The 57,671-nt window shown below is 69.6% G+C and carries 45 protein-coding genes (1 of these 45 cut by a window edge); 22 read left to right on the forward strand and 23 right to left on the reverse strand.

What is annotated here, in order from left to right; all coding sequences use genetic code 11:
- Nucleotides 1-1,238: the 3' portion of a VWA domain-containing protein gene (locus CMC5_RS00605; RefSeq protein ID WP_082362125.1), read on the forward strand. It extends 718 nt beyond the left edge of the window; only the last 1,238 of its 1,956 coding nucleotides appear in the window; the start codon falls outside the window, past its left edge; its stop codon occupies nt 1,236-1,238.
- Nucleotides 1,239-1,254: 16 nt separating this feature from the next.
- Nucleotides 1,255-2,088, forward strand: coding sequence for a hypothetical protein (locus tag CMC5_RS00610; RefSeq protein ID WP_050428588.1), 834 nt, complete (start codon nt 1,255-1,257; stop codon nt 2,086-2,088).
- A gap of 101 nt (nt 2,089-2,189) precedes the next feature.
- Here the strand turns inward: CMC5_RS00610 and CMC5_RS00615 are convergent, their stop codons facing one another.
- From CMC5_RS00615 to CMC5_RS00635, 5 genes are all read right to left on the reverse strand, one after another.
- Nucleotides 2,190-2,549: a response regulator gene (locus CMC5_RS00615; protein ID WP_050428589.1), complete on the reverse strand. Its 360-nt coding sequence runs from the start codon at nt 2,547-2,549 to the stop codon at nt 2,190-2,192.
- A 451-nt stretch (nt 2,550-3,000) separates the two neighbouring features.
- Nucleotides 3,001-3,759, reverse strand: a complete 759-nt coding sequence (locus CMC5_RS00620; protein ID WP_050428590.1) for an ABC transporter ATP-binding protein — start codon at nt 3,757-3,759, stop codon at nt 3,001-3,003.
- Entirely contained in the window at nt 3,756-4,574 is an 819-nt protein-coding gene (locus CMC5_RS00625; RefSeq protein WP_050428591.1) for an ABC transporter ATP-binding protein, read from the reverse strand. The genes CMC5_RS00620 and CMC5_RS00625 overlap by 4 nt, the downstream gene beginning before the upstream one ends.
- The gene (locus CMC5_RS00630; RefSeq protein ID WP_050428593.1) at nt 4,571-5,785 is read right to left on the reverse strand and encodes a branched-chain amino acid ABC transporter permease; all 1,215 of its coding nucleotides are present in this window, start codon (nt 5,783-5,785) and stop codon (nt 4,571-4,573) included. Before CMC5_RS00630 ends, CMC5_RS00625 begins: the two co-directional genes overlap by 4 nt.
- A 45-nt stretch (nt 5,786-5,830) precedes the next feature.
- Complete coding sequence (locus CMC5_RS00635; protein WP_050435617.1) at nt 5,831-6,571, reverse strand: ClpXP protease specificity-enhancing factor SspB; 741 nt, start codon at nt 6,569-6,571, stop codon at nt 5,831-5,833.
- Nucleotides 6,572-6,702: 131 nt separating this feature from the next.
- Between CMC5_RS00635 and CMC5_RS00640 the strand changes: the two genes are divergently transcribed.
- From CMC5_RS00640 to CMC5_RS00650, 3 genes are all read left to right on the forward strand, one after another.
- Nucleotides 6,703-7,608: a DMT family transporter gene (locus tag CMC5_RS00640; RefSeq protein ID WP_050428594.1), complete on the forward strand. Its 906-nt coding sequence runs from the start codon at nt 6,703-6,705 to the stop codon at nt 7,606-7,608.
- An 85-nt stretch (nt 7,609-7,693) separates the two neighbouring features.
- Complete coding sequence (locus CMC5_RS00645) at nt 7,694-9,016, forward strand: phenylacetate--CoA ligase family protein (RefSeq protein WP_245678198.1); 1,323 nt, start codon at nt 7,694-7,696, stop codon at nt 9,014-9,016.
- The gene (locus CMC5_RS00650; protein WP_050428596.1) at nt 9,013-10,140 is read left to right on the forward strand and encodes a glycosyltransferase; all 1,128 of its coding nucleotides are present in this window, start codon (nt 9,013-9,015) and stop codon (nt 10,138-10,140) included. The genes CMC5_RS00645 and CMC5_RS00650 overlap by 4 nt, the downstream gene beginning before the upstream one ends.
- A gap of 78 nt (nt 10,141-10,218) precedes the next feature.
- Here the strand turns inward: CMC5_RS00650 and CMC5_RS00655 are convergent, their stop codons facing one another.
- Nucleotides 10,219-10,614: a hypothetical protein gene (locus tag CMC5_RS00655; RefSeq protein WP_156337995.1), complete on the reverse strand. Its 396-nt coding sequence runs from the start codon at nt 10,612-10,614 to the stop codon at nt 10,219-10,221.
- Nucleotides 10,615-10,840: 226 nt separating this feature from the next.
- Between CMC5_RS00655 and CMC5_RS00660 the strand changes: the two genes are divergently transcribed.
- The gene (locus CMC5_RS00660; RefSeq protein ID WP_050428598.1) at nt 10,841-11,968 is read left to right on the forward strand and encodes an FAD:protein FMN transferase; all 1,128 of its coding nucleotides are present in this window, start codon (nt 10,841-10,843) and stop codon (nt 11,966-11,968) included.
- Nucleotides 11,969-12,026: 58 nt separating this feature from the next.
- A complete protein-coding gene (locus CMC5_RS00665) occupies nt 12,027-12,794 on the forward strand; it encodes an alpha/beta hydrolase (RefSeq protein WP_050428599.1) in 768 nt (255 codons plus the stop codon).
- A 44-nt stretch (nt 12,795-12,838) separates the two neighbouring features.
- On the opposite strand, the gene CMC5_RS00670 is transcribed toward CMC5_RS00665, so the two are convergent.
- Nucleotides 12,839-13,606 (reverse strand): M90 family metallopeptidase, encoded by a 768-nt coding sequence (locus CMC5_RS00670; protein ID WP_050428600.1) that lies wholly within the window; start codon nt 13,604-13,606, stop codon nt 12,839-12,841.
- 84 nt (nt 13,607-13,690) lie between these two features.
- Between CMC5_RS00670 and CMC5_RS00675 the strand changes: the two genes are divergently transcribed.
- From CMC5_RS00675 to CMC5_RS00690, 4 genes are all read left to right on the forward strand, one after another.
- Nucleotides 13,691-14,509 carry a GNAT family N-acetyltransferase gene (locus CMC5_RS00675; RefSeq protein ID WP_050428601.1) on the forward strand — a complete coding sequence of 273 codons (819 nt, stop codon included), beginning with the start codon at nt 13,691-13,693 and terminating at the stop codon, nt 14,507-14,509.
- Nucleotides 14,510-14,524: 15 nt separating this feature from the next.
- Complete coding sequence (locus CMC5_RS00680) at nt 14,525-15,034, forward strand: hypothetical protein (protein WP_050428602.1); 510 nt, start codon at nt 14,525-14,527, stop codon at nt 15,032-15,034.
- Between the two features lie 1,054 nt (nt 15,035-16,088).
- Nucleotides 16,089-16,649, forward strand: coding sequence for a hypothetical protein (locus CMC5_RS00685; RefSeq protein WP_156337997.1), 561 nt, complete (start codon nt 16,089-16,091; stop codon nt 16,647-16,649).
- Nucleotides 16,650-16,952: 303 nt separating this feature from the next.
- Nucleotides 16,953-17,357 carry an HPF/RaiA family ribosome-associated protein gene (locus CMC5_RS00690; RefSeq protein WP_169796415.1) on the forward strand — a complete coding sequence of 135 codons (405 nt, stop codon included), beginning with the start codon at nt 16,953-16,955 and terminating at the stop codon, nt 17,355-17,357.
- A 16-nt stretch (nt 17,358-17,373) separates the two neighbouring features.
- Here the strand turns inward: CMC5_RS00690 and CMC5_RS00695 are convergent, their stop codons facing one another.
- Entirely contained in the window at nt 17,374-18,801 is a 1,428-nt protein-coding gene (locus CMC5_RS00695; protein WP_050428605.1) for an SIR2 family protein, read from the reverse strand.
- 110 nt (nt 18,802-18,911) lie between these two features.
- Here CMC5_RS00695 and CMC5_RS00700 point away from each other — a divergent pair, with 110 nt between their 5' ends.
- Nucleotides 18,912-19,928 (forward strand): YdcF family protein, encoded by a 1,017-nt coding sequence (locus CMC5_RS00700; RefSeq protein ID WP_050428606.1) that lies wholly within the window; start codon nt 18,912-18,914, stop codon nt 19,926-19,928.
- 7 nt (nt 19,929-19,935) lie between these two features.
- On the opposite strand, the gene CMC5_RS00705 is transcribed toward CMC5_RS00700, so the two are convergent.
- From CMC5_RS00705 to CMC5_RS00715, 3 genes are read right to left on the reverse strand one after another with little or no spacing between them, the layout of a single operon-like run.
- Complete coding sequence (locus CMC5_RS00705; RefSeq protein WP_156338001.1) at nt 19,936-21,048, reverse strand: hypothetical protein; 1,113 nt, start codon at nt 21,046-21,048, stop codon at nt 19,936-19,938.
- Nucleotides 20,972-22,285: a FecR domain-containing protein gene (locus CMC5_RS00710; protein WP_050428607.1), complete on the reverse strand. Its 1,314-nt coding sequence runs from the start codon at nt 22,283-22,285 to the stop codon at nt 20,972-20,974. The genes CMC5_RS00705 and CMC5_RS00710 overlap by 77 nt, the downstream gene beginning before the upstream one ends.
- On the reverse strand, nt 22,285-23,121 hold the full coding sequence (locus CMC5_RS00715; RefSeq protein ID WP_245678200.1) for an RNA polymerase sigma factor: 837 nt from the start codon (nt 23,119-23,121) through the stop codon (nt 22,285-22,287). The genes CMC5_RS00710 and CMC5_RS00715 overlap by 1 nt, the downstream gene beginning before the upstream one ends.
- Nucleotides 23,122-23,367: 246 nt before the next feature.
- On the opposite strand from CMC5_RS00715, the gene CMC5_RS45580 reads away from it, so the two are divergent.
- On the forward strand, nt 23,368-23,562 hold the full coding sequence (locus CMC5_RS45580; protein WP_169796401.1) for a hypothetical protein: 195 nt from the start codon (nt 23,368-23,370) through the stop codon (nt 23,560-23,562).
- A gap of 282 nt (nt 23,563-23,844) precedes the next feature.
- A complete protein-coding gene (locus CMC5_RS00725) occupies nt 23,845-24,915 on the forward strand; it encodes a hypothetical protein (RefSeq protein ID WP_156338003.1) in 1,071 nt (356 codons plus the stop codon).
- Nucleotides 24,916-25,026: 111 nt separating this feature from the next.
- On the opposite strand, the gene CMC5_RS00730 is transcribed toward CMC5_RS00725, so the two are convergent.
- From CMC5_RS00730 to CMC5_RS00765, 8 genes are all read right to left on the reverse strand, one after another.
- A complete protein-coding gene (locus tag CMC5_RS00730; RefSeq protein ID WP_050428610.1) occupies nt 25,027-25,491 on the reverse strand; it encodes a CoA-binding protein in 465 nt (154 codons plus the stop codon).
- A 32-nt stretch (nt 25,492-25,523) separates the two neighbouring features.
- Nucleotides 25,524-26,408 (reverse strand): ATP-binding response regulator, encoded by an 885-nt coding sequence (locus tag CMC5_RS00735; protein ID WP_050428611.1) that lies wholly within the window; start codon nt 26,406-26,408, stop codon nt 25,524-25,526.
- Between the two features lies 1 nt (nt 26,409).
- Nucleotides 26,410-29,139 carry a hybrid sensor histidine kinase/response regulator gene (locus tag CMC5_RS00740; RefSeq protein ID WP_050428612.1) on the reverse strand — a complete coding sequence of 910 codons (2,730 nt, stop codon included), beginning with the start codon at nt 29,137-29,139 and terminating at the stop codon, nt 26,410-26,412.
- A gap of 66 nt (nt 29,140-29,205) precedes the next feature.
- Complete coding sequence (locus CMC5_RS00745) at nt 29,206-30,066, reverse strand: sugar ABC transporter permease (protein WP_050428613.1); 861 nt, start codon at nt 30,064-30,066, stop codon at nt 29,206-29,208.
- Nucleotides 30,063-32,309, reverse strand: coding sequence for an extracellular solute-binding protein (locus CMC5_RS00750; RefSeq protein ID WP_050428614.1), 2,247 nt, complete (start codon nt 32,307-32,309; stop codon nt 30,063-30,065). Before CMC5_RS00750 ends, CMC5_RS00745 begins: the two co-directional genes overlap by 4 nt.
- A gap of 14 nt (nt 32,310-32,323) precedes the next feature.
- A complete protein-coding gene (locus CMC5_RS00755) occupies nt 32,324-33,409 on the reverse strand; it encodes an ABC transporter ATP-binding protein (protein WP_050428616.1) in 1,086 nt (361 codons plus the stop codon).
- A gap of 28 nt (nt 33,410-33,437) precedes the next feature.
- The gene (locus CMC5_RS00760) at nt 33,438-35,396 is read right to left on the reverse strand and encodes an alpha-amylase family glycosyl hydrolase (RefSeq protein WP_050428617.1); all 1,959 of its coding nucleotides are present in this window, start codon (nt 35,394-35,396) and stop codon (nt 33,438-33,440) included.
- Nucleotide 35,397: 1 nt separating this feature from the next.
- Complete coding sequence (locus CMC5_RS00765) at nt 35,398-37,173, reverse strand: carbohydrate porin (protein WP_156338005.1); 1,776 nt, start codon at nt 37,171-37,173, stop codon at nt 35,398-35,400.
- Nucleotides 37,174-37,456: 283 nt separating this feature from the next.
- On the opposite strand from CMC5_RS00765, the gene CMC5_RS00770 reads away from it, so the two are divergent.
- From CMC5_RS00770 to CMC5_RS00780, 3 genes are all read left to right on the forward strand, one after another.
- Entirely contained in the window at nt 37,457-40,540 is a 3,084-nt protein-coding gene (locus CMC5_RS00770) for a serine/threonine-protein kinase (RefSeq protein ID WP_050428619.1), read from the forward strand.
- Nucleotides 40,537-44,025: a hypothetical protein gene (locus tag CMC5_RS45585; RefSeq protein WP_050428620.1), complete on the forward strand. Its 3,489-nt coding sequence runs from the start codon at nt 40,537-40,539 to the stop codon at nt 44,023-44,025. The genes CMC5_RS00770 and CMC5_RS45585 overlap by 4 nt, the downstream gene beginning before the upstream one ends.
- Before the next feature lie 97 nt (nt 44,026-44,122).
- A complete protein-coding gene (locus CMC5_RS00780) occupies nt 44,123-45,778 on the forward strand; it encodes a tetratricopeptide repeat protein (RefSeq protein ID WP_050428621.1) in 1,656 nt (551 codons plus the stop codon).
- Nucleotides 45,779-45,948: 170 nt separating this feature from the next.
- On the opposite strand, the gene CMC5_RS00785 is transcribed toward CMC5_RS00780, so the two are convergent.
- On the reverse strand, nt 45,949-46,803 hold the full coding sequence (locus CMC5_RS00785) for a hypothetical protein (protein ID WP_050428622.1): 855 nt from the start codon (nt 46,801-46,803) through the stop codon (nt 45,949-45,951).
- A 699-nt stretch (nt 46,804-47,502) separates the two neighbouring features.
- Here CMC5_RS00785 and CMC5_RS00795 point away from each other — a divergent pair.
- From CMC5_RS00795 to CMC5_RS00805, 3 genes are all read left to right on the forward strand, one after another.
- Nucleotides 47,503-48,210 carry a hypothetical protein gene (locus tag CMC5_RS00795; RefSeq protein ID WP_050428624.1) on the forward strand — a complete coding sequence of 236 codons (708 nt, stop codon included), beginning with the start codon at nt 47,503-47,505 and terminating at the stop codon, nt 48,208-48,210.
- Between the two features lie 186 nt (nt 48,211-48,396).
- Nucleotides 48,397-49,281 (forward strand): HmuY family protein, encoded by an 885-nt coding sequence (locus tag CMC5_RS00800; protein ID WP_063796190.1) that lies wholly within the window; start codon nt 48,397-48,399, stop codon nt 49,279-49,281.
- Entirely contained in the window at nt 49,278-50,876 is a 1,599-nt protein-coding gene (locus CMC5_RS00805) for an MXAN_6640 family putative metalloprotease (RefSeq protein ID WP_156338007.1), read from the forward strand. The genes CMC5_RS00800 and CMC5_RS00805 overlap by 4 nt, the downstream gene beginning before the upstream one ends.
- Here CMC5_RS00805 and CMC5_RS00810 read toward each other — a convergent pair.
- Nucleotides 50,849-52,618: a S8 family serine peptidase gene (locus CMC5_RS00810; protein ID WP_082363344.1), complete on the reverse strand. Its 1,770-nt coding sequence runs from the start codon at nt 52,616-52,618 to the stop codon at nt 50,849-50,851. The two genes, CMC5_RS00805 and CMC5_RS00810, sit on opposite strands and share 28 nt — an antisense overlap.
- Before the next feature lie 302 nt (nt 52,619-52,920).
- Here CMC5_RS00810 and CMC5_RS00815 point away from each other — a divergent pair, with 302 nt between their 5' ends.
- Together CMC5_RS00815 and CMC5_RS00820 are read left to right on the forward strand one after the other, a co-directional pair.
- The gene (locus CMC5_RS00815) at nt 52,921-54,732 is read left to right on the forward strand and encodes a hypothetical protein (RefSeq protein WP_156338009.1); all 1,812 of its coding nucleotides are present in this window, start codon (nt 52,921-52,923) and stop codon (nt 54,730-54,732) included.
- Nucleotides 54,733-54,748: 16 nt separating this feature from the next.
- The gene (locus CMC5_RS00820; protein WP_050428628.1) at nt 54,749-55,942 is read left to right on the forward strand and encodes an MFS transporter; all 1,194 of its coding nucleotides are present in this window, start codon (nt 54,749-54,751) and stop codon (nt 55,940-55,942) included.
- Nucleotides 55,943-55,992: 50 nt separating this feature from the next.
- On the opposite strand, the gene CMC5_RS00825 is transcribed toward CMC5_RS00820, so the two are convergent.
- On the reverse strand, nt 55,993-56,796 hold the full coding sequence (locus CMC5_RS00825) for a TetR/AcrR family transcriptional regulator (protein ID WP_050428629.1): 804 nt from the start codon (nt 56,794-56,796) through the stop codon (nt 55,993-55,995).
- A 281-nt stretch (nt 56,797-57,077) separates the two neighbouring features.
- On the reverse strand, nt 57,078-57,464 hold the full coding sequence (locus CMC5_RS00830; RefSeq protein WP_050428630.1) for a hypothetical protein: 387 nt from the start codon (nt 57,462-57,464) through the stop codon (nt 57,078-57,080).
- Between the last annotated feature and the right edge of the window lie 207 nt (nt 57,465-57,671).

Raw genomic sequence — 57,671 nt, forward strand, 5'->3', positions numbered from 1 at the left:
CCTCAAGGCCGCACCTCTCTGTGCACCTCGTCCTCGACGTCAGCGGCTCGATGCGCGGAGAACCCATCCTCCGCGCCCGCGAGGCCGCACGCGCGCTGGTCCAGAAGCTCCGCCCGACCGACGACTTCTCGCTCACGACCTTCTCCAGCGACGCCCAGGTCAAGATCACCGACGGCCCCGTCGGGGCCCGCCGCGCCGACATCCTCCGGACCATCGAGGGGATCGTCGAGGGCGGCGGCACGAACATCGGACACGGCCTCCAGCTCGGTTACGAGCAAGCCCGAGGGGCCAAGGGTGTCCCCGCAGACGCCGTCCGTGTGGTGCTCCTCATGTCCGATGGGCGCGCGAACTCCGGCATCCTCAACAGCGAGCAGCTCTCCCGCATGGCCCTCGGCGCATTCCAGGACGGCATCCAGACCAGCGCGTTCGGCCTCGGCAGCGACTACGACGGCGCGCTGATGAGCAGCATCGCCAGCGATGGCGCCGGCGGCTACTACTACCTCCGTGACGCCGACCAGCTCTCTCCTGCGCTCTCCACGGAACTCGACAAGCGCCTGGATCCCGTCGCCACGGCGGTCGAGCTGCGCGTGCGGCTCAAGCCCGACGTCAAGCTCTTCCATGTGTACGGCTCTCGCCGGCTGAGCGACGCCGAGTCGGCACGGGTCCGCGCTCAGGAGGTCGCCGCCGATGTTCAGGCCGCGCAGCGCGACAAGATCAAGCAAGACCGGCAAGACGACGCGCAAGGAGGGATGCGCTTCTTCATCCCGGCCTTCGCGCGCGACGATCAACACGCCATCCTGCTCAAGCTCGCGCTGCCCCCTGGCGTCGGAACGCGCGACGTCGCGCTGGTCGAGCTCAAGTACAAGGATCGCATCGGCAAGAAGAACGGTGTCGAGGAGCTGCCCATCAAGATCACCTACGCCGGTAGCGACGCCGAGAGCGCCGCGAGTCAGGATGCCTCCGTCGCCCGGACGGTGCAGGGGTTCGGTGCGGGTGAGACGCTCGCCGAGGCGTCCCGGCTGATCGCCAACAACGACCGCGAGCGCGCCATCGCCATCTTGACCGAGCGCGAGGGGATCCTTCGCACCGCCGCCACCACGCTGAGCGAGCCCTTGTTCCAGAAAGATGCGGACCGCCTCTCACGCCTCCGCACGCACGCCGGCACCTTCATCGGCATCGGCGATCCGCTGGTCCTCGCCATGCTGCTCGAGACGGCAGCCCGTACGCACCTGCGCTGAGCCCTCCCCAGCCCCCATGACGAAGACCCTCTCTCTCCCCCTCGATCAAGCCGTCACGCCAGTCGATGTCCGCCCTGGCGAGACCATCGTCATCAAGGGCGCGCTGGTCTCGTCACACAACGGCTCGGTGGTCGATGCGGCGACCATCACCTGGCCAGCCGAGTCCCCTGGTGGCGCCTCGGTCTCGCCGGGTGGCCTCATCGACATCGAGGGCGGCGGCTGGCACATGAGCCGACGCGACCATCAAAACCACGAGGTCGAGCTGATCGCCACCAACGAGGCGGCTTCCGCCCCGGCGTGCGCGGCGGTCGGCGTCCCTGGCCCATGCTTGCCCTTGCGCACCCTCACGCTGGCGACGAGCCAGCTCACGACCGTCAAGGAGTGGAATCAACACCACAAGGGCGCCCTCACCGTCACCCTCCCGGATCCTCCCCCGGTCGCGGTCGCCCCGAGCATGGTCCCCTACCTGCAAGGGAGTGCCCTTCTCCTCGGGTTCGGCCTCCTCGCCGCCCTGGGATGGACGGTGCATCGTCGCCGCGCCAGCTCCGCGGCCGGTCAGCTCCTCGCCCTCGCCGATCGCGTTCGCCGCAAGCTGAAGCGCGCCGACCCCGTCCTGGCGGCGACGCTCACCCCCGTCGTGGATGCCGCGAGCAGCGCCGTCCGGAGGCGCCGCGTCGACCCGGGCTCCAGGGAAGCACAGCGTGTCGCCGACGCGCTGCGCCGCATCGAGCTTCGCATCGAGGCCGCGTCGGCCGCCGAAGAACAACAGGCCGCCGATGAGCTGGTGCAAGAGGTCGAGAGCGCGCTGGAAGCTGCGGATGAGGTCGTCCCCGCCCAGCGCCGCACTTGATACTGAAACACCGAAGGAACGCTCGCCGCCTCGACCGCCAGAGCGCTTCCTCCGAGAAAAACCCCGTCTGCATCACGCCGCCGTGAAGTCAGCTCTTCCCTTCAATGAAGGGCGCTCGCCGCTTCCACCGCGGAGGCAATGCTCGCGAAGTTCCGGGAGGGCCGCGCAGGCAGCGTCGGCGCGAAGGCCTCCACGTCCAAGATCAGATCGGGACCATCCGCGAGGGTGACCAGCACCACAGGAATACGCGGGAACATGCGGCGGAGTTCCTCCAGCCGCTCATGTCGCTCGGCCTCTTGCGGGGGCACGAGGACGAGAACGTGAGGCCGCCGCTGTGCGACCGCCTCCGATGCGCCCATGATCCCGGCGCACGAGTCCACCTGGTACTCACGCGAGGTGAGAAAGCCAGCCAGAACCTGCGCCCGCCGAGCGTCATCATCAATCACCAGGACACGAGTCATACCGAGAGCCTCCTGCTCGTTCACGACAGTGCCACGATCCTCTTGGCAAAGTCCGGACCCGCAAGGAATCCCCCCTTGCCTCGACCCACCCACGAAAAAGATACCCGATTCTCGTCGCGGTGAGAGTCGCATTGCGCATCACGCGACGCGTTGTTACGCACGCTCGATCCGCACGTCTTCGCACCGCCATTGGATCGGCGCGCTGCGTCCATGGCAATGCCGCGTTCGACCATGCTCCACGGCAAGCTGCCACGAGCGCGGCGGTAGATGGCGTCGGGACGGGATCGATTGTCAGAGGATGCGAATCACTCGATGATCTGGGTATGACAGCCTGATCATGGCCACTGCTGTCCGTGCATGGACTGCCCGGAACGGCATCGGCGTCTCCCGGTCAGCGGCGTGATCGAGGGATGGCAGCGCCTCGATGGTGAGACCAAGGAGGGAAGTGACCTCAGCCGCCGAGGTAAGCGGCGCGAATTTCCTCGTTGTCGGCCAGCTCTCTGGAGCTACCCGTCATTGCGATCTCGCCCGTCCGGAGGACGTACGCGCGCTTGGAGTACTTCAGCGCCAGCCGCGTGTTTTGTTCGACGAGCAGAATGGTCGTCCCAGCCTCCGCGATCCGCGCCACGGCCTCGAAGATGTCGGCGACGAGGCGAGGGGCGATCCCCAGCGAAGGCTCGTCGAGCAAGAGCATGGCCGGTCGGGCCATCATGGCGCGACCGATGGCCAGCATCTGTTGCTCACCCCCGGAGAGCGTGCCTCCCTCCTGCCGCATGCGCTCCCCGAGGCGCGGGAACAGCTTCACCACGTCCTCGAGGGTCTCCTGCATGATCTGCCGATCCCTGTGGTTCCAGGCGCCCAGCTCGAGGTTCTCCTTCACCGTCAGGTCAGCGAAGATGGCGCGGCCTTCCGGCACCAGAGAGATGCCCAGGGCCACCACCTGCTCCGTCGACACGGCCTGCAGATCACGACCGTCGTAGGTGATCTGACCTCCCGCGAGAGGAAGGAGACGCATGATCGTCTTCAGCGTGGTCGTCTTGCCGGCACCGTTTGCGCCGATCATCGCCACGATCTCGCCCGTGCGCACCTCCAGGCTCACGCCCTTCAGCGCCTTGATGCCGCCATAGACGACGGCCAGGTCGCGCACGGTGAGGAGCGGCGAGCCTGCCGCCGCGCTCGGCGGCGTCCGCGTCGGATGGACGGTCTTCATGATGACCGTGCCTCCCCGTCGGCGGTCGCGGCGGCCTTGCTCTCCACCGCCTCCACGACGTCTTCGCCCAGGTAGGCAGCGAGCACGCGCGGGTGCTTCCTCACCACCTCGGGGGGCCCGTGGGCGAGTGTCTCGCCGTGATCCAGCACGTGGAGGTGCTCGCAGACCGACATCACGACCTGCATGTTGTGCTCCACCAGCACCACGGTCAGGCCGAAGTGATCACGCAGCCAGAGGATCTGCTTCTTCAGCCCCTCGGCCTCGCCGTAGTTCATCCCGGCAGCGGGCTCGTCCAGGAGCAGCAGCTTGGGCTCCAGCATCATCGCCCGCGCGATCTCCAGGCGCCGCTGATCGCCATACGACAGGGTCGTCGCGATCTCGTCCGCCACCCGGTCGAGCTTGAACACCTCCAGCATCTCCATCGCCTTGCTGGTGATCTCCTGCTCGTCCCGGAAGAAGGAAGGTGTCCTCAACAGGGCAGCGCCTAGCCCGGATTTCCGGCGGTTTTCACAGGCAATGAGCGCGTTCTCCAGCACGGTGAGCTGCCCGAACAGGCGGATGTTCTGGAAGGTCCTCGCGACACCCAGGCGCGCGATCTGGCTGGGCTTGAAGGGCGCGAGGTCCGTCCCTCGAAAGCGGATCGACCCCTCATCGTGCTTGTAGACCCCGGTGATCAGGTTGAAGACCGTGGTCTTCCCGGCACCGTTCGGGCCAATCAGCCCGAAGATGCTCTTCTCCGGGACCGTGAACGACACATCCCCGACGGCCCTGAGGCCACCGAAGCGCTTGGTCACATGCTTCAGCTCGAGGCTCACGACCGATCCTTTTCGAGCGGCTGCTCCTCATGCTCGATGGCCGTCTCTGGCGACGCGCCGTCCGGCTCATCGCTCGCGACCTCGGCCTTCGTGCGGACCGGGACAGGTTCCGGAGGCGCAGCACCGTTCTTCATCGTCGCCTTCCGCCGGAAGATCTCCCGCTCTCCGAGCAGCCCCTCCGGCCGCAGGATCATCAACCCGAGCAGCACCGAGGCGTACACCACCATGCGGAGCGCGTTCAGATCGAGGCTGGGGTACACGCTCTTCAGCGCCTGAACGCTGTCCAGACCCTGGAGCTGCTCGATCATCTTCACGGTGAAGGTCACCAGGACGCCCCCCAGCACGGCGCCGCTCACGCTCCCGGAACCGCCGAGGATGACCATCGTGATGGCGTCGAAGGACGTCGCGAAGTTGAATTGCTCGGGCTGAACCGTGGGGTTCCCGTCCCGGATCGAGGCCATCAACCCGCCCGCGATCCCCGCTCCGGCCGCGGAGAACACGAACGAGGTCACCTTGTACCGGGTCGGATCCACCCCCACCGCGGCCGAGGCGATCTCGTCCGCGCGGAGCGCCCTCAACGTGCGGCCCCAGCCCGAAAATTTGAGCCTCCACGCGAGGACGGTCGCCACGATCACCGCCCCGAAGATCCAGAAGGGCCCTGCGTACTGCGGCACCCCGGTCCCGTCCGGCCCTGCGTATCCCTGCTGGCCTCCGAGCGAGGCGAGCGCCTGGTTGATGGTGCCTTCGGCGGCCCCCCCGGTCTCCGCGGTCCCGATGACGAGCCGGAAGATCTCCGCGAAGCCCAGGGTCACGATGGCCAGGTAGTCCCCCCGCAGGCGGAGGCTGGGGAGCCCGACCAGCAAGCCGAACGCGCCGGCCACCACGCCGGCCGACAGCATCACCGCAGGCATGACCACGAACGACCACTCGAACAGCGGGTCCCCTCCCCCGAGCATCGGGTGCAGGTTGCCCGCGACGATCGCGCCCGTGTACGCGCCGATGCCAAGGAAGCCGGCGTGGCCGATGGAGAACTGCCCGGCCATCCCGTTGATGATGTTCAGCGACAGCGCCGCGATGACGTTGACCATCGCGAGCAGCGCGAGCTGCCGCCAAGCCGCATCAGGAATGATGTACTCGAACGAGAATTCGAGGCCGACGACGGCCGCGACCAGCAAAAGCGCCGTGACGACGCGCTGTACCGCGCTGTGCATGGAGGGCCGACCCTCGCGTTTCACGGCCTCATCGTCAAGCGTGAGCTACTTGATGACCCGCAGGTAGGGGGGCAGCTCTCGTTTGGGTTTCCCGCCACCAGGCCGCGCCCCCTGCGGTGCGCGCTCTTCGGCAGGCTCCGAGCGCTCTTCGCCTTCCGGGGCTCCCGTCTCCGCGGCATCTTCACCCGCCGCGGCGGAAGTCTCCTCGGCAGCTTCGCCACCCACCACCGAGAGCTTCGGCTCACCCGCAGCCTGGGAAGCGCCGCTCCCGCTGCTCTCGCTTTCTTCTCGAGCGACCGCGGCACCGCCCTCTTCCACCGCCAGCGCTGCTCCCCCGTCCTCCTGGGGTTGGCGCTCCGACGCACGCGCCACCTCGCCCCCGCTGCCCACCGCAGCGAGGTGGGGCCTCGGCTTCTTCGCGGGCTTCTGCGCTGCACCGGCCTGCTGCTGGGCCACCTCGGGCGGGACATCCTCGGGCCACACCATCCCGCGCTGGCTCTCTCCCACAAGTGCCCACACTGCGTTCCAGGGCATCCGGCACCAGAAAGGCGTCCGCTGGAACGACAGGGTGCAGGAGATGCCGTCGTCCTCGACCTTCAGGTCGGCGATGGGGATGGGCATGTTCATCCCGATCTGCAGCGTGAGCTGTGCCTGTTTGGTGAGCCACTTCGGCACGAGGACCCCCTCGCGGCGTGGATCGATGTGGACGAAGACGCTGTTCTCTCGCTGCAAAAGCGCGAGCGCGACCTCCTTCTTCGGCGGAAGCTGGCGCGGCGCATCGGACATGGCGTTCAGCCCATACCGCGGTCCCGCCTCCGTCGCCACACCAACGTGCGAACCAGCCAGGCTCTTCTCCCCCGCTCCGTGCCCGGGGCGCTTGTTGCGGCCCCCGCGCGCCTCTCGTAGCACCCCGCCTCGTGCAACCCGTCACCGCCCGAAGCGCCGTGCTGTTCCTGCTGATCGCCAGCGCAGCCTTTGCGGTCTCCGGCCCTTTCGCCCGCGCGGCGCGCCCTGTCCATCCGCTCGTCATCGCAGCAGGCCGCGTCGCCCTCGCGGCACTGGTCCTCGGCCTCGTGAACGCCCGCGCGATGCGGCGCGCGCTGCCCACGCTGACCCCGCGCCAGCGCGCCCACGTCTTCGGTGCCGGCGCGCTCCTCGCCGCCCATTTCGCCCTCTTCCAGTGGGGCCTCGACCGCACCTCCTTGCCCGCCGCCCTGTCGCTCGTCGCCCTCGAACCGCTCGCGGTCGTGGTCTGGGCGTGGGTCCTCTTCGGCATCCGTCCCACCCGCCCCGAGCAGCTCGGCCTCTCCCTCGCCACGATCGGCGCGCTGGTCGTCGCACGCGGGGCAGGCTCGGGCGAGCATCGGGTGGAGGGGGATCTCCTCGTCCTCGGCGCCGTCGTGCTCTACGGCGCCTACGTCGCCGCGGCGCGAGGCATCCGTGATGCGCTCCCGGCCCACGCTTACGCCGCCTTCGTCTACACGGGCGCGAGCCTCTCCCTCCTCCTGGCCTTGCCGCTCATCCCCGGCGCGCTCGCCACCGCCTCACCCCTGCCCCAGCACGCGGCGGTCTACATCCTGTTGCTCGCCCTCATCCCGACCCTCATCGGCCATACCGCGGTGCAATGGGCAGCCCGCCGCATGTCGCCCTCGATCGTCGCCCTCGTCAGCACCGGCGAGACCCTCGGCGGAATCACGGTTGGCGCCCTCTGGCTCGGGACCATCCCGAATCCCTCGGAGATCGCCGGAGGCCTGTTCATCCTGGCCGGAACGACCTTGGCCATTCTCGCGTCGCGTGGAACGGAATCACCGAGCTCGGCTTGACTGTCCGCGAATCGGTAGAACGCTTTCGCTCGCGATGTATGCCTCCCTCTTTCGCAATGTGCTGTTTCCTCTCTATGAAACCCGATTGCGTGGCAGGGAAACCCTGACGCGCCTTCAGGAACTCGAGCGCTCCCAGTGGCGCCCGGAGCACGAGCTCCGCGATCTCAGCTTCCGCCGCATGGTCGAGGCCATTCGCTTCGCCGAGCAGCATGTCCCGCTGTATCGCCGCAGGTTCGCCGAGTACGGGGTCCGGGCCAGGGACGTCCAGTCTCCGGACGACCTCTTGCGCTTTCCGCTCCTCACCAAGGACGACATCAGGAAGCACGCGAAGGAGCTGGTGGCCGAGGGGTTCCAGGGTCGGATGTACCAGAGCGGCACCGGCGGCTCCACCGGCCAACCCATCCAGTTCGCCTACGATCACCGCACCTATGAAGCCCGCATCGCCGCCGCCATGCGCGCCGATGGCTGGGCCGGCGCTTCACCCGGAGAGCGCGAACTCCACCTCTGGTCGCGCGCGACCACCGCAGAGACCCCGCTGCGCAAGGCCAAGCGCCGCGTTCATGAGACAGTGCTCCGCAAACGCATGGTCTGCGCGTGGGATCTCAACGTGACCCAGCTCGCGGCGCTGTGCGACAGCATCGAAGAGTTCGATCCCAAGGTCATCATCAGCTACCCGACGCCGCTCTACTACCTCGCGCGCCACGCGCTCGAGACCGGCCGTCGACTGCCCTCCCCGCGAGGGATCATCACCTCGGCCGAGCGTCTGTTCCAGCACCAGCGCGAGGTGATCGAGCGCGCCTTCGGCGCCAAGATCTTCGACCGCTACGGGTGCAGGGAGGTGATGCTCATCGCGTCGGAGTGCGAGCGTCACGAGGGAAAGCACATCAACCTCGAGAACGTCCATGTCGAGATCCTCCGCAATGGCCGGCACGCGGGCGCAGGCGAGCCGGGTGAGGTCATCCTCACCGACCTCCACTGCCGGTCGATGCCGCTCATTCGTTACAAGAACGAGGACATCGCCACCTACGCGTCGGCGCCCTGCACCTGTGGGCGTGGCATGCCGATGCTGGCCTCCGTCGAGGGCCGCGTCCTCGACATGATCGTCGGTCCCGAGGGACAGCTCCTCGCTGGCGAGTTCTTCCCCCACCTCCTCAAGGACTACACGGACGTGGCCAGGTTCCAGGTCCACCAGGACCGCAGCCGGACGATCACCATCCGCCTCGTGCCGAACGGGGGCTGGAGCCACGAGACCCCCGCGCGCGTCGAGCGCGCCGCGCGTGAGTTCCTCGGAGAGCGCGCGGCGATCCAGGTGGTGGTCGTCGACGACATCCCCCTGACCCCCGGCGGCAAGTACCGCCTCACGGTCTCCGAGATCCCCGTGGAGCTGGAGCGCGAGGCCACCGCGTGAGCGAACCTGCGCGCGTCGCTCATCTCGTCCTCGCGCTGCGCGTCGGTGGCCTCGAGCGGGTCGTCCTGCGGCTCCTCGAGCGCACGCCACGCGACCGCTTTCAGCCCGTGGTCTGTGCCCTCGAAGAGCCGGGCGCGCTCGCCTCCGAACTCGACCGGCTCGGCGTCCCGCTCACGGTCATCCGCCGCCGCCCGGGCCTCGATCCACGCTTGCCCGTGCTGCTCTCCCGCTGGATGGCCCGCGAGCGCATCGACCTCGTGCACACCCACAACCCCAACCCTCATTTCTACGGCGCCCTCGCCGCCGCCATGACCCGCGCGACCCGCGCCAGGAGCACGCCACGCCTCGTCCACACCAAGCACGGCCGCAACACGCCAGGCGCCGCCCGCAAGGTCCTGGTCAACCGCCTCGCCTCCTCGCTCACCGACCGCGTCGTCGCCGTCAGCGAAGACGCCCGCCGCGTCGCCATCGAGGTCGAAGGCGTCACTCCCTCTCGGGTGGTCACCATCCTGAACGGCGTCGACACCGAAGAGTTCCGCCCCGGCGATCCCACGGTCGCCCGCTCGCGGCTCGGTCTACCTCACGAGGGCTACCACATCGGCTGCGTCGCTCGTCTCTCGCCAGAGAAGGATCACGCGACCCTGCTCTCCGCGTTCGCCGCGCTGCACGCTCGGCGCCCCGACGCCCACCTGACGCTGATCGGCGACGGTCCCGAGCGACACGCCCTCGAGGCCCAGACGGCGTCGCTGGGCGTGGGCCACGCCGTGACCTTCGCCGGCATGCGCAGCGACATCGCCGAGTCCCTTCCTGCCTTCGATGTCTTCGCCCTCGCCTCACGCACGGAAGGCATCTCCCTCACGCTCGCCGAAGCGGCCGCCTGCGGTCTGCCCATCGTCGCCACCCGGGTCGGAGGCAACCCCGAGATCGTCCGCGACCAGCAGACGGGTCTACTCGTCCCCGCCGCCGACCCTGCAGCGCTCACCGCGGCCCTCGACGCCATCGCCACCCATACGGACCGCGCTGCCCTGGGCCACCGCGGCCGCGCCTGGGTCGCCGAGCGCTTCAGCGCCGAGCGCATGGCCAGCGCCTACACCTCGCTCTACGCCGAGGTCCTCGGGTCCTGAACCAGGCGGCGCTCTCGACGCTGCGTCTCTCCCCCCGGCGCCTCCGGCATCGTCGGCTCAGGCCCTCATCGGTGTCGTCTAGACGCGAAGGTACGCGAGCGCCTCCCCGCGCGTCGGGAACACCTTCAAAGGCACCTGCGACGCGAAAGCCACGCTGGCCGCGATCATCCGGTTGGCGTCGGAGCCGATGACGAACACCACCTCGCGAACGCCCCGCTGCCGCGCCAGCAGGATCACGCGGCCGGCAGGTGAGCCCACGTGAGACGTGTACCCGTCGACCTCGAGACCATCGATCAGCACGCTGTCGAGGCGTGTGTGCTCGGTCATCGCCGCGAGCTGCTTCACGGTCGCCTCCAGGGCCTCCGCGTCGAGACGCCCCTGGAACATGATCTCCAGAAGGCCTTCGCTCAGCCACGACAGGCGCACGTTCTGACGCGACGGGGCCGTCGGGGGGCTCTTTCCGGATTGCATCACGATGTCGACTCCTCGGCTCGCCCGCGGCACATGCAGCCGCGTTCATGCAGCTTACCCGTGCTGCCGGGAGCGCGTCCGTATCCCAGCGTCCGATCCGCGACCTACGCCTCATCCACGTCCCACGCGGCAGCCATACGGTGCCCCGCCGTGTCGCCCCGCCCGTGACCCGGCACCATCATGGTATACCGCCGGCCTCACTCCCTCTGTACCACCCCGCCGTGCCCGCATGAGCCTGCCGCTCCGTCACGTCATCCCGATCGCCGCCCTCACGCTCGCTCCCCTCGCTTGCGAGCGCAGCACGCCCGAGCCCGAGCCCGGTCTGCCGACCTCCGCTTCTCCCGTGACCGCCGCGTCAGCCTCGGCACCACCCACCAAGGCCGCCGGACGTCGGGTCGCGCTCGAGACCAAGGTCATGGGGACGCAGCTCACGCTGGCCACCTACACCACCGCGACGCTCGACGACCGATCGCTCCGCCCCCGGCTCGAGAAAGCCCTCGACGAGCTGCGCCGCCTCGAGTCGCTGATGACCACCTGGCGCGACGACAGCGAGATCTCACGCGTCAACCAGCGCGCCGGCAAGGCAGAGGTGGAGGTCAGCCCCGAGAGCCTCGACGTCATCCAGAAGAGCCTGTGGATCAGCCGCCTCTCCCAGGGCGTCTTCGACATCACCTTCGAGGCCATGCATGGGCTCTGGAAGTTCGACGAGGACCTCGAAGACAACGTCCCGAAGAAGGCCGACGTCGAGCGCGTCCGCAAACTCATCGACTACCGGCAGATCCAGGTCGATCCGGAGAAGCGCACCGTCAAGCTCGCCAGACCGGGCATGCGCATGAGCCTCGGGGGCATCGCCAAAGGGTACGCGGTCGATGCGGCCGCGCGCATCCTGCGCGCCGAGGGGCTCGACACCTTCTTCGTGCAGGCGGGGGGCGACCTTTACGTCGCAGGGAAGAAGCCCGACGGCTCACGCTATCGGGTCGGCGTCCGCGATCCACGGGGCAAGCACGCCAACGACTTCTTCGCGATGGTCGAGGTCGAGGACCACGCCTTCTCCACGGCGGGCGACTACGAGCGCAGCTTCATCAAGGAAGGCAAGCGCTACCATCACATCATCGATCCCCGCACGGGCTTCCCCGCCACCGCGGCGAGGAGCGTCACCGTCTGGGCGCGCGACGCCCTGACCGCCGACGCCATCGACGACGCGGTGTTCATCCTCGGCGTCGACGAGGGGCTGAAGCTCGTGGAGTCCATCGACGATTGCGGCGCCGTCATCGTCGACGACAAGAACAAGGTCTGGATCTCCCGTCGTCTCGAAGGGAAGGTCCAGATGCTCCGCGAGCCGACCGACGGGATCTGAGCCGTGGTCCTCTCCCTCCACCCGGGTGATGCCGCCCTGGCGCGCCGTTGAGGTTCTGATGCCCCCTTCGCCAGGCCACCTCGTCAGGCTCGGCCCGTTCCACATCCCTGGCCTCACGCCGCGTCACATCCGCGTCTTCGTCCCCCCCGACGCGCGGCGCCACGGTGAACCACCGCCGATCCTGTTCCTCTTCGACGGGCAGAACGTCTTCGACGACGCCCCCTCGTTCGCGGGTGGATGGCACCTGCACGAGACCGTGACGCGCATCTCCGCGCAACGCCATCGGCGTCCGGTCCTCGTGGGCATCGATCACGGTGGCACGGCCCGCATCAACGAACTCTCTCCCTGGCCGACCGCTCACGGTCCTGGCCACGCCGACGCCCTGATCGGCTGGATCGCGGACGAGCTGGCGCCTCGCCTCGCGCACGAGCTCGCGCTGCAGATCGGCCCGGAGCACGTCGCCATCGGTGGCTCCTCCATGGGCGGCCTCTGCGCGCTCCACGCGCATTTCACGCGGCCGGATCGGTTCGGCGCCGCGCTCTCGATGTCCCCCTCCCTCTGGCTGGAAGGTGGAAGGATCTTCCGTGACCTCGCCGCTCGCTCTCGCCCGGGCGTCTCCACCATCTACCTCGACGCTGGCGGACTGGAAGCCCGCGGGAGCTTGCTCGAAGCCGCCTCCCACATGGCCGAGCAGCTCCAGCGGCTCGGCTATGGCCCCAGCGCCTTCCGCTTCCGAGCCGACCGCCGGGGACGTCACAGCGAGCGCGACTGGCGACGCCGCGCCCCCGCAGCGCTGCGGTTTCTCTTCGCGCGATCACGACGCTGAGCCCCGAGAGCGGCGTGCCGTCCTCCGAGACGTGCCAGTGGGCGTCACGTCGGCTGGGCTGGATCCTGCTGATAGAACTCCTTGAGCAGTGCATACAGCTCGGCGTGACGGGCGCGGAGCTGGCGAGGCTGCTCGAAGAAGGCCTCGGTGATCACGGCGAAGAACTCGGCCGGGTTCGTGGCCCCGTACGGATCGATCACGGTGTGGCGCATGCTCGCCTCGTCCCGGACGAGCTGGTGGTATTCGCGCCCCAGGATCCTCGCCCACGCCGCGTACATCGAGCGGCGGGGCAGCAGCGGCGCTCCGTCGACGGGGCCCCCCTCCTGATCGAGCTGATGGGCGAACTCGTGCAGCACCAGGTTGTGGCCGTCGCTGATGTCGGCCGCGCCAGCGAGCACGCCATCCCAGGAGAGGACCACGATGCCGCGCGTCCATGACTCGCCGAGGCGCTCTTGTTCCCCTTCGATCACCACCCCGCCATCCACCGTCTCCCGGACGGGAGCACGGTAGCCCCCCGGGTAGACGAGGATCACGTCCAGCTCGGGGTAGTAATCCGTCTCCCGGTGCAGGAGCAGCAGGCACGCCTGGGCTGCCACCGTCACCCGGATCTCGTCGGTCATCTCCAGCCCACCACAGCCCTCGAACTTCTTCTCGTCGAGAAACACCAGCATGTGCCCGAGCAGCTCGTCCTGATCGGCGTGAGAGAGGCGCTGGAAATAGGGGACGTTCTTCTCGATGATCGCGCGGAAAGCCTCCGGGAAAGGCTCGCTCCGGAGCGCCTCTCGTCGTCTCTTCTTCAAGAAGTCGAGCATCCACGCATGCTGTCATGCGGCAGCGTGGCAGGCGAGGACTCCGGCCTTGGTGACGCAGGAGCGGGCCGCTACCATACGGCTCGCATGCAAGAGCCGACGCCGCCTGATCAGGTGCTGGCACGACGGATCGAGAGCGCAGAAGCCGCCGCGGGGGTGTGGTGCCACGAGGCGCTCTCGAAGCTGCGGCCGGGTGCGATCTCGGAGATCGAGCGGGTCGCCGGTGGCGTGCTCGCGTTCTGTGGCCCGCGCTCGCCCCTGACGCAGGGACGCGGCCTCGGCATGGCCGGGCCCGTCACGGAGAACGAGGTCGATCGCATCGAGCACTTCTTCCGGCACCGCGGCGTGGACGCTGCACTCCAGCTCAGCCCTTATGCGGATCCGACGCTGGTGGAAGCGCTGAGCCGCCGTGGGTTCACGGTGACGCTCTTCCTCCACGCGCTGACGCGACCGCTCCCCTCGCTGACGGCGCAACCCCCACCGCCAGGCGTGGAGGTGCGTCGGGTCGACCCCGCGGACGCCGGGGTGTGGGCGCGGCTCGTGGCGCAAGGGTTCGCCGAGCACGGCGAGGTGACCCCCGAGGCTGTGGAGCTGAACCAGCTGCTCTTCCATGCGCCGCAGGCGACTTGCTTCTGGGCATTCCTCGACGGGCGCCCGGTGGGAGGCGGCGCGATGGCCACACACGACGGGCTGGCCTCCCTGTTTGGCATGGCCACGCTGCCCGAGGCGCGTCGGCGTGGGGTCCAGCGGGCCTTGCTCGAAGCACGGCTCGCGCACGCGGCGTCGTCGGGCTGCGCGGTGGCGTCGGTGGTGACGCTTCCTGGCACGACGTCGCAACGCAACGCAGAGCGCGCCGGTTTCACGGTCGCCTATACCCGGGTCATGCTGAGCAAACGGTGGTGCTGAATGTCTATGCGTCTCATGGGTCTTCCTGTGCTTTGCAACGTACGAAACGCCCTGGAGCGTCACCTGAAGCGGCATGTCTGGCTCGCTCCGTCGCTCATCCTGAGCGTCGCCCTCGGCACCGGCGGCTGCGGTGACGACCAGGACCCGGAGGGCGCAGCCGCGCTGTGGTCGCGCATCCACGAGGCAGACTACAGGAGCTGGCCGCGTGCTCCCGGCTACGAGGCGCGCCGACCCTCCGACGCGCCGCACTCGGACGCCGTCGAGATTTTCATCAACAGCGTGGTCGCCGAGGCCCTGGCAGGCGAAGCCATCGCTTCGTGGCCCGAAGGCTCACTCCTCGTGAAGGACGGCTACGACGACGATGGCCTCGACATCGTCGCCGCCATGGAAAAACGCCAGGGCGTGTGGTTCTGGGCCGAATGGAACGCCGAGGGGGATTCCATCTACTCGGGAGATCCGGACACGTGCACCGGCTGCCATCAGAGCGGCGCCGACATGGTCCGGGCGTTCAGTTTTCCTCGCTGACCCCTGGCTGCGCCCCTCGTCGGTACTTCTGTCCAAAGTACACCGGACCGATTCCTCTTCGCGTTCGAGCGCATCGAGGTTCCGGACCTCGACTGTCCCACCAGCTCCTGTCCACCCATCCGGGGACCGCTCTGGGTCGATCGACCCAGTCCGCTAGCTCTGCCCATCCACGCCTCTCGGTCGATCGACCCAGTCCGCTCGGACTCCCTTCTCCCCCCGTCGGTCGCTCGACCCAGGCTGCCAGGAATGTCCCCCTCTTCACTCGATCGGACGACCCCCTCATCCGCCTCCTCAGCGTCCTTCTCTCGATCGTTGATCGCGCTCTCTCGATCGTTGATCGCGCTCCCTCGATCCTCTCGTCGACCGCTCGGCGTCGTCCTGCTCGACATCTCGGTCTGACGACCGAGATCCATCGGTCGTACGACCGGTTCACCGCCTCGCCTCATGCCTGACGCAATGTCGTTCGACCGGGGCCTCTCGGTCTTTGACGTCCCTGGCGTCGTGCCCCCACGTTGTCCTCCTGGTCGATTCCCTCACCGCTCGGGGTCCCTGAACCTCCTCGCGTTGCAAGACCAACCAAGATCAAAGCGCACCGTTCCTGACACGCACTCCATAACGAGGAGCCTCACCGTTCACGTCATGCACCGTTCACGTCCACGTGAACCATCCACCACGATCGGTGATGCTCCCTTCGCGTCCACGTGAACCATCCACCACGATCGGTGATGCTCCCTTCGCGTCCACGTGAACCATCCACCACGATCGGTGATGCTCCCTTCGCGTCCACGTGAACCATCCATCACGAACACGTGATTGACCATTCACGAGCACGTGATTGACCATTCACGAGCACGCGATGCACCAATCACGAACAGGGATGCACCCATCGCTACATCGCGAACACTCAATCGATCCCATACTCACACGAAACACATTTTTCAAAATGGCTCTTGCACGCCGCGTTCGCCGCTCTATGTTCCACAGGCCTCGACGCAGCACGTCACGCGCTTCTGCGTAGCCTGCGTCGAGAGTGCATTGAGAGAGGCTCGTCATCATGTCGAATCAATTTCGAATTTACGATGGTACTCATTCTATCGATCTCAGCCTGCTTCAGGGAAAGCTCGTCGACATGGCCGACTGTCGCGGGCTGCGGCCCGATCAAGACGGTCTCCATGAGGTGAAGGTGGAACTCGAAAAGGCTCTGCCCATTTCAGGGGCGTCGGCCGGGGTTCCCTCCGACGCTCATGCTCATTTCGTGATGTGCAACGAGACGGTCGATCAGATCGATCAGCACCTCGTGGTCGCCAAGAAGCTCGTGGAGGTGCTCGAAGAGAGCAGGGCGTTCTATGTCGACGCGCGCAACAACGACATCAGCCTGATCGCGGACAGCCTCCGCTCACGGGCCCATCGCAGGAAGGACCCGTCGATCCTCTTGCCCTTCGAGCGGACGCTCCGTTATCCGAGCCAGGCCGCGGAGAAAGCGGTGCGGACTCGCCGAAAGAATGCGGAGGAAGCCGCGAACGCGGAGACCACTGGCGCCGATCGGCACGACATGGAGGAAGTGGCCGGGGGTGCTGCACCGCCCTCCGCAGGGTGTATGCCGGCGCTCGCCTGAACGAGCCCCGAATCTCGATGCGCGCCGACCGGCCACGGGCGGCGCGCAGCCCGCCGAGGTCGAGGAGGCCATACCCCATGGCCGCGTTCATCCTACCTGGCTTGCGTGTCTCCGGCTGCCGTGCAGCTCATGCCCAGCGCCCTGCGTTCATCCCCCTCGAGGGGGTGGCCACTGCGCCCATGTGGACCAAGATCCATCCCAGGAGACCTCCGCTCGGTCCTGGATTGCCAGGATATGGCAGGCACGGACCTTGGAATGGGGGTCCATGCCGGACGCGCTCAGCGCGCCCAGCGTGGAGGCAGCATGAACGAGGTTCAGATCACGTTTCGCAACATGTCGGCTTCGAGAGGGATCGAGCGGCTGGCGAAGGAGAAGGCCACTCGGCTACAGCAGGTTTTCCAGCGGATTCAGAGCTGCCACGTGGTCGTCGACGTCACGGGCCAGCGGAACGGTAAAGGCGCCGTCCATCACGTGCGCATCGACGTCACGGTCCCGGGCGCCGAGCTGGTCACCAACCATGAGCCCACAGGGGATGCCCACGTGGACGCCTACATGGCGGTGCGGGATGCCTTCGACATCATGCGGCGGCAGCTTCAAGAGCACACGCAGAAGGTGCGCGGAGAGATCAAACGTCACGCCACTCGTGAGCCGACGCCACACAGCAACGACGAGAGCGTCGTCGCCGGTGGGATGGATTTTTCGCGCTAGTACAGCATCCCCGCCCTCACCGCGCCGCGAAGGCGAGCTTCCCGATGAGCCCTCGGAGTTCCTTGACGATCTTCGTGAAGGCTTCGTCGGAGTCGCTCGCCTTGGCAACGGGCGTCTTGTCGCGCGGGAGCGCCTGGAGCTTGGCGAAGCGGCTCGTCTCCCAGTCGCACGGCCGGAGGAGAATGGGGACGACGTGCGCGCTGCGCTGATCGTGGCGATCCATGGCCAGCGCGATCTGCTCATCGTTCTTCTCGGTGGCAAGGAACTCGGCGCTGATCAGGAGGAGGATCAGCTTCGCGGAGGCAAGGCGCTCACGAGCGACGGCCTCTTCCTCCTCGCCTACCTGGACCTGGCCGACGTGCCACGCGGCGATCAGTTTTTCGCGTTTGACCTGGGAGAGGTGGATCTCCAGCCGCTTGAGCAAGTCGGCGTCGCCGGGCGCATAGCAGATGAAGGTCGCGAGGGGCCCCGTGGAGCCGGTGGTCGCGGACGAGGCAGCGGCTCCAGGTGACGAGGTCTGCACCCGAGGAGACAGGTCCGCGAGGTCTCCAGGTTGCGGCCCGCCACCAGGCACCTGCGCCGAGGTGGCCATGGCGGGCGACGAGAGCGCCGCGCCAGGCACAGCGGCCGCGGCGGGGCCGGCCAGCCAGCGAAGGATCTGGGTGAGCTCGGCATGAGTACCGCGCTCGTTCGGGTACTCGATGAGGCGAACGCCCGAGTCTTCCAGCTTGCGTCGCCGTGATGGGCCCGTGATGCCCTTCGGGAGCAGGGCGTAGTGGGTGGGCGGCTGGCCGCCCGACTGCGCGCGGATCTGGCCCAGGGTCAGGTCGATGTTGTCGTCGGCCAGGCCGAAGCCCAGGAAGAGAAAGGGATGGGTGCGGTAGAGCGCGCCGATGGTGGCCTGGAGCTGCGGCGAAGCGAACATGGCCTTGTCGTACTGGTCACGGGTGAAAACCCAGGTGCGCGCGTCCCTGAGGGTGCCGTGGATCTTCAGGATGTAGTGCTTGTCCTGGGCAAGGTTGCCAGGAGGGTCGGTGAGCTCGTCCCACGCGCCGGAGAAGGCGCGTGAAAGGAGCCTGTCCAGGTTGGTGGTGATCACCGACCAGAGGCGTGGTGAGAGCGCAGCGATGGCCGCGGCGGCCTCGGGCACGTCAGGGATGCCGCGATCGTCGAGGGAGCGCAGGACCTCGCGCTCGAAGTCGACCCGGAGCAGGTGCTTGGCGGCCGAGATGGCGTCGAGGAGCTGGTTGCCCTGGATGAGTTCGTCGAGTTCCAGGAGCGCGCTCGGCTCTGCGCCCCGCTCCTGGGCGCGATCCCGCAGGATTTCTGCGAGCTTGCGCCAGGTCGGCAGGCCGGCTCCGACGGAGACACCAGCCCCGACGAAGGCGATGAGCTGGCCGGAGTCGTAGGCGGTTCGCAGGTCGCGCAGGGTCGAGCTGTCCATGATGGGTATCTTACCCCGCGGCCCACGGACCGAGCACTGGAGGCCGCTCCTGGATGGAAGCCGTCGGGTCCTGGGAATCTGGGGTTGGCGCCAGGCGTAAGATGTCCCGTATGGCCACGCCGCTGCTCCCCCGTGTTGGGCTCATGATCCCGGTGTTCAGGGGGTTTGCGCTGGTCGTGTGCGCGTTCACGCTGATCAACGCCGTGCGCGCGGTCGTTTCTCGCGGGGCGTCGGTGGCCTGGCATCTGTTCCAGCTCCCGGGCGTCCCGGGCGGGGCGGACGTCTGTCTTGCGATCCTCGCCGTGGTGCTGGGGTGGAGCGCGTTCGGGCCGGTCCGGCGGCGCGCGGTGGCCGTGGCGCTCGCGGTGGGCCTGCTGGCGCTCGCAGCGCTCGCCGTGCAGAACGCGTTGACGTTCGGTGGGCTGGTGCGGGCAGGGACGATACGCTCGGGGTTCCCCTTGCCGCTCTCGGCAGGGCTCGCAGGGGCGCTGCTCCTTCATGGGGGGCTCTGTCTGTGGCCTCGGCATGTGCGGGCTCGAGCGAACGTCACCGTGAGCCCTCGGGCGGTGCTCACCACGACCGCAGCCGCGCTGGCGTGGGTGGGGGGGGCGGTGGTGCTGCACATCCACGCCTTCGGGCTGACGGACTACCGTCGCCCTGCGGACGCGATCGTGGTGTTCGGAGCGCGGGCCTACGCCGATGGTACGCCGTCGGAGGCGCTGGCCGAGCGGGTGCTCACGGGGGTTTCGCTGTACAAGGCCGGGCTCTCTCCGCGCATCGTGATGAGCGGAGGCGTCGATCCGAGCGGGGTGAGCGAGCCGGTGGTGATGCGGGAGCTCGCGCTGCGCGCTGGCGTGCCCGACGAGGCGATCGTGCTCGACGAACTCGGGGCGAGCACGGAAGCGAGCGTGACGAGCGTGGGCGCGATGGCGGCGCGGCTGGGCGTGGGGCGCGTGCTCGCGGTGAGCCACTACTTTCATCTCGCGCGGATCAAGCTGCTCTTCGAGCGAAGCGGGATGCGCTGCTTCACGGTCCCAGCGGACGAGGGGGCGACGCTGCTGCGCGGGACGCCGTACTACGTGCTGCGCGAGGTGGCAGGGCTGGCGTTCTACTTCACGCTGGGGTGAGCGTTCGTCAGCGCGTGGAGCCGCTGGAAACGGCTTCGGCCGTCAAGCTGAAGCCCAGCCCGAGCCACGCGCCGGCGATCTCGTCACGGTTCCCGGCCGCGTTGCGGAAGGGCACGGCACGGAGCACGGCGCCGGGTTCCAGGTGCATTCCCAGCCACAGGGGTCCGCCAATGCGGGTGTCGACGCTGATCTGCGCGCCAGCCCGCGCCGACCAGGTGTCCTGTTCGCCAGGCAGGTCGTCGACCGCAGTGACGTTGGAGAGGCGCACGGAGGCGGCGGCCGCGGAGGCGCCGAGGGTGATGCGCAGCGCGGGATGGATCCAGATCCGGTAGTCCGCGGCGAGGCCTGCCTCGAGCCAGCGCATGGTGCTGTCGCCGACCGGGGAGGCGAGCCAGCGCGCGAAAAGCACCTGTTCGACGCGCGACCTGCGGAGCCCGACCGCGAGGCCTGGGCCGGCGAGGAGGGTCGACGAGGCAGGGAGCCACGCGGCATGAGGCCCAGCGCCGAGCGAAAGCGCGTCGTGGTCGCGGGCGGCGAGCTCCAGCTCTTCCGCGGTGGGGGCGCGCGGCGTCACGGCGCGGCGAGGGGCACGAGCGCGGCGGATCTCGGCGCGGATCATCTCCGAGGTGGTGATGGCCACGAGGCGGGCGGCGACGTCGGCCGTCAGGCCAGAGATGCTGATCCCACGCCGGACGACAGGGCGGGCGTCAATGCGGACCTGGATCTCTAGCCGCGCTTCGGTGGGGCGCTCGATCCACACGTAGGCCGCGTGCTCGTCGAGTGGGCCTGTGGCGGTCGCGGCGACCTGGGCGGTATCCGTCAGCTCGATGTCGAGGAGGCGGCGGAGGCGCACCTCGGAGAGGGTGCCAGCAGCCACCGACGAGAGCGCGACGCGCACCTCGATGGGGCGGACGGCAGGGGGCGCTGCGAGCCGAGGCGGAGGCGGCCCTTGGTGGCCGGGCGGCGTCGCGGCGAAGGCGACGGGGCTCGGCACCAGTCCCTGCACCGCCGTGAGGCCGAGCGCCAGGGCGACGTGGGTGACGCTACGGCGCCGGTACGCTGCTCTCGGGCGCAGGTGTCGAAGGCTCTCGAGGAGCGGCAGGTTCGGCTTCGTTCTCAACCTCGGCGTCCTCTTCCTTCCCGCCCGAGTTGATTCGCTGAACCGCTTCGCACCGCCCATCCGGATACTTGCTCACATACTCCTGCGCCATCCGGATTGCTTCATCCTTGTGGCCTGCAAGAAATTCGGAGCCGATGCGCTTACAGAAGGAGTCCTGAGCCAGATTGCCGTCGGGCGCCAGACTTCCTGCTCGCTCGTAGTTTCGCGCGGCCTGGACCTGGTCGCCCAGGCGAGCGTGCATGTTGCCCAGCGTGAAGGCTGCGATCTCCGCGTACTTGGTGTCGCCCGGGAACGCATCGACGACCCGCGTCAGGGCGCGGATGGCGGCGACCTGGTCGCCGCCCCGGCTCCGCAGCAGATCGCTGAGATCCATCAGCTCTTTCGCCGTCCGCGCGGAGGCGATGGCACCGTCGATGCCACCCGACTGCTGTCGGAGCATCGAGAGGGCGCCCGGCTCATCGCCCCCGTTGTAGCGGGACCGCCAGTCCTGCGCGGAGCTCACTTCAGTGGGCGCCTCGGTGGGCGGCTCCTCGGCGGAGGTCGGTGCTGGCCGCGCGTGACGGGGAGCAGGCGCCGTCGAGCGAGGTGGCGCGACGAGCGAGGTGACGCGAGGTCGGATCGGCACGCCCTCGGCGCTGTCACCGCGGCTGAGCTCCCGCGAGCCGAGCGGCGACTCGAGCTGCACGGCGCCGTCGCTGACGTCGACGTCGATGTCGTCGACGTTGTGTCGCACCCGGAAGACACTGCCGGCAGCGCTCGAGACGCGCGCGTCCCCCGCGACGAGCGAGAGCAAGGCCGAGCGCGTGTTCCCTGCCGTGTCGACCGAGGCCTCCCCTTGCACGAGGCGAAGCGTCAGGGCGCCGTGCTGTCCGTGCTCCAGCTCGATGGTCGAGCCGGGCGTGAGCGAGATTTCACCGCCCCCCGGGAGCGGATAGGTGCGCTCGCGAGAGCCGGCCGCGATCACGTCACTCAGGGTCGGCGAGTCTTGCGACGCCACCACCTCGGGGGACTGCGACGGGGCACTCTCGTTCGTGAAGCGGCCGACGAGCAGACCCCCTCCGAAGGCAGAGAGCGCAGCGGCGAGCAGCGCCACCGTGAAGCCTGCGCGCCTCGGCGTCGCGGGTCCCCGGACGTCGAGGTCCTGCTCGATGCGTGCCCAGACGCGCGCGACGCGCTCGTCGGTCGCGTGGTCGCGCAGATCCAGGGGGTCGATGCGGGGCACGTGTCGACGCTTCATCACACAACCTCAGGGTTGATCGAGTCCACGAAATGCTCGTCGAGGAATTGCTGTGCGCGGGTGATGCGGCGCTTCACCGTCGCCAGCGAGCAGCCGACCATGCGCGCCGTCGTGTCGAGATCATGGCCTTCGACGGAGCGCAGGATCCACGCGATGCGGTCATCGGCCGGCAGTGTCTGCAGGAGTGCGTAGATCTGCGCGATCTGAGCGCGCGCGTGCGGAGAGGCATCCGGGCTCGCCAGCGCGTCCAGATCGACCGGCTCGCTCGACCGACCCATCCCCAGAAGATTGAGGAGCCGGCCACGGCGCATCCGGGAGCGGACCTTGTGGACCACGATCGATCCCAGCCAGGACTTGAACGCCGCAGGGTCGGAGATGTCGGAGAGACGCTCGAACGCGCGAAGGAAGGCGTCATGCGCGATGTCTTCCACATCGCGCGCCGACCCTTCGATGCGGGTCGCCAGGTTGATGGCGAAGGCAGCGTGCCTTTTGTAGAGCGCGGCGAGAGCGGCGCTGTCACCCCGCTGACCGAGGGCGACGAGCTGAGCGTCCGGGAGTTCGGCTATCGCTCTGCCCGTATCAGCGCCTCCATGACGCCCTGCAGGAGGAGCCTCACTTTTCAGCGGCGGCGGAGTCGGCGTGCCCGGTGTGACCCCCGCCTCCAGCTCGCCCGTGTCGCGGCGAGCCCCTTCGAGCGCGACCTCACGCTTGAGGGGCTCAGTGGTCGCTTCTCCTGGGAGACGAGACAGCGCCGCCTCCGTGACCTCCCCTTCTCGAGGGAACTCACCGGATGGTTCGACCAGGCGCAGGCGCCCTCGCTGTGCTCTCGAGACCATGGTGCCGGCAAAACGTAGTTCGAGATGCTGCGGGTGCCATCCGGGCGGAAGGACTCGTCAGCGGGTGAGGTCGATGTGCTCGGACCTCGTAGAAGCTAGACGCCTGGTGAGCTGCGGACGGCTCAGAGAACATTCGGATGACCGAATGAAGAAATCGGTGAGCCGTTCTTGGGGGGTCGAGCGTCTGGTGGGGTGCCGCGGGAAGTTCCAGCGGTGTTCACCCGACTCTGTCTGGAGGATAGAACCATGAACAAGCTCGCCCTTACCCTCTCCGCCCTCGCCATCTCGGTTTTCGCGGTCGCCTGTGGCGGCGCCCCCGCCGTGCCCGAGGCTCCCGAGACCCCGGCTGCCCCCGAGGCCCCCGCTGTGCCCGAGGCCCCCGAGGCTCCCGCGGCGCCCGAGGCCCCCGAGGCCCCCGCAGACGCCCCCGCGGCGCCCTGATTCGGGGAGCGCGCCGCCTGCTCCCTGGGCCCTGGGCCCCGGTGAGCGGACCGCACGCACCGAAAAGGCGATGCTTCACGGCATCGCCTTTTCCTTTTTTGTCCTCGTGACGGTGGTTTCCCCTACACGCTCCGTCGAACCCACTGCGTTGACGGAGGTCGGACCGCTCCGGTCAGGATATTCTTTCTCGGATCGTCCCCCGATCGTCGCGCGTCCGGAGGCTTGCCTTCCGGTCACGTGTCACAGCGCGCTTCCTTCCACCTCCTCACGACAGAGCTTCGTATGGCTGCCAACCATCTCCCTGCTGCTGCACCTCCCCTTGGCTCCCTCCCCGGACGCATGGTGGCCGCCGCGGCAGCCGCCGTGATCATGATGGTTGCGCTCGCCGTCGGGTGTGGCCGAACGGGCACCTGGGACGACATCAACCCCGAAGGTCCACCTGTTCACACCGTCCAGTGTGGAGACGGGCTCTGCGACCTGGGGGAAGACTGCGCCTCCTGCGCCCCGGACTGTGGTCGCTGTGCAGGATGCGGCGATGGCACATGCTCGGACGACGAGGACTGCCGCTCCTGCTCCGTCGACTGCGGGGTGTGCGTCGACTGCGGGGATGGCTCGTGCAGCGACGCGGAAAATTGCGATAGCTGTCCGATCGACTGTGGTAGCTGCACGGCCTGTGGCGATGGCGCCTGCGGCGCTGACGAGTCGTGCGCGAGCTGCCCGCTCGACTGCGGCCTGTGCGCCGCGTGCGGTGACGGCACCTGCGGCGCGAACGAGACCTGCGCATCTTGCCCGGCCGACTGCGGCGTGTGCCCGGCCTGTGGCGACGGCATCTGCCAGGCGACCGAGAACTGTCTGTCCTGTGCCCCCGACTGCGGCACCTGCCCCAGCTGCGGCGATGGCGTCTGCAACCCGAGCAACGAGACCTGCTTCACGTGCCCGGCCGACTGCGGCACCTGTCCTCAGTGTGGCAATGGCGTGTGCAGCGCGAACGAGACCTGCGCGTCGTGCCAGCAGGACTGCGGCGTCTGCTCCGTGTGCGGCAATGGCGCGTGCGAGAGTTTCGAGACCTGCTCGATCTGTCCGCAAGACTGCGGCCAGTGCCAGCCCATGGGTTGCCTGGAGGTGGTGCTGTGCTCGCTCCAGTGCATCGACACCAGCCAGAACCCCCCAGGCTTCAGCATCGCCTGCATCTCGAACTGCGTCTCCCAGGGGTGCGCCAACGTGCAGTTCTTCGTCGATCAGTTTCTGACCTGTGCCATCGGGGCGATACCGTTCTGCGGGGGAGATTTCAGCTGCTTGCAGCAGCGGTGCGAGTCGCAGCTCGCCGCGTGCATCGGTGCCACCTGTAACTGAGAAAGCGCCTCCGGCCGATGCGGCGCCCAGCTCGTCGGCCGGGTCCCCCACGCGATCACGTCGCGAGCCATTGCGAAGAGGGTACGATCGGGGTGCGGACCCTCCTATCGCTCAATGTGCGGCTCGGGCTCTCCGGTGCTCCACCATGAGGCAGCTGTCCTGCACCACGTCGATCCCCGCACCGACGAGTCGCGCTGCCGCAGCCTCGTTCCGTATGCCGGACTGAAACCAGACCACTGCAGGGCGGGCAGCGATCAGGTCGTCGACATGCGCGTCGATGTCAGCAGGTCGCCGGAAGACGTCGACGATGTCGATGGGCCCCGTGACATCGGCCACGCGTCGGTGGACGGGACGGCCCAGGATCACCTTCACCTCGGGGTAGTACACCGGCACCGGGATCACCTCCACGCCGACCTGCGCGAGGTACTCGGCAACATAAAAGGCAGGCTGGTCCGACTGCGCCTCCGTCTTGATCCCGAGCACGGCCACACGGCGCGCACGGCCCGCGATCTCGAGAATCCCTGCCTGGTCCGTCACCAACCGACCATGAGTCTCTTTCGACGCGCCACGGCTCATGTCGTGATCTCTACCACGCAGGGGAGAACCGCTCACGGATCGCGCCGTCGGAGCCGCAGCGTGATCTCGTTGCCGCGCTCATTGTGCGTCACCTCGTCCATGAACGTACGGACGAGGAGGAGCCCGCGGCCGCTCGGCTTCTCCAGGTTCTCGAGATCGAATGGGTCGGGGAGCGTGGAGGGATCAAAACCAGGACCTTCGTCGGTGATGACGTAGACCGCCTCCTCGCGCGTCTCCCTGGCGAGGAGCCGTACCCGCCGATCGCAGTAGGGGCGCTCGCTCTTGCGCTGCCGAACCAGCTCGTCGAAGTGGCTCCCATGCTCGAGGAGAGCCGAGCTGACCTCCAGGTTGCCATGGTAGATGGCGTTCACCAGCACCTCGCGCAAGGCCACCGCGACTTGCAGGCTCATCGCCTCGTCGCACAACCCCAGGCGGACCACACTCTGTTCCAGGTGTCCCACGACCGCCGGGATCTGGGCGATGTCGTTGTCGAGTTCGAAGTGCCATTCGGCTGCATGAAGACAGGCCCGCAGGATCTGCTCTTGCCGCTCGCGGCGCGCCACCTCCAGGATCTGCTGAACCGTCGAGACCAGCGTGTTCGCGAGATCGCGCTTCGGAACATAGCTGGCGGCGCCCCGTCGCAGCGCCTGCACCGCGATGTCCTCGCTTCCGTGGGCGGTCATGAGAACCACGGGCATTCCCGAGTGGCTGCGCCGGATCGCCTCGACCAGCTCGAGGCCGTCCATCTCTGGCATCTGGAGATCGGTGATCACGATGTCCGGCGCTTCCCGCGTGATGCGCTCCAGCGCCTCGGCGCCGTGCTCCGCGTGAACGGCCTCCATGCCAGCGCGCCGCAGAAAGCCCGCCGCGAGGCGGCGATCAATCGCGGAGTCGTCGACCACCAGCACCTTCACCATGTCACACCTCTCTCTGCTGCGTGGTCGGCGCGTCTCCGCCCTGCAGCTCGGTGAGCAGCGCGCGCAGATCGGTGGCGAGCCGCCCGAGCGACGCGTGGAGGGTCGCGGCGGCTTCCGGAGCGGCGCCGAGCTCTCCGGCCCGCGCGAGCTGCTCCAGCCGGAGCGCCGCCGACCAGGTGGCCGTGGCGCCGAAGTTGTCGACCGAGCCCTTGACCGTGTGAGCAGCGCGCTGAAGACGCTTGGCGTCCCCTGCCACCAGCGCGGCGTCCACCTCGACCATCCAGCGAGGTCGCTCCTCCAGGAACACCTCGACGAGTTCCTGGAGCAGCTCCTCGTCATGGCCCACCCGCGAGAGCGCCTTCTCTCGATCGAACGACACCGCCTCTTGCCGTGCGGTCGAGGGCGGGATCCCCCCTTCACCAGAGGCGGGGCTCGCGGCAGCTCCCGGGGAGGCGCTGACCGGCGCTCCCGTCGTCGCCTGGGCAGCGATCAGGTGGCCAGGCTCGGAAGAAGGCCCGGCGAGGGAGATGACGGGCGCTGGCTCGTGGCTCGTCTCCTGGGCTGGCGCGGCGAGGTGGTCGATGGCCTCGTACAGCTCCTCGACCTGCACCGGCTTGGAGACGTAAGCGTCGAAGCCCTCGGCCAGGCATCGCTCACGATCCCCTTTCATGGCGTAGGCCGTCACCACGATGAGTGGAACACGCCGTCCGCCCTCACGCTTCTCGCGGGCACGAATGGCGCGTGCGGCTTGCAGGCCATCCATCTCGGGCATCTCCACGTCCAGCAGTGCCACGTCGAAGTGCTCTCTGGCCAGCATCTCCACCGCGACCCGTCCGTTCTCTACCACGTGGACCCGATGGGACTGGGACTCCAGCCAGCGGCGCATGAGCTTCTGGTTGATGATGTTGTCCTCGGCGACGAGCACGCGCAGCCCTCGCGCCTTCGGCCCGGCCCGACGTCGCTCTTCCCCCTGGAGCGAGATCGGCGCCCGGATGCCGAGCGCCTGGAGCGCCGCCTCCAGCAAGGCCGACGGCTTGACCGGCTTCGTCATCACCGTGAAGACCCCGAGCTCCCGCGCCCGCGCCGTGTCCGCGTGGACCACCGCGGAGCTGAGCAGCAAGATCATGCGCGCCTTGGGTCCGTAGAGCTTCCGGGCCCTCTCCGCGACACCGAAGCCGTCCACCCGCGGCATCTTCGCGTCGAGGATCAAGAGTTCGAACGGCGGCTCGTTCCCGACCTGCGGCGCCTCCAGCGCGGCGATCGCGGCAGCGCCGGAGTCGACCATCACTGGCTCCGCCCCCCAGCCCTGCACCATCCTCTCCAGGATGGCACGGTTGGTCGCGTTGTCGTCGGCAATCAGCACCCGCGTCCCCGAAAGCTCGGACGGCACCGGCACCCGGAGCGAGCGCGCCGGCCGCTCCACGGCGCGAAGCTTCGCGGTGAAGTGGAACGTGCTCCCCCGGCCCACCTCGCTCTCGATCCAGATCGCCCCCTCCATCATCTCCACGAGGCGCGCGCTGATGGTCAGCCCGAGGCCCGTCCCCCCGTACTTCCGCGTCGTCGATCCGTCGGCCTGCGCGAACGCCTCGAAGACCCGCTGCTGCTTCTCCGGCGCGATCCCGATGCCCGTGTCGCTGACGCGGACGTGCAACATCACCTCGTCGCCGAGGTCCTTCTCGTCCACGCCGGCGAGCTTCCGGGCCGGGCGCCGCTCGGCAGGCAGCCGCTCATCGACACCGACCCGCACCACCACCTCGCCCACGGGGGTGAACTTCACCGCGTTGCCGACCAGGTTGATCAGCACCTGCCGCAAACGCAGCGCGTCCCCGATCAGCACCTCCGGCACCTCGGGCTCGATCTCGTAGGCCAGCTCCAGCCCCTTCTCGTGCGTGCGGAACGCGAGGGTCTTCATCGCGTCACCGACCACCTCGCTCATGTCGAAGGGCAGCGGCTCGAGCTCCATCTTGCCCGCCTCGATCTTCGAGAAGTCGAGGACCTCGTTGATGATCGAGAGCAGCGCCTCGCCCGAGACCTTGACCATCTCGAGGAACTCCCGCTGCTCGCGGGTCAGCTCGGTCTGGAGGGCGAGCGTGGTCATGCCGATGATGCCGTTCATCGGCGTGCGGATCTCGTGGCTGACGCTCGCGAGGAACTCGCTCTTCGCCCGGCTCGCAGTCTCTGCCGCCTCCTTCGCGCGCGACAGCTCTTCCTCCGCTTGCCTCCGCCGCTCGAGCAGCGCACGCAGGCTGGCCGAGTGCTCGCGCTCTCGCTGGAGCGACTCTTCGCCCATGGCGTCCGCGCGGCGCTTGGCGATGCCGGCCATGAAGGCCATCGCCGGTGTCGTCACCAGGGTCACGATCACCCGGAGCAGGTTGTCGTCGTTGTAGACGTAGACGAACGGCTCACCAGAGTCGGAGTAATAAGACGCCAGGTAAAAGCTGGTGATTGCCGCCGTGACGAGCCCGCTGCGCATCCCGCCGACGAACGCAGCGAACACGATGAGCATGGACAGGATCGCGGGCGGATTCGGGACGTGCCAGTTGATCTTGTCCAGCAGCGCGATCGTCAATGCCACCGCCGCGGTCACCGCGGGGCCGACCAGCTCTCGCGCCCTGCGGCTCAGGAGCACGGCACGAAAGACACGGGTGGCCGGCCCCCTGCTGGTCACCGGGGGGTCGATCGGGCCGCTGTCGACGACGGCGCGCGCGGACGGATCGCTGGCCTCGGGCATGGCACGCCATCGATAGCGGCTCCAAAGTGCCGCGTCCACGGCTTGAGAAGGGGCTTTCGGCTCGGGCTAACCCTTGACCCCGCCTGCGGTCAGGCCCGAGACCAGGTGGCGCTGCGCCACGTAAAACAGCGCCATCACCGGCAGCGAGACGATCAGCGCCCCGGCCGCGAACCGCTCCCACTGCGCGTCGTACTCCCCGATGTAGCTCTGGAGGAGGACTGGCAGGGTGAACATCTCCTCCTTGCCGAGCAGCGTCGCCGCCAGGATGAACTCGTTGTACGCGCTCATGAACGCGAACAGCGCCGTCACCGCGATGGCCGGGCGGGCCGCCGGTAGCGCCACCTTGAGGAAGGCCTGGAAGCGGGTCGCCCCGTCGACCATCGCCGCCTCCTCGAGGTCCACCGGGATCGACTCGAATACCGCACGGAGCTGGAAGATCGCGAAGGGGACCGAGGTCGACGCGTAGCAGACCACGAGGCCCGTCCGTGAGTTGAGGAGCCCCAGCCGATCGAGCAACAGGTAGAGCGGGATCGCGCTCGCCACGGTCGGGAACATCTGCGTGGCGAGCAGCGCCTTCACGCCCCCCTCCTTGCCGACGAAGCGGAAGCGGGCCAGGGCGTACGAGGTGGGGATGGCGATGAGCACCCCGACCAGTGCGGTCGCGACCGCCACCACGATCGAGTTCAGGGCCTGCCGCCCGAAGAGGTAAATCGTCTCGTCGCCGACCTTCTTCGAGCTGAGCACCACCGCCTCCAGGTGCGCCAGCGTCGGATCGTGCGGCACGGGGAACACCCGCGCCTCCGGCGGCCGCTCCCCTGAAAACGCCAGCGAGACCACCCAGAGCACCGGGTAGAGCGCGAACGCCACCGCGATCACCAGGAGCACGTGCGACGCGACGGACTCCAGCACCGACGGCTTGCGGTTCATGCGGCCTCCGGGCGGGCCTGTGCCGCCGCATCCCCAGGGGCGGGCTGCGCCTCCTTGGCGCTCTCGGCCGGGATCTTCTTGCGGTTCAAGGTCCGCGTCGCGCCCACGAGCAACAGGAAGATCAGCACCGAGTACGCTGCGGCGTAACCGTACTGTCCCTCGCGCGTGAACGCCCAGCGGTAGGCTTCGGAAATCAGGATGTCGGTGGTCCCGTCCGGATCACCGCCCGAGACCAGGAAGACCACGTTGAACATGTTGAACGTCCAGATCGCGCCCAGGGTGATCGACGGCGCCAGCGTGGGCCGGATCATGGGCAGGGTGATCAGCGTCAGCCGCTGCCAGCGCGAGGCCCCGTCCACCCACGCGGCCTCCAGCACGTCGTCGGGCACCGCCGTGAGCGCGCCCAGAGTGATCACCATCATGAACGGGAAGCCGAGCCAGATGTTCGTGGCCGCGTTCGCCGTGAACGCCGTGGCGAAGCTCGAGAACCAGGAAATGGGCTCCATGGTCGTGCCGAACACCCCGTTCAGCCACTCCAGGAGGCCGGTCACCGCCCCGTACTGCCGGTGGAAGAGCCCCTTCCACGAGAGCGCCGTCACGTAGCTCGGCACGGCCCAGGGCACGATGAGCAGCACCCGGTAGAGCGCGCGCAGCCGAAGCGTGGGCCGATGCAGCAACAGGGCCAGCGCCGCACCCAGTGTCACGTGGAAGAAGACGTTCACCACCGTCCAGAGCAAGGTCACGGCGAGGACGAGGTAGAACGACCCGCTCGCGAACAAGGGGCCGCCGCGCGCCGTCAGGATGTCGATGAAGTTCGCCAGCCCCACGTACCGCTGCGGCTCCTCCTGTCGGCTCGCGAAGAGCGACGTGGCCGCGCCGATGACGAGCGGCGTGATCACCAGGACCCCCACGACCACCACCGCGTGGAGCACGTATTTGTATGCCGGCAGCGAGCGCTTCAGCGCAGGTCCCAGCTCACCCGAGCGCGCGAGCCGCACCCACCGCAGCGCCCCGAGCAAGCAGAGTACCCCGAGCACCAAAACGAGCGGCGCAGGAGACGCCGGCGGCGGCAGTGGCCGACGCACGTCGTCGAAGCGGTGCTGCGCCTCTTCGAGCGCCTCCTCGGGCGTGGCCACCCCGCGCAGCACCTTGCGGATGGCCCGGTCCATCGGGTCCCACAGGGAGCGGCTCGCAGGTGAGGTCGGTTGCGGGATGGCCACCTTCGCTTGCTCGACGAACGCGCTCACGAACGGATCGTCCGCCGGCACCTCGACGTCGGAGCGCGCCGGCGGAATCCCCGCGATCTTCAGCCGCACCTCGGACGCCCCGGCACTCGCCAGGTGACGCGCCAGCGCTCGCACCTCGGACCGCCGCGCGCCGTCCGGCGTGAGCATCACCGCCTCCACCCCCAGCAGCGGGCGCATCGGCTGCCTCGTCGCCCGGACCTTCGGCAGCGGCACCACCCGCGTCCGCTGCTGCACCTCGGGCGAGAGCCCGCCGGTGAACCAGGGCCCGCTGATCGCGAACGCCGCCTGCCCCGCCCGGAAGAGGTCCCCGATCAGCGCGCCGCTCGCGTCCCCGGGGATCGCCTGCTCATCGAGCAGCCACTTCACGAGCGCGAGCGACTTTGCTGCCTCGGGACCGACCACCCCGAACTGCCCGTCCTCCGTGAGCAGCGGGACGCCGAACGCGCCGAGGATGGCCGCATGCGCATAGAGCCCCTGCGCCTCGTAGACCAGCGGGTAGACCCCTCGGGGCAGCGTGGTCCGCAGCGCCGCGATGCCCTCCAGATCCGCGGGCACCTCGGGAGCGAGCGCCGTGTTGACGAAGAGCGCGAGGCACTTCTGCCCGATCGGCAACCCCCAGACCTGTCCCTCGGCCCGCAGCGCGTCGAGCGCGGGCCCGATGAACACCGCCTCGCCCTCGAGCGCATCCCCCACTGGCGCCACGATCCCACGCGCCCTGAAATTGCCGAGGCGCCCGTGCTCGTCGACGAACAGATCAGGCCCGTCCCCGATCGGGATCGAGGCCTCCAGCTTCCGCGCATACGCGTCGTACGGCAGCGGCAAAACGTCGAGCGCCGCCCCCTTCCATGACGCCAGCACCTCGGCGAGCGCCCGGGCCTCCGCGTCGCGCTTCGCATGCCACACCCGGATCGGCCGCCCGTCCGCCAAGGCCAGCCCAGGCAGCCCGACGAGGACCGTGATCAGGGCGGCGAGCAGCGCGAAGGCGAAGGACCTCATCGCCAGGTGCCGCCTCACGCCTTCGCGCGGAGCGAGAGGCCGGTGTCGGCGTCGAACAGGTGGACGTTGCGGAACAGGATCCGGATCGTCTCGCCCTTGCTCACCTTCGCCGTGGGTTCGAGGCGCGCGATGAAGTGCGCCCCGGCCAGCGTCCCGTACGCGAGCGACTCCACGCCCAGCGCCTCGACGATGCTCACCTCGAGCGGCGCCCCAGCGCCATCTCCCGACAGCTCCACGTCGTGCGGGCGCACACCGAGCGTCACCCGGCGCCCCGCTTGAAGCTCCCCCGCGAACGCCTCGGCGTCGATCGCCACATCCACCCCGTGCCCCAGCGCGGCCAGCCACCGACCGTCACGCGACTCCAGCCGCGCATCGAGGAAGTTCATCGCTGGACTGCCCAGGAAGCCCGCCACGAACTTCGTCCGCGGTGCGCCGTAGATCTCGAGCGGCGGCCCCGCCTGCTCCACTACGCCCTTGTTCAGCACGAACAGCACGTCGGCGAGCGTCATCGCCTCCACCTGGTCGTGCGTCACGTACACGCTCGTCGCCCCCATCCGATCGTGCAGCTTGCGGATGTCCACCCGCACCTGCGCCCGCAGCGCCGCGTCGAGGTTGGAGAGCGGCTCGTCGAACAGAAAGAGCTGCGCTCGCCGCACGATCGCTCGCCCCATTGCCACCCGCTGCCGCTGACCTCCGGACAGGGCCTTCGGGTAGCGCTCGAGCAGCGGCCCGAGGCCGAGCATCTCCGACGCCTCCTTCACCCGCGCCTCGATCTCGCTCGCCGGCGTCTTGCGCAGCTTCAGCCCGAACGCGAGGTTCTCGCGCACGGTCAGGTGCGGGTACAACGCGTAGGACTGGAACACCATCGCGATGTCCCGATCCCGTGGCTCCAGCCGGGTGACGTCGCGATCCCCGAGGCTGATCTGTCCCTCGTCCGCCTCTTCGAGCCCCGCGAGCAACCGGAGCAGCGTCGACTTCCCGCACCCGCTCGGCCCGACGAGCACCGCGAAGGCGCCATCCGGCACCTCCACGGACACCCCTCGGAGCACGTGCGTCTGACCGAAGCGCTTGTTGAGTCCCTTCACCCTGACCGAGGCCATCGCGTGCTCCCCTGGACTCGGCGGCCGCTCACAGGCCGGGCTTGACCTGCTCCTGCGGGATGAGGATCGCGCCGCTCATCGGGGGCAGCGTCACGGCGAGCCGACCGTCCGCCCCGACCTCGTACGTCGTCTGCTCCGGCGACAGCACGTCGACGAGCACCGAGCCCGAATCACGCCCGGTTTCCATCCCGCTCCCGTTGAACGCCGTGCTGCTCTCCTTCGAGGTGTGGGTGTTGAAGACGACCAGCGCGTGCGCCCCGCCCTCCGTCTGGCGCGAGAACGCGAACATCCCTGCGTCTTCTTCGCCGCCCGTCGCCTCCGTCGACCAGCGCACCGTCAGGTTGCCGGTGGACAGCGCCTCGTAGCCCCTGCGCAGCCGCGTCAGCCGCCGGGTCCAGGAGAACAGGTCCCCGCTGGTGTCGTACGCCGAGAGGTTCAGCTTGGGGTTACCGTCCCACATCGGCTCGCGGTTCGCTGGGTCGTTGCCGCCCTCGAAGCCCTGCTCGGTGCCGTAGTAGAGGCAGGGGATCCCGTCCTCGGTCATCAAGAACAAGAGCGCATTCTTGAGCGCCACGTACGGATCGCGCCCCTCGGGGAACTCCGGCACGCCCGCGCCCGTGTAGAGGAAGCGCGCCACGTCGTGGTTGTCGATGAAGTTCACCAGCGTCTGCGTCGGTGAGAGCCCCGTACCGCCCGCGTGCGGCTCGGTCCCGTAGTTGGTCGCGCGCTGGTTCCAGAGATCCTCGATCCGCCGCGTCGGCCCGCCCAGACGGAACACGTCGCGGAACACCGTGAAGTGCTGCGAGAAGTAGAACACGCTGTCCACCATCTCGCCGGTGAGCGGCGGGCCCTCGCCAGGACACTCCGCGTTCTCACGCTCGAGGTCCCCGCCGAGCAGCGTGTCGTGCTCGTGGGCGGGCACGGTGTTCTTGGTGAAGCTGCCGATCAGGTCGTCCCTGCCGTCGAACGCCTCGCCGAACATGAAGAAGTTCGTCTTCCCCTTGGCCGCCAGACGCTGCCGCATGCGCTGGGCGAAGAAGCGCCAGAACTCGTGCTCCACGTGCTTCAGCGTGTCGATGCGGAAGCCGTCGATGTCGGTCATCTCCACCCAGCGGGCGAAGACGTCCACCATCGCGTGCTTCACGTCGCACCGCCGCGTGTCGATGTCCTTCAACCCGCCCGGAAAGTCGCCGTGCACGAGCTGGTCGAGGTCCTCGAAATCGAAGGTCCGGCCCTTGCGGTTGTAAGCGTCCGGCGTCTGGAACAAGGGCAGGTCCGGCGGCACGTGGTTCGTCGCCGGGTCGTACTGGAAGATGATCCGCGCCGGCCCCGACTCGCCGAGCGAGGTGCGCGCCTGGACCCCCCGAGGATCGAACTCCGGATCGTACTCGGTGACGTTCACCACCGGGTCCTGCCCCGGCCGGCCCCCGCCGAAGGTCTGGATGTCGGGCTGCCCGTTGCCGTTGATGTCGTAGTAGAACATCTGCCCGACGTGGTTCGTCACGATGTCGAGGATGATCTTCATCCCCCGATCGTGGGCCGACCGCACCAGCCGCCGCAGCGCCGCGAGGTCCCCGAAGTGCGGGTTCGTCTCCAGGAACGCCTGCGTCCAGTAGCCGTGGTAACCATCGAAGCCGGCGTCGGAGTCGACGTTCTTCACGGCCGGCGAGATCCACAGCGTGGTGACGCCGAGTTCCTCCAGGTAGGGCAGGTTTTCCTCCAGCCCGCGCCAGTCACCGCCGTGCCACTTGCCGAGCGCGGTGCGGTTCACCCCGAAGTTGTTGCCTGCGTCGCCGTCGGCGAAGCGATCGACGAGCACCTGGTAGATGATCTCCGAACGCCAGTCGACGACGTGGGTCTGGAGCTGCACCTCCTCGACGGCGAGCTCCTCCTCGATCTGCATGCACCCCGCCGCGGGGAGCGCCAGGGCGAGCGCCGTGAGCGCCGTGAGCGGCGCGGTGAACCGATTGCTGCGCTGCCTCTTCATCTCACCCACCGTAGCTCCAGGTGTTGTTGAACCACCACTCGGCCCCGATCCCGAAGAAGTGCTCCACCTTCCGCAGGCTGAACACATCATCCTGCGGGTAGAGCGCGCGCGCTCCGGCGTCGCGCAGGGTGATCACGTACATCGCCCGGATCTGGGGCCGCACGTAATCGCCGCGCCCCGCGGGGGACAGGAACGGGATGATGCCGAAGCGGGTGAGCCCCGCCGTGTGCAGCCCGCTCGACCCGCCCGCGAGCGACCCGCCGCCATCGGGTGAGGCCGCGAGCACGCCCCGCTGCTGCGCCTGGTACGACGCTTCCACCGCGATGCCGCCCTTCTCCCCGATGAAGTAGTGCGGCCGCGCGATCAAGATGCCCTCGTCCACGTCATTCAGATCGAGGTCGGGGTTCGCGTTCCGGAACGACCGGAAGTAAGCGCCGAACATCACGCCGATGGGGCCCTTCTCGTAGTTCGCGCCGAGCGCCACGCGGAACTCGTGCGCCCCGTCGGTCTTGTACTCGGTGATCCCCTCGTCCGACCGCGCGATGGCGAGCTGCCCCGGCGCCGCGAAGTCGGGGTAGGCCGCGAGTCCGCGGGCGTAGCGGACGAAGAGGTTCACGAAGGTGTCGCGCTCGCCCGTCCACGCACCGAGCTGACCACCGATCACGTACCCGCTGTCCGACGCCATCCGCTCGAAGCGCCCCGGCTCGGTCTCGCGCTGACCGCTCGGGAGCTGGTGGGTCTCGCCATACAGGATCCCCTTGGCGCCCGCCTTTTCACCGAGCTTGATGCGGTGGTTCAGCTTGAGGCTCCCGATGAACTTCTGACGCGACAGGATGTCGACCTGCGTCGACCCGACCTGGTTGAACGGCAGCGGGCGCTCCACCGTCTGGCCGAAGAACCCGTCCTGAGGCCGGGTCAGGCCGCCGTGTACGGCGACGACGGTCCGGTTGTCGTTGAATTTGTACCAGGCGCCTGCACCGAGGGTGTTCAGGTTGTCGAGCGGCCACCAGTCGAGCAGGTAGATGTCGTCGCCGCGGTACATCCTGGAGCCAGCCCAGAAGGCCAGCCCCTTGGCGAGCAGGTCGCGCGACTCCAGGTAGAGATTGCGCATCCCCACCACGCCGTCGAAATTGCCGTTGTAATGGAAGATGGGGTGCTGGAAGGCGAGGGTGGCGACGACCTGGGTGTTGGAGTCGGTCTTCTCCCAGTAGTCCTCACGACGAAACTCCAGCTCCAGGTAGGTATTCTCGTCGAGGCGTGAGCCACGCGCGACGATGTCGGTGTCGCGACCGGGGCGCCCGGTGAGATCGCCCCCCACCACGACACGACCGTAAGAGCCGAACTGAAAGCTACCGCTCGGAGGCGCGGGCGTCTGTGGCTGCAAGGGCTGGGTCGCCGACGCAGGCGCCGAGGTCTCGGGCAGCGGCGCGGGCGTGCCGGGTGACTCCGGGACCCCCGTCGCTTTCTCCATACCGTCGTCGGGCTTCGCCGACGGTGGCGGAGCCGGAGGCGCTGCGGGAGCAGGCTCTGGCTGGGCATTCGCGGGGGGCTCCGCAGGCGCCGGGACCCCAGGGGGCTCGGTCGGCGTGGGCGCGGCCTGCCCTTCGGTCGGCGCGGTCGGCGCGGGCTGCGCCGACGGCACGGGCGGCGCGGGCGGCGCAGGCTCGGGAGACGGCTGCGCGGGCTGCGCGATCGCGCCCGAGGCGCTCACGAGGAGGGAAAACGCGGTCCACACGCCGAGGAGCGCTCGACCCCCCGTCCGGTTTGTTCGACGCACGGCGGCGCACGCTACCTCAATCGCGACAAGGATGGCCACAAAGCACTTCGCCGTGAAGTCACGCTTTCGACGGCGGCGACGAGCATGGCGAGCACCAACGCTGCGTGGCAACGCCAACAGAAGACTGACGCATCGCGCCGGCAGGCCTCGGCAAAGCGTCATCTTTCACCGCTCGCGAAGTGAACCCATGTATGCTCGTCGCCGGAGCTTGCCGCGGCCCTGAGCACCTTCGCGAGGGGGACCAGGAACGACTCGCCCTGCGGCACCTCCGTACGCCGGGTCCATGGCCCACCCGACCACCATCCAGCCACCATCGGAGCCAACCCTCATCGACGCCGCGGCAGTGCGCGTCGGCACCATGCTGGATGCTTCGTGGACGCTCGACGAGCTCCTCGGCATCGGCGGAATGGCCGCGGTGTTCAGCGCCACGCACACGAGTGGCCGCCGCGCCGCCTTGAAGGTGCTGCACACCGCCCTCACCCCCGACATCGACACGCGCGAGCGCTTCCTGCGCGAGGGTCAGGTCGCGAACCAGCTCGAACACCCCGGCCGGGTGCGGGTGCTCGGTGAGGGGATCAGCGATCGCGGCGAGCCGTTCCTCATCATGGAGCTGCTCATCGGCACCACCCTCCGGAGGCTTCTCCGGCGCCAGGGCACGTCGCTACCGCTCGAGCAGGCACTCGCCGTCTTCGACGCCGTGCTCGATCTGCTCGAACACTGCCACGACGTCGGCATCATTCACCGTGATCTCAAGCCGGCCAACGTCTTCATCACGGCCGACGGCGAGGTGAAGGTCCTCGACTTCGGCTTCGCCCAGCAGGGCGAACTCGACCGCCGCATGACGCGCGTCGGCCACACCTACGGCACGCCCGCCTTCATGGCGCCGGAGCAGGCCATGGGGCTCGGTACGGTCGACGGGCGCGCCGACCTCTGGTCGACGGGCGCCTGCATGTACAACGCGCTCTCCGGCAAGCCGGTGCGCAAGGGCCGCACCGAGGCGGAGGCGTACCTGCTCGCCGCGACCCAGCCCGCGCCGTCGCTCGCGCGCGCCGCGCCGCAGCTGCCCGTGGAGGTCGTGGCGTTCGTCGACCGGGCCCTCTCGTTCGACCGCACCCGCCGCTTCCAGACGGCCACGGCGATGCGGGCGGAGCTGCGCGCCCTGCTCTCGGCCCACGCTGCCGGCAAGCTCACCCCGGGTACGCCGCTGCGCGGGCCGGGCGTCATCGTCCGCGCCAACGACATGCTCACCGAGGGCGACGGCGGCGGCCCGAAAGATGGCGGCCCCACGCGCGAGGAGACCGCCGTGCGCGTCGCCACCGTGTGGAAGCAGCTCGCCTCCGTGCTCGGCAGCGCGCGCCAGTACGGCTTCAGCCACCCGTATGTGGCGCGCGGGCTCGCCTCCGTGCTCGACGAGATCACGCGCGTCTTCGCCGAAGACCCGGCCGGCGTGCGCTGGGACGTGGCGCCCGGCGCGTTCCTCGTCGGCGGGCAGCCGGTGTGGCAGCCCGACCGCGCCCCGCTCGACCGCATCCCCTTCCAGCTCTTCGCCGACGGCATCCGCAGCATCCAGCTCAAGCCGGGCCTCACCGATCTGGAGCTGCGCGACTTCGCCGCCATCCTGCTGCGCGACCGCGCCTTCGGCAGCGACGAAGACTCGATCACCGCGCTGTGGGACCGCCGCTTCGACCACATCGCCTACCTCGCCGTGGACTCGTTCATGGAGGGCGACCCGCTCTCCATCGACGAGGCCAGCCTCGACCTCTGCCGCGGCCTCGCCCGCATCGACGGCCTCTGGAACGAGGACTCGCTCGAAGGCCGGGTGATGCAGCGCAACCTGGAGCACTCCCTCCGCGACGGCGCGAGCCCCACGGCGGCGCGCACCGCCGCGGCCCTCGGCGTGGTCGATCGGGTCACCATCGCCACCCTGGGCGCGCAGATCGCGCTCCCCTTCGAACAGTGGCGCGATCGCTTCCTCGACGCCTTCGTCGACGCCTACCTGGAGGCGGCCCGCCGCGGTGACGCGCCGTCGCTGCTCGCCGCACTCTCCGAGTGGACCTCGGACCAGATCTCGCTGCACAACCTCGCGCTCGCCTTCGAGGTCCACGCGGCCCTGCGACGCGCCTTCTCCGTCCGTGCCGAGGGCCGCGTCGACGGCCTCCCGGGCACGCTCCCTGGTGTCCACCGAGCGCTCACCGCCACGATGTTCCCTGCCGCGTCGCTGCGCGCCGTCCTCGAAGAGTTGACCACCTACGGCCCCGACGAGCCGCTGAGCAGTGACGAGGCGGGCTACGGCCGCCAGGCGGCGGGCTTGCCGCCCCCGCCCCCGCCTGTCGCCCCTGGCGTCGCGGAGGGCCTCGCCCTCGCCCTCGAAGCCTTGCCCGACGGCGCGCTCTTCGTCGCCGCGTGCGACGGCTACGGGCGCGTGCAGTCCGAGCGCGTCCGGGAGGTCTTGCTCGGCTTTCTCAACCGCTGGCTCCCCGGCCGCGAGGCCGAGCTCGCGGAGCTGCTCCCGCGCGCCCCGGTCGTGCACGCGCTCACCATCCTCCGCCTCCTCTCCAGCCTGCGCACCGCCGAGGCCGCCATCGCCCTCGAAGCCGGCCTCGGAAGCCCCCACCTCGAAGTCCGCGTCAGCACCCTCGCCTTGCTCCCCGACGCAACCCGCGACCCGCGTGACGCGCGCGATCCTCGGGATCCCCGGGACCTGCGCGACCCCCGTGATCTCCGTGACCCGCGCGACTCCCGCGCCGAGCTGGACGGCCAGGGCACGTCGGGGCGCACCGGCACCGGCGAGCGCGTCCGTGAAGAACTCCAGCGCATGCTCGACGAGCCCCAGGCCACCGCGCGCCTCGAAGCGCTGCGCACCATCGGCCGGCTCGGCCTCCTCGCCGCGGGCCCCACCCTCGTCCGCCACATCCAGGCGCAGAGCTTCCACGAGCGCGCCACCGAGGAGCGCCGCGAGTGGCTGGAGACCGTGGTCCGCCTCAACCCTGCGCGCGCCGAGCGGCTGGCCATCGAGCTGCTCGAACGACGCCACCTCCTCCCCTCCGAGGCCATCGAGCAGACGCGCGAGATCGCCGCGCGCGTCCTCGCCACCTTCGCCTCCAGCGAGGAGGCCCTCGCCTCCGTGAAGGAAGCCACGAAACCCCGCTGGGGCAGCAACCCCGCCGTGCGTGACGCCGCCGCGCGCGCCGTGCCCCTCATCGCCGCGCGCCTCTCGCGCCGCCGCTCGGCCGAGGTCGCCTCCGAGGGCACCACCGCCTTCTCGCGCCGCGCCTCCACGTCCCCGCCGCCGCCGAGCGCGCCGCCCGGGAGCGGCAGAAACAACTCCAGCCTGCGTCCCCCCCCTGCCAACGGGAGGAAACCGTGAGCACCGGACAGTCCCGCTTCGACGCCCCCAGCAGCGGCGCCGGTGACGTACGTCGGGTCGCCGCGGCTGCGGCCGTGCAGGGCCTCTACCGCGTCGTGAAGGCGTGCCTCCTGCACCACGACGGCAACCAGGCCGTCGCCACCCTCATCCCCGCCGCCTGCGGCGCGATCTCCGACCTCTGCGCCGTCGCGGGCGTCGACGCCGTCTCCTTCGTCTTCGCGGACGAGGGCATCTTCGTCAACGGCCAGGTCCTCCGCACCTCGCGCGAGGGCTACGACACCGCGCGCGAGCTGGGTGCCTTGCTGAACGGCTGCGGCCTCAACGAGATCACCCTCGACAAGACCGTCGCCCGCGCCGATCTCGCCGTCTTCGCGCGCATGCTCGCCGACGCCCAGCGCGACCGCGGCGGCGCCGAGCGCCTCATTCGCACCGAGCTGCGCGGCATCCGCGCCCGCAGCGTCCCCTCCCCCATGGGCGGCGGCAACGCGGTGCCCGATCTCCCCCTGCTCACCCGCTCCATCCGCGCTTACGCCGCCTCCATCCTCGTCATGCGCACCGCGCAAGGCGAACTCCGGACCGGCGAAGAGGTCTCCCTCGACCGCGTGCGCCGCGTCGCGCAGAAGCTCGTCTCGCTGGTCGAAGAGGACCCGACCCCACTCCTCTCGCTCGCCATCTCGAACGACTGGGATCCGGACGAAGCCGTCCTCTCCGTCTCCACCGCGGTGGCCGCGCTCGCCATCGCGCGCCAGCTCACCGTCGAGCGACGCGCCCTCTCCGCGCTCGCCACCGCCGCCTTGCTCTACGACGCAGGCCGCCGCCGCCTCTTGCGCCCCGCCTCCCGCCTCCCGCACGCGCGCGCGCCCCGGGCCGAGGAGCGGCGCGTCTCGTCGTCTCCCCCGAGCGCGGCCGACCTGCCGCCGAGGAGCCGCATCCCCTCCTCGGTCCCGGCGCCTGCGAGCGTCGCCACCCGCACCTCGCTCCCGCCGCCGAGCCTCGACCGCGCGCTCGACGACGACGAACTCCACCGCCTCCCCGCCAGCGCCGCCGCCGCACTCACCGCGCTCGGCAAGCTGCACACCCCCTCCATGGCGAGGACGGTGATCCTCTACGAAGCGCTGGCGCTCCGCCCGTCCGCGCGGCGCATCCAGCTCTACGGCGGCCGCCGCGCTCCCACGCTGCTCGCGCGCGTCCTCTGCGTCGCCCGCGCCTTCACCGAGCTGCGCGCCATCCCCCCCCTCGGCGCCGGCGCCGCCCCGCGCACCTCGCTCGACGAGGTGTTCCTCCGCCTCCTCGACCACTGCCAGCCCGCGCCGATCACGACGAGCATCTCGCCCTCGGAGCTCTCCGCGTCGAGCATCCCTCCCTCCGGGCCCATCTCGTACGGCAGCGTGCCCCCGAGCTTCGGTCCCACCGGCACCTTGCCACCCGGTTTCGGTCCCACCGGCACCGTGCCTCCCGGCTTCGGCACGTCCGGGACCGTTCCCCCTGGCTTTTCCCCGTCGAGCCACCCCACCGCCGGCATGTCTCCCTCGGGCGTCCCGCTGTCGGGCCTCTCGCCTTCGGGCGGCCCGACATCGAGCATGTCGCCCGGTGGCATCTCCGTACCGAGCATCGCCCCGTTGAGCCATGCCTCGCAGAGCGGCTGGGGCACCACCGAGCGCACCCTCGTCAAGCTGCTCCTCGGTGCTCTCGGCTTCCTGCCCACCGGCACGCTGGTCGAGCTGAGCACCGCGGAGATCGCCGTGGTCATCACGGCCCCCGAGCACCCCGCCCGCATGGCCACCCCCCGTGTACGCGTGCTCTACGACGCCACCGGCGCCCTCCTCGAACAGCCCTTCGAAGTCGATCTCGCCGCCCGCACCGACGACGAGCCCACACGCACCCTCGTCCGCATCGTCGATGCCGATCTCGGCCAGGCCCGGGTGCTCCGCGCCGCGCTCGCAGGCGTCTCCGCCCCGCCCGCGTCCACGCGCCTGCGCATCCCGGGCCCGCGCGCGCCGCTGCCGCCCCTCGCCACCTGGCCGTCGCCGCTGCAAGCGCAGGCTTCCCGCCCACCCCTCTCGCAAGCACAGCCGATCCAGCCGCCTCCCTCGTCCGGACGCAAGCGTGGCGCCTTGCCGACCGACGCCGAGACCCCCGCCGCGCCCGCCGTCTCTCCCCCGTCCGTCGACCTTGCCCGACGCCTCGAGCGCGCAGGCCGCGCCACCCCCGCCACCGGCGAGGACAGGATCCCCCCCAGCGCCCAGGCCGTGACGGCCGCCTGGCTCGGCCGCCCTCTCACCTCACCGCGCCCCGAGGCGCCCTCCGAGATCCCCCGCAGCATCCGCCGTCCACCGCCCGTCGACCGCGTGGCGCTGCGCGAGAAGCTCCGCAGCGAGAACCTCAACTCCACCCTGCCGCCGCCCCCGGGCGAGATGGATCACCCCATCGTCCCGCCCCCGCCGCGCCTCCCCACCGAGTCCGCCCGCCCTGCGCAGGTGGGTCCACGCGGCGCCCCGCTGTCCCCCTTCTTGTCCACGCTCTCGAGGGACGCGCGCTCGCGTCCACCGTCGCTGGGCCGCACGAACAACGCCGCGCCCCCCTCCACGCTCGCGCCCGCAGCGCCACCGCACGCGCCCCTTGCCCCGAGCCCCGCGTCGTCGAGCATGTCGTCGCCCCCTCACAGCGCGGCGCTACCGCACGGCGCAGCGCTCACGCATGGCGCAGCACCGACCCAGGGAGCCTCGACGACCTACGGCGCGTCGACGATTTACGGCGCGTCAACGACCTACGGCACCTCGACGACCTACGGCGCGGCCTCACCCCACATCACCCTGTCGAGGTCCGGTGCTCCGGACGACGACGTCGAGGCCGATCCCTACTCGCGCGGTCGCCGCCCCGATCAGCGCGCCGAGCTGCTCGACGACGCAGACACCTGGTCGGACGACAGCCCCACCATCGCGCCGCCTCCGGTGCGCTCGACCGCAGCACCACCTCCCCTGCAAGCCACCGCGGGACCGCCAGCGCCGCTCTCCACCGCGATGCCGCCGGCGCCCCTCTCCACCGCGATGCCCCCAGCGCCTCCCTCGACGCGCCGCGAGGGCTACGAAGGCTCCATCCCTCCCGCCCCGCCCACCTGGCCCGCGGCCCTCGACGACATCACGCCCGAGACCACGGGCTGGCCCGACTTCGACGATCTGCCCACCGCCGAGCCCCCTGGCGTCTTCCCTGCGCCGCCGCCCTCCCGACCCGGGCGCGAGGTCCACGGGTACATCTCTCGGCGCCCTGATCCGCGCCAGGAGCCGGACGAGGACGAGGCCCCCTGGACCGACCGGCTGCCCACCCTCGACCCACTGCCCGTCTCGACCGGCGCGCGCGATCGCTTGCTCGCCGAGTACCTCGCCGAGGTCGAGAACGCAGGCGCTCCCTCCTCGCGGAGCCCGCGGGGGCTCGCCTCGCGCCTGTCGAGGGACGACATCCCGCCGTCGAGCCGCCACGGCCGTTGAAGCGCGCTGCGCCCCCGCCGCGCCGCGCCCAGGCACAGAGGAATCCGCACTCACACGACCTTTGCAGCCCAGTTGGACCTGTGGCACCAGGCCCTTCATGTTGCGGCAAGTCACCTCGTTAACGCTTCTCGTCGTCGGAACCTTCTTCTTGCTGGGCTGTGCGGCCAACCGCGCTCCCCTCACCTCGCCCGCGCAGGGGGGGCCGACGTGGACCGAGTTCCGCTCGGCGCACTTCACCGTCTTCACCGATCTGGACGTCGAGGAGGCGCGCATCCGGCTGGCTCATTTCGAGCAGCTCTACGAAGCCCTCGAACATCTGCTCCAGCCGCCTGCCGACGCCACCCCGACCCCGCTCCGTGTCGTCGTCTTCGACCGCGACAAGGACTTCGCCGCCCTCGTCGGCCCCGACCACAACGTGGGCGCCTATCACAAGCGCGGCAGCGTCCTGGAGCTGGATCCCAGCAGCACCCTGGTGATGCACGGCGCCGATCTGGACGACGAGACGCAGGAGGTGTTCCTGCACGAACTCACCCACCAGTTCCTCGCCTTGCGCTTCGGACCCTTGCCGACGTGGCTGAACGAAGGCCTCGCCCAGTACTACGAGACGCTCCGCATCGAGGGAAACCAGATCTCGCTTGGCGCGCCAGGTGCGCACGACTTCTCCGAACAGCCGCACATCTGGACCTCCTGGCGGGGCAACCTGATCCAGACCCAGATTCCCGCGACCTGGGCGCCCACGGTCTGGGATCTCGTCCACAGCGACAGAGGGAGCTTCTACGGGCTCTCTTCCAGGCCCGAGAAGCCGGAAGAGCTGCAGAAGCGGAGCGTCACCCACTACACCGCGGCCTGGAAGTTCGTCCATCTGCTCAGCAACGGTCCGGACGCGACCTACCGCTCCCGCTTCGACGCGATGCTGGGTGCGCTCCAGGCGGGGACACGCCCGCGTGAAGCCTTCCTGGAGCAGTACGGCGGAGACCTGCCCCGGCTCCAGGCCGACTATCAGCGCTACCTCACGCAGGCGCGCCTGAGCCGACGTCACGCCACACTGCCGCCACCGAAGCCGAGGGCGCCTGCAGCTCAGCGCGTGCTGGAGGAGGCAGAGGTCCACCTCGTGTGGGCGCACGCCGTCTACTCCGACAGCAAGGAGGCGATGCAGCTCTACCGGCAGCGGCTGGACGCAGCGCTCGCCGCAAGCCCCGACCATCCGGAAACCGCGCTGCGCCGCGGGATTTTCTTCTTCCACCAGGACCAGTTCGACGAGGCGGAGCGCGAGATCGCGCGAGGTCTGAAGGCCCGGCCCGAGCATCCGGACCTGATCATGGCGACCCTTCTGATCCAGGACGGGCGACCTACCGACGCGAAGACCGGAGGACCTTCGGCCGAGTCGTCGGAGCTCGTCGCACGGCTCGCGCGCACCGCGACCTCGGGGGTTCAGCTCGCGCTGGCAGGCTTCTTCATGGGCAGGCAAGGCCAGGTCGAAGAGGGGCTCCGCATGGTGGAACGCGCCGTGGCCAAGGCCCCCCTCTGCTACTCCTGCAAGCGCTATCAGGCTGCACTGCTCGCGAGCCTGGGTCGGTACGATGAGGCCCTCGCGGCCATGGAGCGAGCCCTGGGCATCTCGCCCGAGTCCGCCGGCATGAAGGACCTCATGCAGCAACGCGCGCAGATCCTCGACCAGAAAGAGCGTGCCGCCACGAAACCCGCCGCACCAGCCGCAGCTCCGGACGCGCAGGCGCCCACGTCGACGCCCTGACCCCCCACCTCGCACAGACGGCAACAGAACCAAAGGCGCCGGGCGCATTGCCGCACGACACGAACTCGTCGGCGGCAATGCAGCCCGGGTGAAGCGCTCGACGCAACCTCACGCCCCAGCGGCGACGCTCGGCGCAACTTCACGCTTCAGCAGAAGCGCTCAGCGCAACCTCACACGGCAGCGGAGACGCTCTGCGGCGACGGGTCCTCGTCCGCGTCCACGAGGGTCGCGTCGGCGTCCTCGTCTTCCGCGTCCGCCTCGTCGATCACGTCGGCCTCCTCCGCGCCGACGAGCGCCACGGCCTTCGTCTGCTCGACGGCCTCCTCGCCTTCCTCTTCCTGGTCGTTGCCCTCGCTGGGCTTCGACCCGCGGAGGAAGAAGGACTCGACGAAGTCCCGCTGACCGGGGAACCGCGCCCCGAGCAGGCGGTGCGTCTTCTCCAGTTCGAGCCGCAGGCGCGTCTTGGCGACGACCTCCGCCGAGCGCCCCATGCTCCAGGTGGCGCGCGACGACTTGCTGGCGTCGAGGGCCGCTTGCGCCCCGGTGGCCACGTCGCGAAGGCGCTGCACGAGCACGGGCTTCTCGGGGAAGTCCGCGATGAGGCCTTCGAGGCGTGTCGCCGCCTTCTCGGCCGCGAAGGGACGCTCGGCGATCTTCTTCCTGGTGATCGTGGCGCGCAGCTTCGGCAAGAACTCCCTCACCTGAGGGTGGTTCATCGAGCTGTGGCCCACCTTGAAGGTCACCATCGACTGCGCCTCTCCCGCCCTGCGCCGGAGCAACCTGAGCCAGGCGTTCTGCCGCGCCATGGTCATGGGGCGCGCGAACAGCACGTGCTGCTCGGTCGCGCGTGCCGCCGAGAGCAGGGTGTCGATCGATGATCGCATCGACGTCGCGAGGACCTCGATGGCCTCACGCTCGTCTTGCGACAGGTCGGGGAACTCGGACCACGCCACGAGCGAGGCCCAGGTGAAGCTGGCATACGAGACATGGGTCCACGAAGACGTGGATTCGGCAGGTAAACGCATGACGATATTTCTCCCGCTCCGGAACGTAAGAAATTTCCGGGCACTCTCACGCTAAGAACGAGCAAACGGACTGTCGAGGGGAGGGGGCGACGAAATTGGTTTTTTGTCACTCGGCCTCTCCGTGGTCTGCGATCTCGCTCGCGCCATCCCGGCGCCCCTCCGTCACCCGCACCCACGCCCGCCCGTCACCAAGGTCGCGGACGCCGTGCCGCTGCCTCGTTCACGCGTCACCAAGGTCGCGGACGCCGTGCCGCTGCCTTGTCCACGCGTCACCAAGGTCGCGGACGCCGTGCCGCTGCCTTGTCCACGCGTCACCAAGGTCGCGAGCGCCGTGCCGCTGCCTTGTTCACGCGTCACCAAGGTCGCGGACGCCGTGCCGCTGCCTTGTTCACACGTCACCAAGGTCGCTGTCGCCGTGCCGCTACCCTGTTCACGGTTCACTGACCCTCATGTCACGTGTCCGCTGCCCTGTTCACGCCTGAAGCGGCGCGCGCCAGCGCTTCCCGGGCGCCTCCCCCCCGCACGCCCGACCCGCGTCCACCGTTCCACCAGGCTCGTTCGCCCCCTCGAACTCCGCCCTTCTTCCGACGACGGACTGCTCCTGCCGACAGGGGCGCACCCTCCTCTGGTAAGCTCGGCATCGTCTCGGGGGCCCGGCGCTTGCAACACCGCCACGACCTCCCTCCTTCAAGGCTTCTCATGCGCTTGCGCCATCTCGCTCCTCTCGGCGCCTTGCTGATCCTCCCGCTCGGGTTGATCACGGGCGGGTGTCCCGGCGACCCGGAGCCGCCTCCTCAGCCTCCCCCCACGCCGGATGGCGGACCCACGGGGTGCAAACTCGAACCCCTCGGCGACCCGACGGCGCCCATCGAGTTCGAGATCATCGCCCTCGACCCCGAGTACCAGGCGTACCCGGTCAGCGACGGCGACGTGGTGCACAACCTCTTCCCGCCTCAGGGGGGGCGCGTCATCTTCGCCGGCGTCCGGGCGACGAACCTCGACCCCTGCGCCGTCCAGCTCGCGGGCGCGATCCGCGATCCGGTGAGCCAGCAGGCGCGGCCCGAGTCGCGCACCACGAACCTGAAGCCGCTCGGCGATGGCTGGGGCGCGAGCATCGAGAGCGACATCTCGACCTTCTCCAACATCCCGACCTGCCCCAACCAGTGGTCGTCGCGTGATCTCTACGACGCCCCTTACGAACTGACCGTGCAGATCACCGAGCGCACTGGTCGCACCGCCTCGAAGACGGTGCAGGTGGTCCCGGTCTGCGAAGAGGCTGGCCTCATCGATGACTGCCGCTGCATGTGCAAGGGAGGCTACGTCCTCGGCGAGGCGTGCGCCCCCGGGTCGGGGAGCGGAGGGGGCAGCGGCGGCGCGGGGGGCGCAGACGGGGCTGGAGGAGGTTGAGGCAAGGGCAACCCGTGAGCCCCTCCCCCGGCCACAGGGCGAGCGAGCGCCATGTCGGGCTCCAGCGACGCCCGAGGGGCCAGCAGGGGAAGAAGCTCGACCGTGAGCTGGTTCACTCCACGATATTGAAAGTCACTTGCTACAATCTGGTTCTCTGCTGATTGCTTCTGTTAGAGTGCGATCCCTATGCATAGCTATCGATCTCTCTCGGCTCTTCTCGTCGCGGGCGCCATGCTCGTGGGAGCTTCCGCCTGTTCGTCGGACGACGACAACACGAACCCGAGCGGCAGCGGCGGTGGCGGGACCACCACGTCGACCACGGGGGACGGCGGCGGCGGCGGCGAACCCGGCACCGGCGGCAACAGCGCAGGCGGGGGTGGCAGCGGGCCGGTCAACGGCTGCACCGAGCCGACGGAGGTGCCCTGCGCCGACGAGGTCTTCCAGGCGCTGAACCTGCAGGACGACATCACGCCGGGCCTGATCGAGTCGCAGCCCGACGGCGCTGGCTTCACCTCGCTCATCAACGCCGTCGCGGGCGGGGCAATGAACCCGAACCCCGACTCGTACACGTACGGGAAGTTCACGGCGAACGGCCTGGAGAAGGTCGAGATCTCGGACGAGAACGCGATCGACTCGATGGACTGGGACATCGCGTTCCGGCGGGCCGTGATCCGGATCAACAGCGGTAACTCGGGTCCGTCGTGCGTGACCGCAGCGCCGCTCGCGGGTACGTCGTACGACGATCTGACGGCGCTGCCGGCCTCGCTGCCGCAGGGGCGCACCGACACGTTCTACTCCGATGCCTGCGTGTTCCAGAGCGACGGCAGCGGTCAGCCCACGGCGCCTGGTACGGCACTCGCCTCGTTCTACGCATACAACCAGACGACGCACTGCCTGGGCATGTCGAGCCAGGTGTACCTGCTGCAGCTCGCCGACAGCAGCTACGTGAAGCTGGTGGTGACGGCGTACTACTCGCCCGACGTGCAGGCGGAGTGCGACGCGGGCAACCCGCTGCCGCAGGGGCCGACGGGCTCGGGCAACTACCAGATCCGCTGGGCGTTCCTGCAGTGAGATCGACACGCGGCGCTGCCTTCTCGTTCGCGGTGGCGATCCTGTTCGCCACCGTCGGGTGCGGGGTCGATGGCGAAGGCGCGCCGCATCTCGGCAGCCCCGGGTTCGTCCCGCTCGACAGGCCGGACACGCCCGGGAACACGCTGCTGTTCCGGTTCGCTCCCGGGGACGTGGTCGACACGTACGGGTCGCCTTCGGGCGAGTTTCTGGTTCACTACACCCGCGATGGGGTGAACGCGGTGCCGGCCGCGGACGTGGACGGCAGCGGTGTCCCCGACTTCGTCGAGGAGGTGGGAACGACCTACGACGAGGTGCTCGCGTTCTACATGGAGGAGCTGGGCTTCCGGCACCCGGTGCGCGACGGGCAGGTGGCGATCAACGGGGGTGACGCGCGCTTCGACGTGTACCTCGTGGACTTCGCCGGGACGGGCGATGGGACGTTCCAGCTCGACCCTGACGGGTGCTCGGCGTCGCTGCCCGCGGTGTGCGCGGGCTACATGATCTCGGAGAACGACTTCGTGGGGTACGGGTATCCGTCGACGCGGGTCGCCAACCGGATCCTGGCGAGCCACGAGCTGTTCCATGCGGTGCAAGCCGCGTACGACGCCGGTCAGGGGAGCGTCCTCAGCGAGGGGTCGGCGGTGTGGGCGACGGAGGCGTTCGACCCGGCGCTCAATGATTTCGAGGCGTTCATCCGCGGCTACCTGCGCAACCCGGACCGCTCGCTGAACGTGCCGCTGCCAGGTCCGGTGGATCCCTTCAGCTACGGGAGCGCGCTGTACTTCCGGTTCCTCGACGAGCACCACGGGGCCGGGACGGTGCGCGGGCTGTGGGAGCGGTGCGAGGACGGGGCATTCGGGGTCGAGGACCCGGCCTGGATCGAGCAGATCGATCCGCTGCTCACCGCGAAGGGACAAGGGTCGTTCGCGACGTCGTTCGTCACGTTCGCGACCTGGAACCTGTTCACGGGGAGCCACGCCGATCCAGCGCGCGGTTATGCGCAGGGGGCGTCATACGAGGGGGTGACGATCGAGGCGGTGGCGGCGCCGTTCAGCGATCGGCTGCGAAGCTTCTATGCGTCGACGCAGTACTACCGGGTCCCGGTGGGCGACCGCGCCGAGATGACGGCGGCCCTGGTGCCGCAACCGGACACGCCAGAGGACGTGGAGGGGCTGACGCTGCTGCTCGTGCCCGAGCAAGGCAGCACGTACGGGTCGGTGACGCAGGTGGAGGATCCTGCGGCGGGCGCGGAGGTGATCGATGTCCGCGCGCACGACGCGCTGGTGGTGGCGGTGGTCAACGGGCTCACGCGCGGGTCGTCACGACGGCCGACGCTGTGCATCGGCTCGCCGGACGAGGTGAAGGCGTGCGCGGACGAGGTGTCGGGCGGCGGCGGCGACGGAGGGAGCGGCGGCGGCGACGGGGGGAGCGGGGCGGGAGGCGAGGAGCCAGCGCCGCGCTCGGACCGCATGGACGACGCGGGCTGCGGGTGCCGAGCGGCCGGCGGCGCGGCGGCGACGGGTGAAGGCGCGGGGCTGCTCGCCGCGGTGGCGCTGGCCGCGGCGGGTTACCGGCGGCGTCGTCGGCCTGCGTAGGCGGCGACGGCGAGGGCGGCGACGGAGAAGCCGAGTCCGCCGATGCTGCGTGCGGGGGCGGGAGCGAAGGCGCAGCCGCCCTCGTCGGCGGCGTCGGCCTTGGGCTTGTCGTCGGGCGGTGACGGCGGCTCGGGCTCGGGGGGGGGACGCTCGGCGAGCGCGGTCGTGAGCGCGGTGAGGGGGTTGATCACGCCGTAGCCGTAGACGGGGTCGTGGCCGTTCTCGTCGGGCACGGCGAGATCGGCGGGGCTCGCGGTGCGGATCATCAGGTCGTAGAAGTGTTCGGCGGTGAGCTCGGGCGCGGCGCTGGCGAGGAGGGCGGCGACGCCCGCGACCACCGGGCACGCCGACGAGGTGCCGCCGAAGAGGTCGGTGTAATTGCCGCTGCTGTAGCCGCCGCCGCCGCGGATGTCGGTGGTCACGGTGCCGGCGGGGGCGACGAGGGAGACAGCGGCGCCGAAGTTCGTGAAGGTGGTCTTGTCGCCCCAGTGGTTGACGGCGCCGATGGCGAACACCGAGGGGAGGGCCTGGATCTCTTGCGGCTCGATCTCGCGGCTGTCGTTGCCAGCGGCGAAGATCACGAGCGCGCCCTTGCCGCCGCGGCCGTCGCGGAAGACCTTGTCCACGGCGTCGGCGACGACCTGCGGGACGGGCAGGCCCTTGTCGTACCCCCAGCTGTTGGAGACGACGGCTGCGTCGGTGCGAAGCGCAAAGTCGAAGGCCTCGACGGCGGCGGAGACGGGCAGCTCGAAGTCGGCGAGGAGGCGCACGCAGCTCAAGCGGCAGTCGGGGCAGACGCCCGCGATGCCCTCGTCGTTGTCGGTCGCGGCAGCGACGATGCCGGCGCACGCGGTGCCATGCCCTGCGCCAGAGTCGCTCGCGGCGTAGCTGCCGTCGCCCGTGGGACTGACCACGTCGAGGCTGGTGTCGAGCTTGGCCACGAGGTCGGGGTGGCCGAGGTCGCAGCCCGTGTCGACGATGACCACGCGGGTGTCGGGATCGCCGCGGTGCAGTCCCCAGGTCTCCGGCATGCGGAGCTTGTTGAGGTACCACTGGTCCGGAAGCATGGGGTCGTTGGGGGTGAAGGGCTCGGCGGCGGGGCGGACGCGGAGGTAGAGGTTCGGGACGGCTTGCTCGACGCCGCGCGCGACCTCGGCCTGGAGGCGCACGGCGAGCGCAAGGCCGTCGGCGTCGTGGTCCGCGTCGGCGCTCTCGGCGAGCCACAGGCCGAGGGCGGGCATGAGGGGACGCACGAGGCGCACGCCGGCGGCTTCGACGGCGGCCTCGGCGCCAGGGGAGATCTGGACGATGGCGGTGTGGTCGACGAGCGCGTCGACGGTGCGCGGTGCGCGGAGGTCGCCCGTCGAGGCGAAGGGGGCAACGCCGGCGTCGTGGGCGAAGGCATCGGCGTGGGCGAAGCTGGCGTCGTAACGGAGGCGCACGCGGGTGAGGCGGCGGCCCTGGGCGTCGACGGAAGGTGCGCCGAGGCGCTCGGCAGCGACGAGGCGCGCGCCGTCGAGGAACGCGGAGGACGCGGCGGCCGTGGGCGCCGTGGGCACCGTGGAGGTCACCCGAGGGAGCGCGGACACCGCGACTGCCGTCGGCAGCGCGGGGGGGACGGGCGCGGTGGGTGCGGCCAGGGCGGTGGACGCGGCGAGCGCGGCGAGCGCGACGAGCGCGGTGGACGCGGAGAACAACGAAGGGGCGACGAGCCCCACGAGGCGAGCCAGGGTGCGTGCCATGCGCGTCATCGAGCCTCCGGATGCGAGCGCATGGTAACGCGCCAGGGCCGATCCTGGCGAGCGAGAGCGCGCCCAGCGCTCCCCGGGGTGCGCGCTCGGTCGTTGGCCTGACGATCGGGTGACGATCGGGAGCAGAAAGCAGGGGTCGCGAGCGGCGGCCGCACAGCTGCCGAGGGGCCCGCGGGGAAGGGTTCGCCGTACGAGCTGGCGATCGCGCTGGAGCGTGACGAGCGCGGGTGTTCCCTTGACAGGGAGAGGAGCCGTCGCCATTGCTGGCGGCTCGCTCGACCGAGGAGGGTGCCATGTCGCGCTGTCGCTTCATCCATGTCACGGCCTTCGCGTTGATGTTGCTGCCGGCCACAGGCTGCGGCGGAGGAGGCGACGGCAGCACGTCCGGTGGGGCCAGCGGTCAAGGCGGTCAAGGGGGGGACGGGGTGCGCATCGACGTCAGCGCGATCCGCATCGAGCCGCTGGATGCGGTGCTGGACGTGCCTCACGGGACGCCCGTCTCGCTCGCGTACCGGGTGTTCGGCACGCCGGTGAGCGGGGGGCCGGAGGTGGTGCTCGACGCCACGTTGAGCTTCTCGCGGCCAGGGCTCGGTACGTTCACGGGGCCGCAGTTCAGTGGGTCCGGGGAGCGGGGTGGGACGGGTACGGTGACCGCGACCTACGGGGAGGTCGAGAGCACGACGTCGCTCACGCTCGATGTTCACGCCGACATCGCGCTCGATGGGCTCGCGCCGGCTCTGATCCCCGCGGTGCTCGCCGCGACCGACGACCCTGCGCTCTCGCCAGCGTGGAGCTACCCGGAGGACGGGACGGTGATCCCGCCGAACGTCTACGATGTGGCCTTCCGCTTCGCGCCGCAGGGCGGGAGCGACGCTTTCCTCGTGCGGTTCGCTGGAGAGGGTGGCGCGGTGCAGGTGCTGACCACGCAGCCCGAGCTGACCTTGACGCCGACGAACTGGAACCTCGTCGTGGACCTGCTCGGTCCCGGGGCGCTGGAGGTGACGACGTACGGGTTTGCGAGCGCAGACCCGTCGCGCGCGGGGACGAGCACGCGGACGTTCCACCGCTCGGAAAGCGCGCTCCGGGGGGCCATGTACTACTGGTCGTCGAAGGGCGATCACGCGCCAGTGCAGCCGAACGAGGACGCGACGGCGCCGCGCGGCTACTTCCGGTTCGACTTCACGAACGCCGAGCCCGGGGGGAAGGCGGAGCTGTTCCTGGGCTTCAACCGCGCAGGCAATGTCTGCGTCGGGTGCCACTCGATCACGCGCGATGGCAAGCGCTTCGCCACGTCATACGAGGGCGACACGCGCTGGGGCATCTTCGACGTGGCGTCGACCGCGGACCCGATGCAATACGACACGGGAGGGCCGTCGGATCCAGACGCGCTCGGCCACTTCAACACGTTCACGCCCGATGGCCAGTGGCTGCTGGTCTCGGGGGGCTCGATGCTCCGCGCATTCGATCTGTCGGCGCCCGCGACCACGCTCGCCGCCTCGTTCCCCACGCAAGAGGCGGCCACGCACATCGCGGTCTCGCCAAGGGACGGCGCGACGGTGCTCTACGTCGAGGATCGCTCGGGCCCCGGAGGGACGCGGGCGCAGAGCGGGCGGTTGGTGCGCATCCGCTGGGACGCCGCACAGCGGGCATTCGTCGACCGGGAGGTGTTCCTGGAGGAGGCGGGCGCGTCGCTGTACTACCCGGCGATCTCGCCCGACGGGGCGTGGGTGCTCTACAACCGCACGACGAGCGGCAGCTCGCTGAGCAACCCGCTGGCCGAGGTGTGGGCGCGGCGTCTCGACGGCGGCGAGCCGGTCCAGCTGTCTCGCGCCAACCAGGGGCCCGCGCTGTCGAATTCGTGGGCGCGCTGGGCGCCGTTCACGGCCGACGACGGTCACGGCAACCCGCGCTACTTCTTCACGTTCTCGTCGGTGCGGCCGTACGGCAGCGCTGCCGGTAACCCGCAGCTCTGGCTGTCGAGCTTCGATCCGTCGGGCAACGCCGACGATCCGAGCACGCCAGCGCTGTGGCTGCCCATGCAGAGTCTCTCCCTCAACAACCACGCTGCGCAATGGACCGAGATCTTCGTGAACGTCCCGCAGTGACGACCGCTTCGCATCGATGACAGACAACAAGGACGCGGGCCCGCAGACCATCACCCCAACCTTGACGCTCCTCTTCGCGGTGGCCTGCGGGGCCATCGTGGCCAACATCTATTACGCCCAGCCGCTGGTGGGCTTGATCGGGCCCGACATCGGGCTGAGCCCCGAGGCGGCCAGCCTGGTGGTGACGTTGACCCAGCTCGGCTATGGGGCGGGTCTCTTGCTGCTGGTGCCGCTGGGAGACGTGCTGCCGAACCGGCCGCTCATCCGGTGGATGCTGGCCGCGGTGGTGCTGTCGTCGCTGGCCTCGGCGCTCGCGCCTTCGGCGGCCGTGTTCCTGGTGGCGGCGCTGCTCACGGGCGTGAGCACGGTGGTGGTGCAGATGCTGGTGCCGCTGGCCGCGCACATGTCACCCGACGCGATCCGCGGGCGGGTGGTCGGCAACGTGATGGGCGGGCTCCTGTTCGGGATCCTGCTGGCCCGCCCGATCTCGGGGCTCATCGCCGACGCCTTCGGGTGGCGGGCGGTGTTCTGGGCTTCGGCGGGGATGATGACGCTGTTCGCCCTCGTGCTGCCCAACCTGTTGCCAGACCGCCGTCCGAGCGGGGGGACATCCTACGGGACACTGCTGTCATCGCTGTGGCCACTGCTCCGCGATACGCCGGTGCTGCAGCGGCGGGCGGCGTACCAGGCGGCCTGCTTCGCGGCCTTCAGCCTGTTCTGGACCGCGATCCCGCTCGAGCTCGCAGGCCCTCCGTTCTCCTTGAGTCAGCGCGGGATCGCGCTCTTCGCACTCGCGGGGGCGGCGGGCGCACTGGCCGCGCCGCTGGCCGGAAGGTTCGCCGACCGCGGGTGGACGCGACCCGCTTCCGGGCTCGCGCTCGCGTTTGCGGCACTGTCGTTCCTCGCGACGCGGTACACGGCATCCGTGTCGCTGGCAGGGCTGGTGATCGCGGTCATCGTGCTCGACTTCGCGGTGCAGACGAACCAGGTGCTCGGCCAGCGCGCGATCTACGCGCTCGACGCAGCGTCACGCAATCGCCTCACCGCGCTCTACGTGGCGCTTCTGTTTCTGGGAGGCGCCGTGGGCTCCGGGCTCGCTGGCGTGCTCATGACGCGGGGCGGCTGGAACGCCGTGGCCTGGGCCGGGACGGGCTTTCCGCTGCTGGCATTGCTGCTCTACGCGACGGAGCAGCGCCGCGCCGAGGGCTGAAACCGAGGGGAGCGAGCGCCGCGCGGCCCCCTGGCCGCTCGACGCTCGGCTCAGCGGGAGCGCTTCGAGGCGCCGGACCGAGCCGGAGCCGCTGGACGCGCGGGTGCCTTGCGCTCCGAGGCCTGGCTCGCCGTGGCCTTGCGTGGGCTCACGGTCTTCTCGGCTGCCTTGCGCCCCTTGGCCGTGCCCTCGACGTCCCGCGCACCGAGACCGAACTCGAAGAGGGTGACCAGCTCGCGGCAGTTCTCCTTCAGGTCGACCTTGTCTCCGTACGTCGCGTACTGCACCAGCACGCCGTCGATGGCCGAGCGGAGCGTCACTGCTGCGGGGCGGGTGGCGAACCGGCGGAACTCCCCCTCGGCCTGGCCCTGGCGAAAGATGCTCTCCAGAAAGGAGATGCCGGGTTCATACGAGGTCGCGTCGAACCCGGGCTTGCCGTCCGCCTTCCGGTAGCCGTTCCAGATCTCCAGGAGCGAGATGGTGTGCGCCGGGTGGGTGCGCATGAACTCGATGCTGCCCTCGATGTAGAGGCGCAGCTTGTCCGTCGCACGGGGCGCGCGCTCCACCTCGGGCAGCACTGCCTTCACGACCTGCCCCATCACCTCGGCGAAGACCTGCTCGATCAGCTCGTCTTTTCCGGCGAAGTGGTAGGAGATGACGCCTTTGCTGATCCCGGCCCGCTGCGCGATCTGCGCGAGCGAGGCCTGGGCGTAGCCGCCGGTCGCGATGGCGTCGATCGCACACTGGACGATCTGCGCTCGGCGGGCTGCCTCGACGAACGACCCGCTCTGGCCGCCCGACTTGGTCTTCGACACCACGGCCGGCACCTTGCCCGCAGGCGAAAGGAGCGTCAAGCCAGCCAGCCGCCCGTCCGGCGGCCACCCCGAGGCCGTTCTCAGTCGGCCTTCACGAGCAGCGGGAGGAGCGCGAGGCACATCTCGTCGAGCGTCTCCTCACCGAGAAGCACGTCCTGCGGCCCTGGCAGCGTTGCATCGGCGATGGCGCGCGCGGTGCCCGGGTTGTTCAGCGTGTTGTCGTACTTGCAGGTGACCTGGATCCGATCGCCCGGACCGATCCGCGGCAGCTCGTCGACGGTGGCGTCATAGGCGTAGAAGCGCTGCCAGTCGAAGTCCCACTAGGTCTCCTGGAGCAGGCACTCGCGCTCGCCGTTGCGCTCGAGTTCCACCTTCAGGTCGGTCCCCACGTAGTGCATGTGTGCCGCCGCCCCGTAGATCCGCAGCTCGGGCAGCTCGGGCCCCAGCGTGATCCGCACCGTCTCCAGGTGATCGACGACATTCGCCGGGATGCGGAAGATCGGACCATCGGGGCCGTCGTTCGGTCCTGGCAAGAGGCCGTCGCCGCTGCCGTCCGGGAAGGGGGCCTCGAAGTTCCCGAACGGGATCGCGGTGGCGCGTCCGCGGGGTCGCCCTCGGGTGTCCCCGTCTCGCTCCAGGTCCGGAGGATGGAGATCTCCTCTTCGGAAAGGCGCAGGTCGTTCTGGAAGCCGAAACGCGGTGTGCACTCGTCCGTCTCGATCGCGCCCCACGGCGGCATCCGGCCCGACTCCGTCTCGCGGACCATGGCCTTGGCGACCGTGCGCGCGTCCTCGTAGGTGCGAATGGCGAACGGCGCGATCTCGCCCCGGGAATGGCACCCCTGGCAGGAGCGCTGCAGGATGGGGGCGACGTGCGCGTGGTAGGTCGGGGCCTCGACCCGGGTCTTTGCCTCG

Origin of the sequence: Chondromyces crocatus (assembly GCF_001189295.1) — a bacterium.
GTDB lineage: Bacteria > Myxococcota_A > Polyangia > Polyangiales > Polyangiaceae > Chondromyces > Chondromyces crocatus.

What these genes read in the sequence shown, in the direction of transcription:
- CMC5_RS00730 (WP_050428610.1), bottom strand. Translation starts at nt 25,491, where the DNA reads ATGAGCCGTGGCGCGTCGAAAGAGACTCATGGTCGGTTGGTGACGGAC.
- CMC5_RS00815 (WP_156338009.1), top strand. Translation starts at nt 52,921, where the DNA reads ATGTCGCGCTGTCGCTTCATCCATGTCACGGCCTTCGCGTTGATGTTG.
- CMC5_RS00745 (WP_050428613.1), bottom strand. Translation starts at nt 30,066, where the DNA reads ATGAACCGCAAGCCGTCGGTGCTGGAGTCCGTCGCGTCGCACGTGCTC.
- CMC5_RS00800 (WP_063796190.1), top strand. Translation starts at nt 48,397, where the DNA reads ATGCATAGCTATCGATCTCTCTCGGCTCTTCTCGTCGCGGGCGCCATG.
- CMC5_RS00780 (WP_050428621.1), top strand. Translation starts at nt 44,123, where the DNA reads ATGTTGCGGCAAGTCACCTCGTTAACGCTTCTCGTCGTCGGAACCTTC.
- CMC5_RS00755 (WP_050428616.1), bottom strand. Translation starts at nt 33,409, where the DNA reads ATGGCCTCGGTCAGGGTGAAGGGACTCAACAAGCGCTTCGGTCAGACG.
- CMC5_RS00760 (WP_050428617.1), bottom strand. Translation starts at nt 35,396, where the DNA reads ATGAAGAGGCAGCGCAGCAATCGGTTCACCGCGCCGCTCACGGCGCTC.
- CMC5_RS00820 (WP_050428628.1), top strand. Translation starts at nt 54,749, where the DNA reads ATGACAGACAACAAGGACGCGGGCCCGCAGACCATCACCCCAACCTTG.
- CMC5_RS00685 (WP_156337997.1), top strand. Translation starts at nt 16,089, where the DNA reads ATGTCGAATCAATTTCGAATTTACGATGGTACTCATTCTATCGATCTC.
- CMC5_RS00665 (WP_050428599.1), top strand. Translation starts at nt 12,027, where the DNA reads ATGCCCCCTTCGCCAGGCCACCTCGTCAGGCTCGGCCCGTTCCACATC.
- CMC5_RS00795 (WP_050428624.1), top strand. Translation starts at nt 47,503, where the DNA reads ATGCGCTTGCGCCATCTCGCTCCTCTCGGCGCCTTGCTGATCCTCCCG.
- CMC5_RS00610 (WP_050428588.1), top strand. Translation starts at nt 1,255, where the DNA reads ATGACGAAGACCCTCTCTCTCCCCCTCGATCAAGCCGTCACGCCAGTC.
- CMC5_RS00770 (WP_050428619.1), top strand. Translation starts at nt 37,457, where the DNA reads ATGGCCCACCCGACCACCATCCAGCCACCATCGGAGCCAACCCTCATC.
- CMC5_RS00615 (WP_050428589.1), bottom strand. Translation starts at nt 2,549, where the DNA reads ATGACTCGTGTCCTGGTGATTGATGATGACGCTCGGCGGGCGCAGGTT.
- CMC5_RS00695 (WP_050428605.1), bottom strand. Translation starts at nt 18,801, where the DNA reads ATGGACAGCTCGACCCTGCGCGACCTGCGAACCGCCTACGACTCCGGC.
- CMC5_RS00725 (WP_156338003.1), top strand. Translation starts at nt 23,845, where the DNA reads ATGGCTGCCAACCATCTCCCTGCTGCTGCACCTCCCCTTGGCTCCCTC.
- CMC5_RS00715 (WP_245678200.1), bottom strand. Translation starts at nt 23,121, where the DNA reads ATGGTCTCGAGAGCACAGCGAGGGCGCCTGCGCCTGGTCGAACCATCC.
- CMC5_RS00680 (WP_050428602.1), top strand. Translation starts at nt 14,525, where the DNA reads ATGGGTCTTCCTGTGCTTTGCAACGTACGAAACGCCCTGGAGCGTCAC.
- CMC5_RS00810 (WP_082363344.1), bottom strand. Translation starts at nt 52,618, where the DNA reads ATGGCACGCACCCTGGCTCGCCTCGTGGGGCTCGTCGCCCCTTCGTTG.
- CMC5_RS00710 (WP_050428607.1), bottom strand. Translation starts at nt 22,285, where the DNA reads ATGAAGCGTCGACACGTGCCCCGCATCGACCCCCTGGATCTGCGCGAC.
- CMC5_RS00750 (WP_050428614.1), bottom strand. Translation starts at nt 32,309, where the DNA reads ATGAGGTCCTTCGCCTTCGCGCTGCTCGCCGCCCTGATCACGGTCCTC.
- CMC5_RS00735 (WP_050428611.1), bottom strand. Translation starts at nt 26,408, where the DNA reads ATGGTGAAGGTGCTGGTGGTCGACGACTCCGCGATTGATCGCCGCCTC.
- CMC5_RS00700 (WP_050428606.1), top strand. Translation starts at nt 18,912, where the DNA reads ATGGCCACGCCGCTGCTCCCCCGTGTTGGGCTCATGATCCCGGTGTTC.
- CMC5_RS00740 (WP_050428612.1), bottom strand. Translation starts at nt 29,139, where the DNA reads ATGCCCGAGGCCAGCGATCCGTCCGCGCGCGCCGTCGTCGACAGCGGC.
- CMC5_RS00675 (WP_050428601.1), top strand. Translation starts at nt 13,691, where the DNA reads ATGCAAGAGCCGACGCCGCCTGATCAGGTGCTGGCACGACGGATCGAG.
- CMC5_RS00620 (WP_050428590.1), bottom strand. Translation starts at nt 3,759, where the DNA reads ATGAAGACCGTCCATCCGACGCGGACGCCGCCGAGCGCGGCGGCAGGC.
- CMC5_RS00785 (WP_050428622.1), bottom strand. Translation starts at nt 46,803, where the DNA reads ATGCGTTTACCTGCCGAATCCACGTCTTCGTGGACCCATGTCTCGTAT.
- CMC5_RS45580 (WP_169796401.1), top strand. Translation starts at nt 23,368, where the DNA reads ATGAACAAGCTCGCCCTTACCCTCTCCGCCCTCGCCATCTCGGTTTTC.
- CMC5_RS00670 (WP_050428600.1), bottom strand. Translation starts at nt 13,606, where the DNA reads ATGCTCGACTTCTTGAAGAAGAGACGACGAGAGGCGCTCCGGAGCGAG.
- CMC5_RS00635 (WP_050435617.1), bottom strand. Translation starts at nt 6,571, where the DNA reads ATGTCCGATGCGCCGCGCCAGCTTCCGCCGAAGAAGGAGGTCGCGCTC.
- CMC5_RS00630 (WP_050428593.1), bottom strand. Translation starts at nt 5,785, where the DNA reads ATGCACAGCGCGGTACAGCGCGTCGTCACGGCGCTTTTGCTGGTCGCG.
- CMC5_RS00660 (WP_050428598.1), top strand. Translation starts at nt 10,841, where the DNA reads ATGAGCCTGCCGCTCCGTCACGTCATCCCGATCGCCGCCCTCACGCTC.
- CMC5_RS00690 (WP_169796415.1), top strand. Translation starts at nt 16,953, where the DNA reads ATGAACGAGGTTCAGATCACGTTTCGCAACATGTCGGCTTCGAGAGGG.